This window comes from Neolewinella lacunae, from assembly GCF_014349155.1.
Classification (GTDB): domain Bacteria; phylum Bacteroidota; class Bacteroidia; order Chitinophagales; family Saprospiraceae; genus Neolewinella; species Neolewinella lacunae.
In genome coordinates, this window is record NZ_JACSIT010000143.1 from 659 (window position 1) to 46,125 (window position 45,467).

Sequence of the window (45,467 nt, forward strand, 5' to 3'; positions counted from 1 at the left end):
TCAACGGTGATGTCGGCATTGCCAATCGGGTTACCGCTGCTGATGACGACGCTTACCGCTTCGCCGACGCAGGCGGGATCGGACAGCGTGATGAGCACCGAAGGCCGTGCAAAAACGATTACCTCAAAGGTTCCCGTAAAATCACAGGGCCCCTCCTCGGAGTAAGTGACATTGATGGTATGGGTCGTTCCGGCTTCGGAGCCCCCGGCGGCGGCGGCGTCGAAGGTGGTGCCCGATACGCCCGGCCCGCTGAAGGTGTAAGTAGCCCCGTTGCCGTTGCCGCCCGTTACCAGAACGGTGCTGAGGTCCAGCGTTTCATTGCCGTTGAGGAGGCAAACCTGGTCGGCTACGCCCGTCCGATCGAGGGTAAACGGCGGACAAGCCTCCGCCTGGCAGCTCACTGCAACGGAGGCCGGACTATTGCCGCAAGCCCCACTTCCGAGGGCCGTAACCGTCATCGTTGCGGTCTCCCCGGGCAAAAGCCCACTGCGGGTGTAGCTCGTTTGCCCCGCGGGAAGCATGTCTCCATTGTCAATCAGGTAACCCGTTGCACCGGCCACGGCGGGCCAGGTGATGGTGACGGAGTTGCGATCTGCCGCGCTGCAAGTCGGGTTCGGTGCGGGCAGCGGATCTTCAACCGTAATGTTGAGTTGGGAAAGTGAACTGGTACAGCCATTGCCCTCAACCGTAAGCATAATGGCAAAAGTACCTGCGGAAGCAAAGTTGAGCGTGTAGCTTTCGTAGCCCGCCAGCGCAGTCGCGGTGGCCGAAGCGAAGTCCCAGCTGAAAGTACCACTCGCCGCCTGGGGCAAATCCCCGGCGTAGGCCAGTAGAATGTCTTCGCCGGTGCAGACGGTGATGTCCGTTCCTCCACCGTTCAGCGTGAAATCGCTGGTGGGCGGCGCCAGGACGGTATAGGTAAAGACGGCCGTATCGGCGCAGGTCAGTTCGTTGTAGATCACCTGTATGGGGTGAGAACCCAGGCCCGCCGCAGCGGCATCGAAAGTGAATACGCCCGCATTGTTGGTCACCCCGTTGCCCGTGAAGGCGAAGTTCCCCCCGCCAACGCCCCCGCTCTGGGTGGCACTCAGGGTTACGACGTTACCCGCCGCCCCGAGGCAGAAGTCTGCATCGGCTGGCGGCGTCACCGTGATCGTCGGGCAGCTGGAAGCGGTACAGGATACCGGGGCCGAGGCCGCACTATTGCCGCAAGGCGCAGCCCCGATGGCAATGACGGTAATGGACACCATATCGCCTTCGTTCAAGCCGCTGATGGTCAGGCCCGTAGAGTCCTGTAAGGTTCCCGGCTGGCCGTCAACGCTCACTTCGTAGGTCGCTACGCCCGGCTGGGGGTCCCAGCGAAAGGAGACGCTGCTCAGGCTGTTGGGGCCACAAGTGACCACGGGGGGCAGGAGCGGCGCTACCACGTCAATGCTGTCGATGGCCACTGTGCCGGAGCATCCGTCGTCGTCGGTGATGACCAGACGGACGTATTTCCGGCCCGGACTGCTCCAACTTACGTCGATGGCGGCATCGTCTACGCCATCCGTCACCGTGGCATCGCTGGCGGGTACTTCCCAGGCATAGCTCCAGCCAACTTGCGCGGCACCTGCGTCCGCGCCCACTACCTCATCCGTACAAATCGGTCCGTCGGGCAGGTTGAAAGTAGAAGCGGGCAGGGCATTGATGGTCACGTCAATGGTATCCCGGAAAGTACAGCCGCCCTCACTGAAGGTGGCAAAAACCTGGTGGATACCCGGAGCAATACCGCTGGGGTTAAAGGTACCAAGGGTGCTGCCATCGGTCTGTAGCCAGCTCAGGCTGCCGCTGCCGTCGGAACCCATGACATTGGGTTGGAGGACGACGGTGGTGTCCTGGCCCGCGCAGAAGGGGCCGACGGGTACCAAATCCAACGTAATCGGCGGGCAGCTTTGGGCGGTACAGGTCAGGGTCGTTGGCGCGGAATTTCCGCAGGGGCCTCCGTTGACGGCGATCACCTCGATGGTCACCGCTTCGCCTTCGTTGAGGCCCGTGGCCAGCAGGGAATTGGCCGTTTGGGTGATCGTGGCACCGGCCGGCTGGCTGATGATGTTCACCATGAAGGTGCTGCTGCTCGGGTGGCTCCAGGCGAAGCCCACCCGGTCAAAACTTACATTCTCACAGTCAATTGTGGGCGCGGTCGCAGGTGCAGAGACCGTAATGGGAGCAGTGGACGCTTGAGAAGGGCAAGCAGTACCCACCACTGCAAGACCAACAATCGGCATCCCCGGATCGTCAAAACGGATGACAATGGGCCCGACGCTGTTGGCATCGCCACTGACCAGGGTAGCGCCCTGAGGAATTGCCCAGCCAAAGGCCAATCCAGTTGGGTCACCACCCGTGTACGTGAAGGTCACCTCGTCGCCCGCGCAAACCGCACTGCTGCTGGCGGAAAAACTGGCCGAGGGCGGGGCCAGTACCGTAAACTGGATGGTCGCAGGGTAAGTACAGGTTCCTTCAGTGTACACCAGAGTGACGGTGTGCACGCCCGGTCCTGCCGCGGCGGGGTCAAAGCTGCTGCCCGTAACGCCGGGGCCGCTCCACTGGATGCTGCCGGCCGGGGGGACGTTGGCGCTCAGGGCAACCGGGGTGGCCGAACCGTCGCTGCAAAAGGTTCCGGAAGGGGTGGTGATGACGGGGGTGATGGCTGCACAGGACTGGGCAACGCATTCCACCGGCAGGCTGGTTACGGGCGCGCAGCCCATGGTGTTGGCCGTTACGGAGATCGTCACCGCATCGCCCGCGTTGAGGTTGCGGACGATGAAGCCCAGCGGCGTACGTTCAGTTGTTGCGCCGGCGGGGATGCTGATTTCGTTGACGGTGTAGGCGTCTGCCCCCACGTCGTTCCAGCTGAAGGCGACGGAGTCCAGGCCCTGTTCCGCACAGGTCACGGTCGGCAACGCAGGGGGCTGGACGAGCGTGAATGAAGTGGTGAAACTATCCCCACAACCGGGGTTGCTCGTACTGACGGTGGTCAAAGTGACCTGGTAAGTGCGGAATTGGCTGAAGCGTACCTCAAACAGGCGGTTCTGGGGTTCGTTGCGCAGGATGGTGGTGCCCGCCGGGTTATCGATGCTTAAGGTGTAGGTGGCGTTGGGATCGTAGGCGTTGACCAACGAGAAAATGACGTCGGCAGCGTTGGCACAAACCTGGGCCAAAGGCGTGGTCAGGTCGGCATTGGCCGCACCTACGACGGGGATGTTGAAGACCGTGTCGTAGGGACAGGTACCGTTGGGGTAAAGGAATGAGGCGCTGACCTGATGGACGAAACTGGTCACGCCCGGTGCCAAGGCAGGCAGGGAGAGGGTGGTGGTCCCGAAACTTCCCGCCGGCTGGTTGACCAGGCCCAAAGTGCTGCTGTTGAGGATGATGGAGCCATTCGCGAAGGTGTTGAGGAAAAAATCGTACGGCTGCCCCGCCGTGGTCACGCAGATGGGGTCGATAGCGTCGAAAATCCAGCCGGGATTTTGGCAGGCGGGGGTGGTGCAGGTGATGCTGTTGGTGGGGCCCAGACAACGGCCGCTCGCTGAATTATTGAACGGGACCACGCGAATAGTGGCACTCTGCTCAGGCAGGAGGCCCGTAAGCAGGTAACTCAGGCCAGTGTAGTTGTTGGACACCAGCATTTCCGTTCCACTACCGATGCGGATGTAGACCTCAAAGCCATCCTGGCCCACGTCATTCCAGCTAAACAAGATTTCGTTGACGGTGGAAGAGTTACAGGCACCGAAAGTTACTGGGCTGAGTGAGGGCAGGAACGTGATGTCCGCAAAATTGGAAAAGTTGTTACATCCATTGGCATCAGTTACTTCCAGGTAGAGTTCGGTGGTCTGGGTCGAGCTGGCATTTATGAGCAGCGTACTGGTGGTAAAGGTATTTTCGGGCCCCCAGAGGTACGTGTACGGGGGCTGCCCGCCGGTGACGGTTGACGTGAGGGTGACACTGCCATCGGGGCAAAGCTCCGCGCTGGCGGGAGCAATCATAACCGTAGGACGCTCCCAGACCTCGTAGGAGTGGAAAAACACCTGCGAGCAGCCACTTGGCAGCGTAACTTCCAGGCGCATTTGCAAGATTCCCGCCGGGCCGGTAGTGATGGTGTGCGTGCTACCGTCGGGGGCATTGTTCCAGGTGAACGTAGTGCCGGCGGGGAATGATCCCGCGCCGCTGGTGGCCGTGAAGGTGATGTCATCCATCTGGCACACCGGGCCATTGTCGGTGATGGTCGCAGTAATCTGTGGGCTAACGGTAATGGTGGTCGTCAGGGTTTCAAAACAGCTGTTGCCAGTGCCGTACAGGACTTCTACCGTATAAGTTCCCGCCAAAGCCGGAGTCGCCGTGAAGGTATGGGTAGCCGAAGTGCTTACAATCATCCCTGCAGGGTTCCGCCACCGGTAGCCCGTACCACCGGTAGCTACCAAAGTCACTGTTTCACCGAAGCAGTAGCTATCTCCCGGATCCGGACTAATAGTAGGGTTGATGGTGGTGTAATTGACCGTGATTGCGTCGCTGATGGTGCGGCAACCGGATCCGTTGCTGACGCCAAAGGTATAGGTGCCAGGAACGTTGATTTCTAGGATGGGGTCCGTTCCTACCACCACTCCGCTGGCATTCTCCCAGGTTACGATTACGTTGCAGGCCCCGCTGGAGAAACTGCCTTCGATGCGGAAGTTTTCACCGGGGCAGGGGTCATTCAGCAGTTGGGTAAGGGGGTCCTCAATTTCAGGAAAGCAGACGTTGGCATCGTCCTGGCAAGGGGAATTACAGGGGTTGCCACCGCTGTAGCCGCCCGTTTCCCCGTCGGGGTTGATCTCAAGGATAAAATTGTAAGCCTCGCCGGGGCACTGGCCTGCGGCGTCTACGGTAATCAGGTTGAAGCAAAACACCAGACCGCTGGAGGTGCAATTCACCCCTCCACCCCCGGAGACTCCCCCGTCTCCCCAGTTATTCCCAGGGTTTCCATCCAGCACGGCCGGGCTGTTGCAATTGCTCCCCGGGTCGTTCGTCCCCTGCGGGCTATCGAAAGCGTAGCCCGGCCCGAATGTGGTTTGGCACCCGGGAACACAACGGGTCCAACTAGGGTACCAGCCCCAAACCCCACCATTGGAACAAGACGCTGCCGGAGGTGTGCCGGGAGTCAGGGAAGAAAAATCGAAACCCGACCCTACACTCAAAGGAATCACGGAGTGCAGGAACTCAGATCCCGTGGGCACGTAGTTGTCCGTAATGAAACAAATCTCCACGGCAGTACCTGCGGGGTACACGGAGCCCGGAAAGGTGGAGTAATCCGGAGTATAAGTCACCGTGCCAAAATCGTCGCTGGAACAAGCCTGCCCGCGCAGGGAAGGGGTAAAAGTAAAAAAGACTAAAACCAACAAAAGAAGGGATAGAAATACTTTCATCCAATAGTCCAAACTAGCAGACACAGCACACGCGCAGTCATTTTCATCCAGGTCAAAGCTGGGTGTAAAGGTGTAGATTTGCGGGCTGAAAAATCAGGTGTTGGCTCAAAAGTACTTGGAAACGGTTAGGGACCTGCGTCTGAAGTAGCGTTGTGTAATACGTCTAGTGTTAACAAATTTTATGGGGTCAGGAGTGTCAAACTCCGTCAATACGGCTGCAAAATAAACCAATAGTTGACAGAAAAAAAACCTTTCCTTCATATGCGAGAAATAAACAAGGATTTAACTAAGCCAGGCCGGCTGCTCCTCATCACCCTGGTGGCCTTACTGCTTTTTGCCCTCGTCTCCACCGTTTTGGCCTCCGCAGTGATGGTGGCGGCGGGCATCAACCCGCTGTCCGTCTCTGGCGAAAACCTCACCGTGGGGCAGCGGCAGGCCTTCCGCCTGGCCCTGTTGTGCAGCAATCTTTTCCTGTTTGTGGGCACGGCCCTGGCCGCTTTCGTCTTTGCCTACCGCGGAGGCTGGCGACGGGCGGCGGGGCTGGATCGCGGGCCCCAGTCCAGCAGTTTGGCTTACGCCATCGGCTTTTTCGTCCTCTCCCTGCCGGTGGTGGCCTACCTGGCCTACCTCAATTTGCAGGTAGACCTGCCCGAGTGGGCCGTCCAGACGGAAGACCGGACCAACCAGCTCCTGGCCGGCGTCCTTACCATGAGCTCCATCCCCGAGGTACTCATGGCCCTCGTCACCGTGGCGCTCACGCCCGCACTGGGGGAAGAGCTGTTGCTCCGCGGGCTCGTCCAGCGCCGCATCTTTGGCCAGTGGTTCCGCAGCCACCACCTGGCCATCTGGCTGGCGGCTTTCCTGTTCAGTTTCATGCACTTCGAGTTTGCGGGCTTTCTGCCCCGGCTGGCCCTGGGCGTAACCCTGGGCTACAGCTACCACTGGACGCGCTCGCTCTGGGTACCCATCGGCCTGCACTTCGCCTTCAACGGCCTGCAGGTGATGGTGGCTTACGTGACCGGCGAGTTTACGCCCGATACCCAAATGGCCGATGTACCACCCTGGTGGCTGGCCATCGTGAGCCTGGTCATCGTCGGCTACCTCGGCTGGCGGGCCGAAACGCTGTTTGCTCCGCCCACCGCCACGGAGGATGCATGAGGTTTGCGTAGATTCAGGGCGCGGCCGCAGGTGCCGTGGACGGACAATAGGAGATATTTGGCAGACACAGGTTTTGTAACACCCTCCAGGTTTTGTAGCATCCTCCCCGGCGATAGCCATTTCCCCTTTCCTCCTTTCCTCCCTTTCCCCCTTTATTCCTTTATTCCTTTCCCCCTTTATTCCTTTCCCCCTTTCCCCCTGTATTCCTTTCCCCGGAATTCCGCACTTTCCGCAAAAACGGCGGCAAACAGGGCCCGGTGAACTTCCGTGAAGGCTTTTTCCCGCCGTGCCATCACCCGCTCGGCGGTTTCCATGGCTTTGTCCGGCCGGTACGTCTCGAACCCCTCAGCCCCGCCCCAGCTGAAACTGGGAATGAACGCCGGCGGAAAGCCCGCCCCAAAAACGTTGGCCGAAAAGCCCACTACCGTCCCCGTGTTGAACATGGTGTTGATGCCCGCCTTGGCATGGTCGCCCATCACCAGGCCGTGGAACTGCCGGCCGGTATCGATCATCCCCTTGGCGGTGTAAGACCAGACTTTTACGTTGCCGTAGTCGTTGCGGAGGTTAGATGCGTTGGTATCCGCCCCCAGGTTACACCATTCCCCGATCACGGCGTTGCCCAGAAAACCGTCGTGTCCCTTGTTGCTGTTGCCCTGCATCACTACATTGTTAATCTCGCCCCCGGCCCGGCAGTGGGGACCCAGGGTGGTGCCGCCGTAGATTTTGGCCCCCATCTTCACCAGCGTCTCTTCGCCAATGCCCAGCGGCCCCCGCAACATACTGCCTTCCAGTACGATGGCGCCGCGACTGATGTAAATGGGGCCGTCTTCCACGTTGAGGAAGCAGGCTTCCAGCTTGACGCCTTCTTCCAGAAACAGGTTTTCCGCCGGACCGATCAATACGTTGCTAGGCGAAAGCGGCGCAGAGCTTTGGCCCGCAGTGAGCAGGACGTAGTCCTCCCGGATGGCCAGTGCGTTCTGGGCAAAAATATCCGCTGGCTCGCGGATGGTCAGCAGGGGTTGGTTCCCCAGATCAAAGGCCTGGACTTCCCCGAAGTCCTGGTCTTGCGCCAAGGCTTCCACCGCCGCCCGGTCCAGGCAGGCGGCCACCAACTCCCCGTTTTTGAGGTAGGCTTCGCCGGGCAGGAGGTCGAGCACCAAGGCGACGATGCCCGCCGTGGGCAAAATGTTGCCATTGATGAGCAAATTGTGATCATCGTATTCCAAGGGAAACAGCGCCTCCAGATAATCCTGGGTGAGAAAGGAACCGGATAAACCCAGGTGGCGCTCCCACTTCTCGCGGATCGTCAGCAGGCCAATGCGGAGGTCGCCTACGGGGCGGCTGTAGGTGAGGGGCAGCAGGTGTTGGCGAACGTCGGCGTCAAAAAGGATCAGGCGGGCCATAGGAATTACTGAAAAGTGTGCAGGGGTGGGGGAGAGGCTGTGCGGTGGCGGGGGAGCGTATTTCTAGTAAGACAAAAGTAGTGCTTTTGTTTGGAGGGGGCCAGGTTTGCTGGCGGGGTCGGGCTGACGCCCGGGAGAGGGGGAGCCGGGCTGAAGCCGCGACAATACCTTGGGCTGAAGCCGCGACAATACCACCAGGTCTAGGCAGCATCTACCCCGCAGGGAGGCCGCATCCGTCCGCTCGCGTCGTACCTTTGTCGAAAAAGAGGACATGACCGTAGATGAGCAGTTAATATTGCGACTGGCTAAACTTTCCCGCCTGGCCCCCACGCCCGAACAAACCGATCGCCTGCGGGCCGATCTGGTCAATATTCTGGGCATGGTGGAGAAGCTGGACGAACTTGACCTGGCCGCCGTAGCCCCCTTGCGCTACGTCACCGGTGTGGAGAACGTCTTGCGGCCCGACGCCTCCGGCGACCACCTCGACCGGGCCGAAGCACTGGCGAATGCGCCGGATGCGGATCAGGAAGGCGGCTACTTTCGCGTCCCGCGGGTCATCTGAGGAACGCCACTTTTTTACCTCCCACCAAAATATCTTGTCTTGCACCCAGTCATCTTAATCAACGATCTTACCAAGACCTACGTAATGGGCCAGACCCAGGTCAAAGCCCTGCGCGGCATCGAACTCCGCATCGATACCAACGAATACGTGGCTTTAATGGGCCCCTCTGGATCGGGCAAATCCACCCTGATGAACCTCCTGGGCTGCCTCGATACCCCCACCCGGGGAAGGTACGAGCTGGATGGCAAGGACGTGAGTAAAATGGACGACACCGAACTGGCCAGAATCCGCAACGAAAAGATCGGCTTCGTCTTTCAGACATTCAACCTCCTGCCCCGGCAAACGACCCTGGAAAACGTCGCTCTCCCGTTGGTTTACGCCGGCATCAGCAAAAAAGAACGGCAGGCACGCGCCCAGGCCGTGCTCGACTCGGTAGGCCTCGGTGATCGCGTCCATCACCGCCCCAACGAACTTTCGGGCGGTCAGCGGCAGCGCGTAGCCATCGCCCGCGCCCTGGTCAATGACCCGGCCATCATCCTGGCCGACGAACCCACCGGAAACCTCGATACCAAAACGAGCATCGAGATCATGGAGATTTTTGAAAAAATTCACCAGGCTGGCAACACCGTCATTCTGGTTACCCACGAGCCCGACATCTCCGAGCACGCCCACCGCATCGTCCGCCTCCGCGATGGCATCATCGAAAGCGATCTCCGCAATACCAGCGTCCGCCGGGCCAGCGACCCCGAACACCGCTACAATCAGGCATAGGGAATCATCCCATACTACGGAAGGTGGTCCTCGCCAGAGAAGGATCTGTGTGTGGGGCTGACTTAAACGCCGTCGGGGCGCGAGTAATCCACCCGGAATTTTTCGATCATTTCCGGCGTCAGCGAGTCGGCGTATACTCCATAGGCATCAACGAGCATCCCCCGGGTGCCGTCGTTGCCCTCAATGGCGTAGAGGACGGAGTTGTCATCCGGGTTACTCATCCCTTCAAAGCGAAAAGTGCGGCGGATGGTAAAGGCCTCGGGGGGGAAGTTCCGGTCCAGGGCTTCGCACCGCAGGCAGTCGCTCTGCTGTTCAAAATCGTAGGTATATCCTTCGTTGCGCAGCAGTTCGATGGCGGCGGAAAGCGTATTGGGGGCATCAACTGATGGTTTGGACATGGCGAGGTTTTTCTTTAGTTCAAGCGCTGGAAGCCGCCAAATGTTCGGCTTTGGCACAGTGGAAAGGAGCCTGCTGGCCGCTTGGGCGCTGCCGCAGGTGCAGGGGAAAGGACACGGAGCAATGATCTGAGCAACGAGGCTTGGCGAATTCAAAACAAAAGCGTACCTTTGCGCTCCGAAAAATATCAAGCAATGAAAAAAGATCTGCACCCCGCAACGTACCGGACCGTAATCTTCCGCGATATCAACGCCAACATTTCATGGTTGGGCCGTTCCTGCGCCAAGACGCGGGACACCGACAAGTTCGAGGACGGCAACGAATACCCCCTGATCAAGCTGGAGATTTCCAACGAGTCTCACCCCTTCTTCACGGGCAAGATGCAGTACGTCGATACCGCCGGTCGGATCGATAAGTTCAACAAGAAATTCGGCAAGAGCCGCTTCGCCAAGGCCAGCGAGGAGTAATTCCTTCGCCCCGAAGCAGACCTGCTTTTTTCCTTGCCGGCCGCCGGCCATGCGAAAGCCCGGAGTGAACGATCGTTCACTCCGGGCTTTTGTCGTTGTGCTGCTCCGGCCTCAGCCCCGGGTATTGTCGCGGCGTCAGCCCCGACCCCGCTCAAGGTATTGTCGCGGCTTTAGCCCGACCACTTCACCTTGCGGGCGTCAGCCCCGACCCCCGCTCAAGGTATTGTCGCGGCTTTAGCCCGACCACTTCACCTTGCGGGCGTCAGCCCCACCCCCGCTCAAGGTATTGTCGCGGCTTTAGCCCGACCACTTCACCTTGCGGGCGTCAGCCCCGACCCCGCTCAAGGTATTGTCGCGGCTTTAGCCCGACCACTTCACCTTGCGGGCGTCAGCCCCGACCCCGCTCAAGGTATTGTCGCGGCTTTAGCCCGACCACTTCACCTTGCGGGCGTCAGCCCCACCCCCGCTCAAGGTATTGTCGCGGCTTTAGCCCGACCACTTCACCTTGCGGGCGTTAGCCCCGACCCCCGCTCAAGGTATTGTCGCGGCTTTAGCCCGACCCTGGCCTGCAACGCAAAGCTTCCGAACCTATCTCCCACACCGCAGAGCATCGATCCCCAGCCGAATCCCCCCAACCCAGCTCCTCCAACTTTACCAGGCACCTGCGACCGCGCCCTTACCTTTACACCCTCCAAATTTTGCTGCCTTATGTACCGTTGGTTACTATTTGATGCGGACAACACGCTCTGGGACTTCGACGCCGCCGAAGCTTCCGCCCTGGAACGGACGCTGCGCGAGCGGGACATCGACTGGTCGGACGAAGTACTGGGTGAATACCGCGAGATCAACCACCGCGCCTGGGCCGACTACGAACGCGGCCTGCTGCCCAAGGAACAGCTCCGCACCATCCGCTTCGAGCGCCTGCTGGAGCGCTACCAGCTGGACCACCCCGCGGAGGAGCTCTCCTTCAACTACCGCACCTACCTGAGCCAAAGTACCCACCTGCTGGAGGGCGCTTACGAGTTGCTGACGACCCTGCGGCCCCACTACCGCCTGGGGATGGTCACCAACGGCCTGCGCGAAGTGCAACGATCCCGGCTGCTCAACACGGGACTGGACCATTTCTTCGAATTTGTGGCCATCTCCGACGAAATTGGCGTCGGCAAGCCCCAGGCTGCTTTTTTCGACTACGCCTACGCGCAGATGGATGGGGTAGACAAGTCTGCCGTACTGGTGATCGGCGATAATCCGGTGGCCGACGTGCGCGGGGCCCTGGACTACGGCTTCCACGCCTGTTGGCTGCGGCACCCGGGCGTAGCCGACCAAAAGCACCTGGGCGAAACCTACCGCATCCGCGACATCCGGGATTTGACGCAGTTGCTCGTTTTTTGATGGACGCCCTCCCAACTTAAGCGGCAGTGCGGCGTTGGCCCATCAACCATTTTTTCGATCATTCTTTTCCCCGTGACCAAGCAAGAAAAAGCCCACGCCATCCACCGCATCCTGGAGGACCTGTACCCCACCGTGCCCATTCCGCTGGACCACACCGACCCCTACACCTTGCTCGTTGCCGTCCTGCTTTCTGCGCAGTGTACCGACGTGCGCGTCAACCAGGTCACGCCCCAGCTCTGGGCGCTCGCCCAGCGCCCGGAAGAAATGATGGCGCAATCGGAAGAAGACATCCGGGCGATTATTCGTCCCTGTGGCCTCTCTCCGCGCAAAAGCAAAGCCATCAAGGAACTCAGCCGCATCCTCACGGAAGACTACGGCGGGGAGGTCCCCCAGGACTGGGCGGCGCTGGAGGCCCTGCCCGGCGTTGGCCACAAAACGGCCGCGGTGGTGATGAGCCAGGCCTTTGGCGTGCCCGCCTTTCCGGTGGATACCCACATTCACCGCCTGGCCTACCGCTGGGGACTGAGCAGCGGCAAAAACGTGGCAAGCACCGAACGCGACCTGAAACGCCTGTTTCCGGAAGAAAGCTGGAACAAACTCCACCTCCAGATCATCTTCTTTGGCCGGGAATACTGCCCCGCCCGCGGGCACCGGATGCGGGATTGCCCCATCTGCGGCACCTACGGACGCAAGGCGCTGCTGAAGGCGGAACGGGAGTGAGCAAACGGTTCCGGGACCTCCGGTTGGGGAAGGACAGTGGTACCAGAGCGCTGGATCGGAGCGCTCCCCTCGCTTCAGCAACCTTTTGGCCCGGTGGCTGTCTATTTTTGCGTAAACTTTTTAAACTGCACTCCGCCGATGCTGCTGCTCCGCCGGTTGGGCGACTTCCTCTCGCTCGTCAAATTTTCCCACACCATTTTTGCCCTGCCTTTCGCGTTGATCGGCTTTTTTCTGGCGGTGCTGGATGCGGGGGAACTGCGCTGGCAACAACTGTTGCTGGTGGTGCTCTGTATGGTCTTTGCCCGCTCCGCAGCGATGGCTTTTAACCGTTGGCAGGACCGCGACATTGACGTAAAAAACCCCCGGACGGCGGTGCGGGAAATTCCGGCCGGCACCATCTCCAGCCGGGCGGCGCTGAATTTTGTGGTGCTCAACTGCGCCCTGTTCATCGTTGCGGCGGGCTTACTCAATTGGCAGTGCCTTCTCCTCTCGCCGGTAGCCTTGCTGGTCATCCTGGGGTACAGCTATACCAAGCGTTTTACCTACCTCTGCCACTTCGTTCTGGGGCTCGGCCTAGCGTTGGCTCCCGTGGGGGCTTACCTGGCGGTGACGGCCCAGTGGGCTTTGCTGCCGGTGCTCTACGGCGGCGTGGTGCTGCTGTGGGTGGCGGGCTTCGACATCATTTACGCCCTGCAGGACGAAAACTTTGACCGCGAGGAGTCGCTGTATTCCATTCCGGTGCGGTTGGGGACGGTCCGGGCGCTGCGCCTGGGCCGGATTTTGCACTTGCTTTGTGCGACTTTGGTCGTAGTGGCGGTACTGCGGCAGGCGGCTTTGTACCCGGAGTTCGGTACCCTGAGCTACGCGGCGGGAGCTTTCTTCCTGGCCGCGCTTACTTATCAGCACACCCTGGTGAAGGCGGGAGATTTGCGGCGGATCAACCTCGCCTTTTTTACCACTAATGGCATTGCCAGCCTGGTCTTTGGGGCGCTTACGGTGCTGGATGTGTATTTGTAGGCGGGGCGTCAGTGGCAAAGCTTTTGGTGGTGCTCAACGGTGTTGGGTCTACTTCGCACACCTGGCTTTTTAGCCCATGGAGTTGCTTGGAGTAGGGCATGGAGTTGCTTGGAGTTTGGTGGGGTAAAGCCGTTATACGGCGACTGCCTGATCTTAGCCCCTCTTCGTGTTCTTAGTGGTTCAAAAAAGAGCGAAGCGCTCACCTCCCCGCTCGCGCCTTGAGCGCTTCGGCCAGCTCGTGCCCCAAATACCGGTCGATCCAGCCATGCAGAAGGTAAATGACCGGCGTCAGCACCACGGCCATCAGGAACTTGAACGTATACTGGACGGTGGCTACTGCCAGAATCCGGGACCAGGGCCAGGGATCCGCTACGCCGCCGAAGAGTTCCGGGCCCAGCTTGAAGGCGACGATGAGCACCACCAGGCTGTCTACCAGCTGGCTGACTACCGTCGAGCCCGTTGCCCGCAGCCACAGCCGTCCTTCGCCCGTACGGCCGCGGATGCGTTGGAAGACGAAGACGTCCGTCAGCTGCGCCAATAAAAAGGCCGCCAAAGACCCCACAATGATGAACAACCCCTGCCCAAAGGTAATGGCAAAGGCCGCCTGGCTATCCGGCACATTACGCGCCGCCGATTGCACCACCCACCAGTCGGCCGGTGCCAACTGGATGGCCGCAAAAATCATCAGAAAGGCGTAGGAAATCAGCGCAACGGTCAGGAAACTCAGCATCCGGACGCCCCGCCGGCCGTAGTACTCGTTGAGCAGGTCCGTCATCACGAAAACGATGGGCCACAGCACCACACCCGCCGAGAATTGCAGCGCACCAATTTCGCCGAAAAGGTTAAAATTCCAGGCGGCAATGCCCAGCGTGTCTTCGAGGGCAAAGATTTTTACCCCGATCAGTTCGGCTACCAGGGCATTGGCCACGAAGAAGCCGGCCAGAATGATGAACAGGCGGCTGGGGCGGTAAGTGATTACGTCTGCCGGAGCAGTGAGCGTGGGCGTAGGGCCAGAATGTGGCATTGAGCTGGGTGATTGTCTGACAAGAGCTAACCCTACAATGCAGGCGCGTAAAGGTTTGTTGCGACAGCCCAAACCAACGATTTTTACCTACTTTGCGTCTTGGTAGACACATGACCTCTTTTTGCTAGTTCACCTTTATCACGCATGCGAACTTCCCTGTTAATTCTGGCGCTGTTGGTGGCCACCGCGCTCGCCGGGCAATCCTACCGCTCCCGCATCCACTACAAAGTCAAGTTGGGCGACGAAAAGCAGCTGCACCAACTCATTTTGCTGGACTACACCAAGCTCCTCGGTACTGCCCTCGATATTCAGGCCGACTCGATCTACTTCCGCCTGCGCAGTGCCGATGAAGTGTCGGTCATTCCGCTCGCAGAGATGCGTTTTTTGGGAGAATTCGTCGTTGGGCAATCGGCCTTGTCCGTACCGCGTGTCCCTCCGCCGCTCACTGACCTCACCTACGAGCGTACGGCCCTGCCCTTCAACGGCCGGGGGCAGCTACGCATCATCAACCTCGTTTACGGGGTAGCGGAGTTGAACCTCAACCAAAACCTGCAGGTCGGGCTTGGCGTGGCGGGGCCACTGGGGCTGCTCTCTACCCAGCGCCTGCGCTTCAGCCTCAACCCTCAGCTCCACCTTGGGATCAGCAACCAGGTTCTTTTCCCGCCTTTCAACCAGGGCAACGGCCAAGGCATTTTTGCCATTGGCGACCTCACCACGATACTTACCATCGGCTCGGAGCGGCGCTTTTTGAACCTCGGCACGGGCATTTTCTACAACCGCGATAATGGCGATGGGCCCGTACCCCTGCATCGCATCGGCATCGGCGGCAGGGTAGGGGAGCGGTGGCACCTTTACAGCGAAGTACTCATGTCGCTCGATCGGAGTTTCAACTTCCCGCAACTTCAGATTTTTCCTTCGTTTACGGCCAGCGTCGGGGCCCGCCGTCACCGCTGGCAACTTGGTGTTTTTACGGTGGTGCTCGACGAAGATTCCTTTTTTCCGCCGCCGCTGCCGTACGTAGGTTACGCTTATTATTGGTAAGTGTTTTTCTTCGCAGTATTCCACGCTGGGCGCGGCCGCAGGTGCAGTGGGGATGATGGACAGGCCCCGGCACTGACGTGGCCCCCGGCTCAGCCAGCCTGGCCAAGGGAAAGTACTTACAGCAAACGGGTAGAGCGGGGGTTGGCGGATTGGATGGTTCAACCATATAACCCGATCATAATTGGTTCGCCAGGGATCACCTCCATCTTCTTATCTTTACCTCGCAACAACCCACCCGCAATGCGTTTTTTTTCCGTCCTCCTTTTGTTTTTGGCCCTTTTGCAAGGCTGCGGCAATTCTGCTGCCGAGCCCACCGCCGGGACGCCTTCCGCAAGTGCGGAGTCCGGCACTACGGACGAATCACAGGACGTCCTGACCGTCCGCTACCGCTCCGATGGCTTCTACCCCGGTATTGCGAGCGAATGGCTGGAGGTAACCTACGATAGCGAAACTCCCACCATTCTTTCCGTTGTCTATTGGAGTTCGGACGATGAAACCAGGCAGGAGATGGAGATTCTGGAGCAGAGTTTCTCCGCAGGGGAAATCAGTGGCTACTCCGGGCAGCTCGCCTTCCCCGGCCAAGACCCCATTGGCTTTGGCAGCATCGAAGACCGTTTTAACTTCGTTCACGACGGTGATCGTTTTCAGGAGTTTGAACTGGAAGAAGAATAGCGCTTAACTCACCGCTGCACCCTGCGCCAGGGAATGTCATTCCCCCCACGGCAGGGGCAGCTAAATCAATACCAAAATGCTGTTGGAAATCTTCATGAGCGTAATGATCTTTTACGGCATTTTAATCGCCGTAAACCTTCCGGCACCCTGGCTGGGCCTGGAATTTGAGAGCGGTGAAACGCCCAAATTATGGTATGCGCCTCCCGGCTACCTTATCCCCATCGTCTGGTTCGTACTTTTTACTTTGTTGGGAATCGGTAGGTATCTGCTCCTGCGAGCGGGTGGGGGAGATTACCTCTGGTGCTTATACGGATTGGCCCTGCTCTGTGCGGCTTACGCTTACTACACCCTAGGTTTTGCCAGACTCACCAATATCTCAGCCTTGTGGTTTGGCCTGGCCGGGAATACCGTAGTTATTCTGTTTGCTGCTTTTGCCGTTTATACATTATTGCCCGTGGAAAAAACAGCGGCCCTGCTTACCCTGCCGGTGATTGTGTGGACCGCCTTTGCCAGCCTGATCGTGATCGGCGAATTAAGGCTGGCGAAACTCCTGTAATTCCTGCCCCGCTCTTCCCAAAAAATAACCCACCCATCTGCCATGGAAGTAAAATCCATCTACGTTAACCTTCCCGTTCGCGACCTGGCCAGGACCCGGAGCTTTTGGACCACCCTGGGCTTCACCTTCAACGAAGATTTTTCTGACGATAAGGCCTTGTGCCTGGTGTTGAACGAGGGGCTAATGTATTCCATGCTCATCAGCCATGAATACTTCACCACTTTCACCAACCGACCCGTTTCCGATGGAACCACTACCCAGGTCCTGGTGGCCATCCAGGTGGACCGCCGGGAGCAGGTGGATGAGATCGTAGGTCTGGCCTTGAAGAACGGTGGCACCCGCTACAAGGAAAGTACCGATCACGGCTGGATGTACTACGACTGCTTTGCCGACCCCGACGGCCACCAGTGGGAAGTGATGTTTATGGACGTCAGCACTATCTCCGCATAATGGCCGCAAAAGCAATTTACACCTGCCTTTGGTTCGACGGAAAAGCCCAGCAGGCCGCTGAATTCTACTGCTCCGTTTTTCCCTCCTCCCGCATCCTCTTTGCCAACCAAACGGTGGTAAACTGGGAGTTGAATGGCCAGAAATTCATGGGCTTGAACGGTGGACCCCGGTTCACCTTCAGTGAAGCCATCTCCCTGGTAGTCGACTGCGACACCCAGGAAGAAATCGACCACTACTGGAACCACCTAACCGCCGATGGGGGGCAGGAAGGACGCTGCGGCTGGCTAAAAGATAAGTTTGGCGTTTCCTGGCAAATCATCCCCACCATACTGCCCGCCCTGCTGAGCGACCCCGGGAAAGCGCCCAGGGTGATGGCTGCGTTTATGCAAATGAATAAGTTCGACCTGCAAACCCTGCTGGAGGCGTGAGCGGTGACCCTGCTGCAAAATTTTAATTTCTCTTTGGGGAGACCAGAACCGGGCGCAAGCCGACGCAGCTCAGGTTGCGAGAATCCGCCTTATCATTACCCATCTTTTCCGTCTTGCCCCTTCCCTAACCACCACCGTCAATTTCCCCCTAACCATGCCAGCCATCAGTGTCTTCGATATTTTCAAGATCGGCGTAGGTCCGTCCAGCTCCCATACCATTGGCCCATGGAAGGCGGCACTGGAATTTGTTGCCACCTTGCCTCCTCTTTCCTTTGATCGCCTGGAGGTCCGCCTCTACGGCTCGCTGTCCAAAACGGGCCGCGGCCACGCCACCGATGCGGCCGTGCAACTTGGCCTGCTGGGCCACGTTGCCGAAAACATCGCCTCCGAACGCATCCCCGAGTACCTGGCGGAACTCAAAGAAAGCGGTATCCTGGCCATCAACGGCCAATTTCTGCCCTTCTCGCCCCAGCGCGACATCGTCTTTACCAATCTCAACCACAAGAGCCACCCCAATACGCTGGAATTCCTGGCCTACGCCGGGGAAACGGTGGTCCACCAGGCCACCTACGCTTCCCTGGGCGGGGGCTTCATCCGCCGCGTGGGGGTGGTGCCCAAGGGCAAGCGCGTGAAATTGCCCTTTCCCATCGATAAGGGGACCGATCTGCTGGCCCACGTTGATGCCGCCGACTGCTCCATTGCCGCACTCGTTCGCCGCAACGAAGAATCGCTGCGCCCCCGCGCCGAAGTAGATGCCCGCCTCCAAACGCTGTTCCAAACGATGAAAGAAGCCGTATACCGGGGCTGCACGACGGGTGGAACCCTGCCGGGGGGCCTCAACGTCCAGCGCCGCGCCAAGGCCATTTGCACCGAGCTGCTCGATGCCCGCCCCTTTGCCGATCTGCCCAGTTGGGAAACGCGCATCCGCGGCGCGTACCAGGATTTCAACACGGTCAATAAGTGGGTCAGTTGCTTCGCCCTGGCCGTCAACGAGGAAAACGCCGCCATGGGCCGCATCGTCACTGGCCCCACCAACGGTGCCGCTGGCGTGGTTCCGGCCGTTCTCCTCTATTACTACTTTTTCTGCACCGATTACGACGCGCCCAACGTGGAGGACTTCCTGCTCACGGCCGGGGAAATCGGTTCTCTTTTCAAAAAGGGTGCCACCATCTCTGCGGCCGTCGGGGGCTGCCAGGCGGAGATCGGGGTGTCTTCGGCCATGGCGGCGGGCGGACTAACCGAAGTGCTCGGCGGCAGCCCCCGGCAGGTGCTCATGGCCGCCGAAATTGCCATGGAGCACCACCTGGGCCTGACCTGCGACCCCGTCGGCGGCCTCGTCCAGATCCCCTGCATCGAACGCAATGCCATGGGGGCCATCAAGGCCATCACCGCCGCCAACCTTGCCCTGGCCGGCAACCCTGCCGACAGCAAAGTCGACATCGACACCGTCATCAAAACCATGTGGCACACCGCCAAGGCGATGAATCACAAATACAAAGAAACATCCCTCGGCGGCCTGGCCTTTAACCTGCCCGTCGTCATACCCGAGTGTTGAGTACGCTGGCCCGGCTTCCACCGCTCCTGTTGTCTCTACCCTGCACCTGCGTTTAGCGCCCCCATGCTACATTTGCGCTATGGAAATTGATATTCTCGCCGTTGGCGTACACCCCGATGATGTGGAGCTGAGTGCTTCCGGAACCCTGCTGCGCCACATCGAGCTGGGCTATTCGGTGGGCTTACTGGACCTGACGCGCGGCGAGCTCGGCAGCCGGGGGACGGGCGAAATTCGCACCCGCGAGGCTTTGGATGCGGCTGAAAAACTCGGAGCGAAATTCCGGGTAAATCTCGATCTCCCCGATGGGTTTGCCCAGTACAGCGAGGATACCATCAAAAAAATAATTCCCATCTTGCGCCAGTACCGACCCAAAATCGTGCTGGCCAATGCCCTGGACGACCGCCACCCAGACCACGGCCGCGCCGCTAAAATCGTCGCCGACGCCTGCTTTTATTCCGGACTGCTCAAAATCGAAACCTTCGGTGCCGACGGCCAAGCGCAGGAACGCTGGCGACCCGACGCCGTTTACCACTATATCCAGGACCGCAACCGAAAACCAGATTTTGTGGTGGACATCAGCGATTACCTGAATAAAAAAATGGCCATTATTCGCTGCTTTAAATCCCAGTTCGATGATCACCTGCCCGGAGAATACAGCGCCGAGGTAAGTACCCCCATCAGCGGAGCGGATTTTATGGCCTTTATCCGCGCCAAAGCCCGCAGTTTTGGCCGCGAGGCGGGCTTTGAATTTGCGGAGGGTTTTGAGGCTTCGCGCTATCCGGGGGTGCTGAATTTATTTGACCTTAAATAAGGGTGTCGGGTAGCTTCGCTCCTTTTTTGGACCACTAAGAACAAGAAAAGGGGCTAAGGTTTTTGGGGAGCTTCGCTCTTGATTTTGAACCACTAAGTTCACTTAGAAAAGTAAGGGTCACAAAGTTTTTTTTAATCAAAAATATTAGTGTTCATCTTATTGTTTTTAGGGCTTCAAAAAATAATTTAAGATAAATCATTTATTATACCCACGTACATCTCGCTCCACCCCGCCCAGCCGTAACTTTCTGCGAAACTGCTGTTGTGCCAAAGCAGCGCAAAATCCCCGCCGTGGGGCCGTACTTTCTGGGCAAGAGAAAGCACTTTTTCGCGGGCGTCGGTAGCGTTTAATCCGAGGTAATTTTTCAGGGTAACGTCCATGGCCGCGAAGGGATGAACACTGAGGCCGGTGGCTTCTTCCCGTTCCAGATCATACCAAAAAAAGGGCAGGTTGGTGCCGGCGCGCCAGCCCACGGCATCAGCGTAGCCCATGCTGTACTCGTGGGTGATGCCCGCCAGGCGCAGTTGCCGGTAAGTATCGGGCAGGCGAAAGCGCAAAAAATGTTGGCGGGCGTGCTGCACCCGGTGGCCGAGTATCCGGGCGAGCCGTTCGGTTTCTTCCCGCAGCAGGGCAGGGTCGGTACTGCTGCGGTAGCTGGGGTGGATGCCATGCGTCACTGCGGCCGGGACGTTTTGAAGCAGGTGCACTTGGGCGGCGGGAATGGGGTAGGGGTTGGGGTCATGACGGCTCCCGTTATCGGCCAGCAGCCAAAAAAGCTGGATTTTGTCCGTAGGGCGCTGCCGCAGGTGCAGGGAAAAGATGAAGGGCAATGTGGCGAAGGGGTCATCATCCGCTGCCGTGGTGAAGCGTTGCCAGGCACGGCGCCAGTGCCCCGTCAGTACATCCCGCAGGCCCGCCGCAACTCCCCGCCATCCCCGGTGCTGCCAGGCCCAGGGGATGTCGATGTCGTACGTCGGCCGCAATATCATGGGCTCCACCCGCTCCGGCAAGCCCGGGAAGACCTGGCGCAGTTCCGTCCTCAGGGCACAGGCCCACTCCCGTACCACCGGACGTTCCAGAAAGCCCGCACGGTAGGCCAGGCTGGCCGTGGCGGGGAAGCGCCCGTGGGCATCCGAAACAAAATCCTGGTACTCCTCGTAGCGGGAGAGCTGGTAGAAAATGCAGGCCAGCAGGTCGTAGCCTTCCATTCCAAGAGGGCCAACGACGGGGAAAAACACGGGCAAGTCACCGTCTTGGACGGGAACCAAGTCTTTCGCGCCCGGTGCTGCACCACTCATGAAGGGGTGCGCCGGCCAGGCCACGTAGGGCGGGGCCTCCGGACTGAGCTTCGGTTGGCCGTAGACCACCCTGGCTTCGCTTTCCGCCGCCAGCCATTGTTCTTCGCGGGTGAAAAGCCGGAAACGGTAGCCCAGGTCGGCCCCGATTTCGTGCAAAACGTAGCGCAGACGCGGATGGCGGTGCGGACTCAAAACGGCAATGGCGGGCGCTGGCTTCGGCATTTCCCGGGCAAGGTACGGAGTCGATCCGGTACCATCTATCCTGTGGTTTTTAAGACTTCCATTGCACCTGCGCCCGCGCCGTACAGCCAATTGTGTACCAATTTCCCCTGGCGCTCCCTTTTAGCGCCCAACCGTGAAGAACCCAAACGGTGGATGGCACCGTACCTTGTCATCTTACTACCAAATCACCATTTTTCCCCCGTTCGCGGGCTGCGGTGACAACATTTGGACAAAAATTACTGTCTAATCACTAATTCCCTTATCTTGTCAGTATGTTACGAACCCTCCTCCTCTTCGGCTTGACCTGCGTTTTCTCCGTTCTTGCTTACGGGCAGCAGCGCATTCCCGCTAATCAGAACATCTACGGGGTAGGAAACCGTGGAATCATCTACGATAATGAACTGAATTTTAGCCTGGCCCTGGCGACCCCGCGGGACATCTTCCTGGGCGTACGCGCCGGGAAGTTGGTCAGCTACGATAAGATGAAGTACTGGTCGGCCTCCATCGGCAGCATCCGCCACAGCCGGGAACGCCGCGAAAACCCGGAGCGCATCAACTTCCTGACCAACCGCGTAAGCCGGTCTTACACCTTCGGTAAAGAAAACCAGCTTTACGCCCTGCGTGTCGGCTTCGGTACCCGCAAGTACCTGAGTGAAAAAGCCCGCGTAAAAGGCGTTGCGGTGGGCTATTCCTACGAGATAGGACCCAGCCTCGGCATCCTCAAGCCTTACTACCTGGAGGTGTACGCCGATGAACCGGGCAACCAGGGCATCATCGTCGACGTACGCCACGACGGCACCAATACGGCAGAATTTCTTAACCAGGACCGCATCTTCGGCGCTTCGGCCTGGACGGTGGGCCTCGGTGAAGTCTCCCTGCGCCCCGGTATTCACGGCAAGTTTGCCACTCACTTCGGCTTCGGTGCTTACGACGAGGTCGCCAAATCCCTGGAAGCGGGTATACTGGCCGACTTCTTCCTCGGCGAAACCGACTTGATGATCGAGAGTGAGCTCACCCCCGGAGTAACCAATACGCCGTTCTATCTGAGTTTGTACCTCAAGGTGCAGTTGGGTAAGCGCTGGTAAGGCCCGCAATGGCGTGGAGTGCACGGGAATTGATTATTCTTTCTTTGTCTTGGGGCTGACCTTTCCTTTGAAGAGGTTTACCTTTGAGTGGGTAACCAACTTCGAACACGAACCAGGGCCGCTGCCGTAGCAGGTGGCCAGTGGTAAGGTAGCTTCCTGATGTATGCAGTACCGCGTTTTTTTCCTTCTTCCTTTCCTCTGGTTTTGGGCGTGCAATGGGAGTGAGCAGGCTTCCGATGCAAACGATGCCCCTTCCGCAGGTAACGGCCCCACCTTTACGCTGCAGCCCCCCTCCACCACCGGCCTTGATGTGATGAACAGCGTAGACCTGGACTTTGAGTTCAACTACGACTCCTTTGCTTACCTATTGAATGGGGCCGGAATTGGGGTATTGGACTATGACCTCGATGGCTTGCAAGACCTGTTTTTCGTTAGCAATCAGCACGCCCACCGGCTCTTTCACAACGAAGGCGACTGGAAGTTTACCGACGTAAGCACGGCCGCAGGGATTGGGGCTACGGGAGGTTTTTGTACGGGTGTCTCAGTAGCAGACGTCAACGCCGACGGCTACCCTGATCTGTACATTTCCCGGACCGGAACGGATGCTAAGGCGGCAGATGGCAGCCGCCGCAATCTCCTCTTCCTCAACCAAAAGGATGGGACCTTTATCGAGGCAGCCCGGCAGTTTGGCCTGGATAGTGACCACCCTTCCACCCAGGCCACTTTCTTTGACTACGACGGCGACGGCGACCTGGATTGCTATCTGCTCAATACGCCAACGGATTTTAAATTGGTCAACCGCGTAAGGGTATCCCAGGCGGCCAATGGCGCCATCAGCAGGGTTTTGGGCCCAATCAAGCCTTACGAATCCGACCAACTGTTCAGAAACGATGGGGGGAAGTTTACCGATGTCAGCGCGGCCGCGGGTATCGTCAACCGGGGATTCGGGCTCAGTGTAGCCATCTATGATTTCAATGATGATCAGCTCCCCGATATCTACGTCGCCAACGACTACGTTGACCCCGATCACCTGTTCATCAACCAGGGCAACGGGACTTTTGTCGACGAGAATTTCCGTTACTTCCGCCACACCACGCTCAGCTCAATGGGCTCGGACATTGCCGACCTCAACAATGACGGGCTTGCCGACCTGGTTACTTTGGATATGCTGGCGGAAGACCTCGTTCGGCAAAAACGCCTCGAAAATGGGATGCGGCCAGACCGCTACAACTCCCTGGTCCGTTTTGGCTACGGCCACCAGTTTATGCGCAACCAAATGCAGATCAATACGGGAACCGGCTTTGTCGATTACGCTGAATTGGCGGGTATTGCGGCAACGGACTGGAGTTGGGCGCCCCTGCTCGCCGATTTCGATAACGATCGCCACGTAGACCTCTTCGTCAGCAATGGCTACCACTACGACGTTGGCGACCTGGATTTTATTGAGTTTACCTCCGACTCGATCCGGGCCAAGGGAGGAGCAACGCGGCAACAGTTCAGCACTTACGCCGATTACCTCAAACTCATTCCCAGTAATAAAGTCAGTAACTACCTCTACCGCAACAACGGCGACCTCCGCTTCACCAACGTAACTGCCGCCAGCAACCTGGCCCAGCCCTCTTTTTCCACGAGTTCCGTGTACGCCGACCTGGACAATGATGGGGACCTAGACTTGATCGTTGGTAACCACGGAGAGCCGCCTTTCGTATACCGCAACGAAACGGTGGAGTCCGGGCAGTCCGGTAGCTGGTTGCAGGTTACCGCCGCCGGTGGGCAAGCCAACCCGTTGGGCTATGGCCTGGCCGTCAGTGCCTTTGTGGGGGAGGAAGAAATCTTCCGCCAGCTGTATCCCGTTCGGGGATTTCTCGGCACCACCCAGGGGCCATTGCACTTCGGCTTGGGCAATGCCAAGCGCATTGACCGCCTGGAGGTGCGTTGGCCAGACGGCAAAACCCAGGTTTTGGAAAATGTAGCCGTCAACCAGATCCTTCGCCTCAGCCACCAGGAAGCCAGCCGGAAAAGCATTCCTTCCGCTCCGGCGCCGGCTCCGTTGTTCACCTACCCCGCCGATCAGCGCGGGCTGAATTTTGTGCACGTAGAAAATCCCTTTGACGACTTTGACCGCCAGAGTCTGCAACCCCGGATGCTTTCCCGCGAAGGACCCGCCTTGGCCGTGGGCGACGCCAACGGTGACGGTTTACAAGATGTTTTGATCGGCGGGGCCAGCGGCCAAAGTGCCAGCCTGTACTTACAAACCAGCGCTGGCGCATTTTCCGCCGCCACTTATCCCTTTCCCCCGGATCACCAGCGCTTCGAGGACGTCGCCGCCCTGTTTTTTGACGCCGATGGAGACGGTGACCAGGACCTCTACGTCGCCTCCGGCGGCAACGAAGCAGCACCCGATGACCCCGTCTACCAAGACCGGTTCTACCGCAACGAAGGTGGAAAATTTGCGTATGCCCCCGCCGCCCTCCCGACCCTGCGGAGCAGCACGGCCCAGGTAGTGCCCATCGACTTTGACCAGGATGGAGACCTGGACTTGCTGGTGGGCGGTCGGACCCTCCCCGGTAACTACCCCTTAGCTCCCCGTTCTTACCTGCTCCGGAACGACGGAGGGAGTTTTACCGACCAAACACAGGCCATTTTCCCCGCTCTGGAATCCATCGGAATGGTTACCGCCATCGCCCAGGGGCAAATTCTCGGAGATGAACAAGCGGAAGTCGTCATCGCCGGAGAATGGATGCCCATTCAGGTCTTCTCTTTCCGCGACGGCGTTTTTACCCTCAGCAGTTCCATCCCTAACAGCACGGGCTTTTGGCATGCCTTACTGCTTGCGGACCTGAACGGCGACGGGAGCAACGAAATAGTAGCGGGCAATGAAGGGCTAAATACCCGCTTTAAGCCTTCTCCCACCCGGCCCGTCATGTTGTATGCCGCCGATTTTGATGGCAACGGAACGATCGATCCCATCCTGACCGTTCCAGGCCCGGCCGGAAATCAGCTACCCGTAACCACCAAAGCCCAGATGCTCAAGCAGATGCCGGGCCTGAAAAAACGATTTTTGCGGACGAGTACCTACGCCAGTGCCGACATCAACGATTTGTTTGGGGCCGAAGAAATTGCCCAGGCCAAACAGTTGAGCGTCGATCACCTGAGCTCTACCATCTATAAATTTGCAGACGGACAATGGCAAGCCACGCCGCTGCCCAATTCCGCCCAGACCTCCCCGGTCCGGGCCATCCGGCAGGGCGACTTCAACCAGGATGGTCTCCCCGATTTACTCATGGTAGGCAACGACTACGGCGTACACGTAGAAACTGGCCGGGCCGACGCTGGAAACGGCGTATTGCTCCTCAACGCCGGAGACGGGAAATGGACGACGCTCCCGAACCGGGAACACGGTTTCTGGGCCAGCCTGGACGCACGCAACCTGCAATCCATCCCCCTTTCCGATGGACGAACCGGTTGGGTGGTAGTGAATAATGCTGGTCCGGCGGCCCTTTTCCTTTGGTCGCCACCAAATTAGCAAAGCACTGATTTTCCCGGGCCGATGCCTTTTAGTGTCAAGGGCCGCAGCCTGCCGGAGGAAAGGACTTTGGGCGCGACGAAGGGCGGGACTAAAGAAGCCCAGGCCCGTCTGTTACCGCAAAAACTCCAGCTCTTCACCTTCTCCGAGCCGGACCCGGACTGTGGTATGGGTACCCAGTTCCTCCTGTTGACGACGCTGCACCGTGTAATCCGCCGCCCGCAAAACATCGGAACGGACGCGTCCGAAGCGCGTCGGCAATTCCGTGTCATCGGGTCCGATGGCCAGGCAGGCGACCAGCGGCGCTTCCAGGTCTTCGCACAGCCGATAGCAAAAGCTATCAAAGGCAATGCGTACGGCTACTTCACCGCGCTGATCGTGCAGGCGCAGGGGGATGTTGCGCCCGGCGGGCACGTGGAGAGTAAGTGGCCGGCGGTGGTAGGCCAGCAAGGTCTCCAGCTTGGGGTGCAACTGCGGGCACCACTGCCGCAGCGTTTCCAGGTCAGAAAAAATGAGCTCCGGGCGGTTCACCCGCGAAGGAGGGCAGGCAGCCAAAAGTTTGGTGATTGCCTGGGGCTGCTGGACGTGGGCCACCACCTGCCAGAGGTTGGCGGTGGGCAGCAGCACGATGCCACCGCCGTGCAGGGTGGAAAGTGCCCGGGAGCCTAAGGGCGGTAACGGGGGGTGCATTTCTGGAATCGGGTTAGTCCTTGTGTTCATGCTGTATGGGAAAGATTGGCCGCAAGCCCGCAGGCCGCCAAATGGTTGCAATTCCTAAGAGCTTCTCTAAAATTTTTAAGAACTGATAATCAATGACTTATGGTTCTGGCCAGAGAAAAAATTGCGCGCATAGTGGACTACGTAAGCCATTTTTTGTGACGCCAGGTTCATAAGTGATTGCTTATCAGGAAGTAAAAATTTAGACAAGCTCTGAGCCCCGGGGTAGAATATGACTCGGGTAGTGCGCCAAAGTACTTGTCCGCTTACCTGACCCTGACCCTGCCGTAACACAAAACACAGTTGTTATGCGGCCTTGCCGAAGGTGATAAGCACTTAAGTCAGCTTTTCATATACCAAAATCAAACGTCCCAACGGGCGCTGCGTGAGCGCTACGACCAACCCTTACCGCGAATCGCACAGTAGAAGCTCCGGCCGTAGAAAAAATTTAATTTTCAGGACTACCAAATCCAGCCCAGCAGGCTTGGCGGGAGACGGCGAACCGACATATTAACTTTCCCGACGATCCAAAGACCGTATTCAGACTAGGAAACTGTATTTTGCCGTTCAGATTGTACGTGGTCTAAAATTTTAATAGTGCGCATCCCTCAACTCCTTTTTGGCCGCATTCCCTTGCTGCTGGCCTTTGCCCTGTTTTCCGCTTCTGAACTCTACGCCGGCCACATCGTGGGCGGTGAGTTCACCTACACCTGCCGTGGCTTCCGCAACAACGACCCCAACACCAACATCCGGGTGTACGACGTGCGGATCAATATGTACCGCGACTGTATTGGCCAGGGAGCGTACTTCGACGGGGCCCGCGAAGGACAAGGTCCCAATGGGGAATTCAGCGGCCCCGGCCACATTTCCATTTACAATGGGCTGACCCTCTTCGATCCCACTTTTAACATCGTCCTGGGCCAGGTTTCCAGCGTGCCCATCAACCTCGGTAACCCTTGCCTGGTCATCACCGAAGACATTTGTCAGGAAATCGGCGTTTACGAATTTACCGTGGAACTGCCTGTCTCCAATCAACCCTATACCCTCACCTACCAGCGCTGTTGCCGCAACCCAGAAATTACCAACCTCGTCCGGCCGGGTGATATCGGCACCACCTACTTTATAACGATCACCCCCGAAGCCCAACGGCGCTGCAACGCCAGTCCGGACTTTAACATCGACCCGCCCATCGCCATTTGTGTCAACGAAGTTTTTCAGATTGACCTGGGGGCCACCGACCGCGAAGGCGATAGCCTGGCCTACAAATTCTGCGACCCAGTGCTCGGCGGCGGACTCGATGGCCTCAACGGCCCTACCAGCACCAGTACCACTTTTGACGATATCATCCCACTGATCGAATCCCCGCCACCCTATGCACCAGTAGATTTTCGTTTTCCCCAGTTTGACCTCAATAATCAATTGGGGCAGGGCAGCGTACTGGAGATTGACCCCCTCACCGGCCTACTCAGCGGGCGCCCTATTTTTCGGGGTATCTTCGTGCTCGGCGTCTGCGTCGAGGAATGGTCGCGCGATTCCGTCCCCATCCTCCTCAGCGAAACCAAACGCGAATTCCAGCTGGCCGTAAACCTCTGCGGCAACCAGGTTTTTGCCGACCTGCTGGAAACGGAACTGGACGACCAGGGGCGCTTCTTCATCCGCCAGTGCGGCCCCGGCACCAATACCATCATCAACCAGAGTACCAACGTAGACTTCATATCCACTTACGACTGGATCCTCGACGGTCCCGAAGGCATCCTCACCGGCAACAGCCGTGATTTTGTCACCAACATCACTACGACCGGCGTATACGAAGGCACCATGATCCTGAACCGCAATTCCTTCGCCCAAAACTGCATCGATACCGCCGTTTTCCTCCTCGGGGTTTTTCCCGATGCGACCGCCGATTTTGAATTCGCCGAGCCGGGATGCAACGACGAGCCGATTGACTTTTTGGACCGCTCCACCCCCGATGGCGACAACACCATTGTGGAGTGGGAGTGGGATTACGCCGACGGCTCCGCCCTTGACCCCCGGCAGAACCCCCGCCACCGCTACAACCAGCCAGGCGTCTTTCCCGTCCGCCTGAGCATTACCGACAACAACCGCTGCACCGCCGAAGTCACCAAGCCGGTAACCTACTTCCCCACGCCGCGGACCATCCTCATCGAGCCCGACCCCGGCTTCGGCTGCGTCCCCTACACCAAGCAATTCATCAACCTGAGCCGGCCGATCAACGACCAGTATATTTTTGAATGGGAGTTTGGCGACGGCGCAACCGGCGACGTGGCCAGCCCTACCCACGTCTACGAACGAACCGGCATTTTTGATGTCTACCTGGCCATCACCAGCCCGACCGGCTGCTTCGTGGATACCCTGTTCAACAGTTTGGTGGACGTGCGCAGTGCCCCCATCGCCGATTTTTTCTGGACGCCCGAAGAGCCGACCAACATCTTCCCCGACATTCGGGTCTTTGACCGCAGTATCGACGCCAACCGCAGCCGCTACGTCATTCGTAACCGCGCCGGAGAGCAGATTTTTACCACGCCGGCCCTCGACTTTGATTATACGCTGCGCGACTCCGCCACCCTCTTCATCACCCAGTTGGTGACCCACCCCAGCGGGTGCGTCGATACACTGACGAAAGACCTCAAGCTGCGGCTCGTCAATACCTACTTCATGCCCAATGCCTTCACGCCCAACGGCGATGGGCTCAACGACGTCTTTTTGCCCGAAGGCATCCTGATCGGGGCCACCGAATACCTGCTGCGGATCTGGAACCGCTGGGGCGAACTCATCTTCACTTCCACCGAGCCGCGCGTGGGGTGGGACGGCAACTTCCGGGGAACGCCCAGCCCCGGAGGTGGCTACCTCTGGGATGCGCAGTTCATCGACGTCGGCGGAGAGTTTCAGGAGTTCAAGGGTGGGGTAGTGCTCATCCGCTAAGGCCCTTCCGGATGGGGCGCGGCCGCAGGTGCCAGGCCCGCTCCTAACGGAAAAAGCCAGGGAAGTCCTCCGACCTCCCTGGCTCTTTTATCCAGTTCTACGCACCTGCGGCCGCGCCCAAATGGAGCACTAGCGGCCCTCGCGTACGAACAGGTACTGGGTGCTGCCACCCGTGGTGCTGGCGTTGCCTTCGCTGGGCAAGACCATGGCCTCGACGTATTTCCAGCCGTTGGCGATGAGGAAGTTGACGCCGTGCATGACGGAGTTGAAGCGCATCCGTTGATCGGTACGCGGGTTAACGACTTCCATGCGGTTGCGGTTGCCGCCCTGGATGCTCTGGCCGTAATCGATGAAAATCGTCACCGTGTTCGACAAAAAGCGCTCCTGGGCAATCATGCGGATCATCGAGACTTCCTCGAGGTTGTTGATGTTGACGCCATCGACGACCACCTGGCTGAAGGCGGCAGAGCTGGCGGCGAAAAGGAAGGCGATGGCGACAAAAAGCTTTTTCATTGTGATTGGTTTTACTTGTCCTTGGAAATGCTTTACCCGGCTGGTTTAGCCTTATCGGGGGTCAAGTATAGCGTTTCCTTAACAAAATAGGGACGTTGGGCCGACGTTTATACCCCACAGCCTTTCCCGGCTACAAATTTTGCCCCAAAACGAGCCTATGTTATCCATTGCCACCCTACTGCTCAGTTTTCTTCTCCCCGCCCCCCCGCCGGATGCTCCCGTGGAATGGATCAGTCCGTTGACCGTTGACGTTGGCGACATTTTGCGGGGCGAAGACCATACCCATACCTATTACTACGTCAACCTGACGGACGCTCCTTTGACGGTGGATAACGTCCGCCCCAGTTGCGGGTGTACGGCCACCGACTGGCTGGGCACGCCGGTGATGCCCAAAGACACGGGATCGATCAGCGTCACCTACGACGCGATGAACGTCGGGTATTTCCGGAAGAACGTCAAGGTTTTCTTCCGGGGTTACCCCGGCGCGCACAAACTTTGGCTCGAAGGATTCGTCGAGCCATAGGCCTTCTTGGTCTTAAGGGGCAGTGTATGGAGCTGCAAAGTATTACCTTCGCGCCGCTGGGTTTCTGCTGGCAGCCGCTACCCTTTGTTTCTCCCGCTGAATTTGCTGGCAGGGGAAATGGAGTGGGTTGGCGACTGAAGGTGTGGGCCAGACTTTTTGACCATCTGATTTTTCTTCTATGACCTGGTTAACTTGGGTGCTCCTACTCGGTTACATTGCCCTCAGTTTTGCGCTATACCGCCTGTTTCCGAAGGCGGGCAAAGCAGCTTCGGCGGCCCTCATCCCCGGCTACAACATGTGGATTGTGGCGGAGCTGGTGGGGCGCAAGCCCTGGCATGCCCTGTGGCTGTTAATTCCGTACCTCAACGTCTTCATCTTCGCGGGCTTGATGGTGGACTTGGCGCGCTCCTTTGGGCGTTTCAGCTTTGGAGAGCACGTCCTGGCAGTCATTACCTCCTGGGGTTACTTCGGCTGGCTGGGGGCAAAACCTGAGGTGCGCTACAACGGACCCATCCTGGAGGTTGAACGCGCCTACCGGCAGGAGCTGGCCGCCGCCGAAAAAACCAAGGAGAAGCGGGAGATCAACAAGGTGCACGCTGCCTATCCCCAGTTTCAAAAGCCTTTTTACCAGGACTGGGCCGAGGCTGCCATTTTTGCGATCTTCGCGGCGGCCTTTATCCGCCTGCTGCTGATCGAGTCCTACATCATCCCTACGCCCTCGATGGAGGGCAACCTGAACGTGGGGGATTTTCTCTTCGTTTCCAAGATCCACTACGGCCTGCGCCTGCCGGAGACCCTGCTGATGATTCCACTGGCCCACAACCGGGCTCCCCTCGTTGGCGGCGAAAGCTACATCGAAGGCGCTGAACTTCCCTACCGTCGCCTGCCTGCCCTGGAGGCGATCGACCGTTACGACCCCGTAGTGTTCAACGTGCCCGCCGGCGATAGCGTCTACGTCACGCCGGCGCGTACTTACTACCCACACGACGTCCGCACCGGCTTTTTACCCGCCAACGTGGCCCGTGCCGTGGAGTCGGGCCAACTGGAGCTCATCACGCGTCCCCGCGATAAGCGCGACCACTACGTCAAGCGCGCCATCGGCCTGCCCGGCGAAGTGCTGGAAATCAAGGACCGGCAGGTATTCATTGACGGCCAGCCCATTGCTGACCCTGAGAACGTCCAGTATTTCTACAAAGTCACCTTCAGCACGCCGCCCAACCGCAGCAAGTGGTCGGATATGGGCATCAGTTCTCCGCCCGGGGGCGACGATGTTTACCAGGAAAACGGCAACCTCTTCATCATCCGCCTCAACCAGGCCCAGATCGATTGGCTCAAGGGGAATGACCCCCAGGCCACCTTCGAGCCCGTTGACCAGTCGGGCGACAAAGGCATCCGCTTCTACCCCCACAACGAGCGCTACTTTGGCGAAATGCAGGTCGATAACTACGGCCCCGTCAAAATCCCTGCCCGGGGCATGACCATCAAGCTGGACGAGCGTACGCACGCCCTTTACTGGCGCGCCATCAAAGTTTACGAGGAAAATCCGAGCTATACCATGCTGAACGGACAGTTTTTCCTAGACAATCAGCCGATAACGGAGTACACCTTCCAGCAGGATTACTACTGGATGATGGGCGACAACCGCCACAACTCGGAAGACAGCCGCATTTGGGGCTTCGTTCCCGAAGACCACATCTTAGGTAAGCCCCTGTTCGTCTGGTTCTCCATCAAGGAAGGCAACCTCTTCAACGGCATCAACTGGCACCGCATCGGCCGCAACGCTTCTAAGCAGGGCGGACGCTAAAGGGTTGGCTGGCGGCTGCTGGGCTGAAGGCCCTCTCTTGCTCCATGTTACCTCGCCCGGCACCTGCGGCCGCGCCCATTGGATCAACCCGGCTGGAGCGCCAGCCAGGCCAGTGCTGCCAGGCACCCCCCTACGAGTGGCCCCACCACGGGTACCCAGGCGTAGCCCCAGTTGCTGCCGCCCTTGCCGGGGATGGGCAGCAGGGCGTGGGCAATGCGCGGCCCCAGATCCCGCGCCGGATTGATGGCATAACCGGTGGTTCCCCCCAGCGAAAGGCCGAGCGCCAACACGACCAGCGCGACGGGCAGCGCATCGAGTGCGCCGAGCTTGCCCGGGGAGTCCCCAAAAACCGGCCCGGTGATGTAAAGCACGGCCAGCACGAGCGCAAAGGTGCCGATCACCTCGGAAATGAAATTGGAGGGCATGGCGGGAATGGCCGGCCCGGTAGCGAAAGTACCCAGGATGGTTCCCTGGTTTTCTTCCGCAGCGTAGTGTGGCCGGTAGTGCAACCAGGTCAGGCCGGCACCGCAGATGGCCCCGAGCAATTGGGCCAGGAGGTAGCTGGGCACCAGAGCCCAGGAAAACTTGCCCGCAGCGGCCAGGCTTACCGTCACGGCGGGGTTGATGTGCGCGCCGGATGCTTCGGCGGAGATGAAAACGGCTACGAAAACAGCCATTGCCCAACCGAAGGTCGTCACAATCCAGCCACTTTGCAGCCCGTAGGTGTGCTTCAGGCTGGTGTTGGCGTTTACGCCACAGCCGAGGAGGATCAGCACCGCCGTGCCGAGGAATTCGCCTAAAAATGGTGTCATGATCGAAGATTGTCTTTAGTGTGCCGCCAACGTGGCCGGTTACCGAACCGGTCTGGGCTTCTGCGACCAAGGTAATCGATAATCCCCGAAAATAAAACGGGCCAGCTCCCCCGGGTGGGGAAGGTGGCCCGTTGGGTGAAAACGGTAAAAGGGCTTAGCCCAGTACGTCGACGCAGTTGAGGTCTTCGAAGGCTTGCTTGAGGCGCAGGCTGAAGGCTTCTTCGCCCTTGCGGACCCAGACCCGGGGATCGTAGAATTTCTTGTTGGGCTGCTCTTCGCCTTTGGGGTTGCCGATCTGGCCCTGAAGGTAGTCGCGGTTGGCCGCTTCGTAGGCGCGCACGCCGTCCCAGTAGGCCCACTGCAGGTCGGTATCAATGTTCATCTTGATGGCGCCGTAGCTGATGGCCTCGCGGATTTCCTCCTGGCTGGAGCCCGAGCCGCCGTGGAAGACGAAGTTGATGGGGTTATTGGCCGTCAGGGAAAGCTGTTCCTTGAGGTAGTCCTGGCTGTTTTTCAGGATGATGGGGCGCAGGGAGACGTTGCCGGGCTTGTAGACGCCGTGGACGTTGCCGAAGGCGGCGGCGATGGTAAAGCGGTCGCTGATTTTGCTCAGGGCCTGGTGGCTGGCGAAGACCTCTTCGGGTTGGGTGTAGAGGCGGCTGCTGTCTACGTCGCTGTTGTCTACGCCGTCTTCCTCACCGCCCGTGACGCCGAGTTCGATTTCAATGGTCATGCCAATTTTGGCCATCCGCTTGAAGTACTTTGCGCTGATTTCCAGGTTTTCTTCCAGGGGCTCTTCGCTCAGGTCGAGCATGTGGCTGCTGTAAAGGGGAAAGCCACGCTTGGCGTAGAATTGCTCCCCCGCCTCCAGCAGGCCGTCGATCCAGGGCAGCAGGTTTTTGGCGCAGTGGTCAGTGTGCAAAATGACGGGCACACCGTAGGCTTCGGCCATCGTGTGGACGTGCATGGCACCGGAAAGGCCGCCGACGATGGAGGCGCGCTGGTTGGCATTGCTCAAGCCTTTGCCCGCGAAAAACTGGGCACCGCCGTTGGAAAACTGGACGATGACGGGGCTGTTGAGGGCCTTGGCCGTTTCCAGTACGGCGTTGACGGTGCTGCTGCTGGTAACGTTGACGGCCGGAATGGCAAATTGCTGCTCGTTGGCGTAACGGAACAGGGCGCTTACTTCATCTCCGTGGAGGACACCGGCGCGAAAGGATTGCTTAGCCATGGGTGGTTCTTGTTTTTTGGGACCGCGAAGGTAAGGCAGATTCCGCCTCGCTTGTGAACAAAATCCCGCTTTAGTCCGCTGCCCAAATCCGCATTCGACCTGTTTTTCGGGCGCGGACGCAGGTGCAAAGGTTGTCAAAACCCAGTGTTGAGCTGCTTCCCCCCGGCCTCGGACCGTAGCTTAGCGTCGTGCCATCTCCCGGTGGCGGAGCAGCGAGGAGAGGCGAAACGGCAGGATGGCCGAAGAAGAAAAAGGGCGGGCGCATCGGAACATCCGCCCCGCGCCTTACCTTGTAGAAAAACCCGCCGCAGGGCCTTGAATGACCGGCCCAATTTCGCCCACTTCAGCCCAAGCACTATCTCGCCTCTTTTACGCCCAAACCATGCAATTGAAAGAAAACCGCCTGCTTAAAAACCTGGCCTACCTCAACGGGGAATGGACTGCCGCCCGCGAGGGAAGCACCTTCCGGGTCTGTAATCCCTACGACGGCAGCTTGCTGGCCGAGGTGGCCGACCTCGGAGAAGAAGAAACCTGCCGCACCATCGAGCTGGCCCGCCAGGCCCAGGTGCAGTGGGCCGGTAAAAGCGCTGGGCACCGCTCCCGCATCCTTCGCCGCTGGCACGATCTGATCCTGGAACATACGGATGACCTGGCCCTCATCCTTACATCCGAGCAGGGTAAGCCCCTGGCCGAAGCCGTGGGGGAAATCCGCTACGGTGCCTCCTTCGTGGAGTGGTACGCCGAAGAAGCCAAGCGGGCCTACGGAGACGTCATCCCCGCCCACGGATCCGACAAACGCATCACCATCCTCAAGCAGCCGGTGGGCGTCGTGGCGGCCATTACCCCCTGGAATTTTCCCGTCGCGATGGTTACCCGCAAGGTAGCCCCCGCCTTGGCCGTAGGTTGCAGCGTCATCCTAAAGCCAGCCGATGCCACGCCGCTCTCCGCCCTGGCCCTCGCCGTGCTGGCCCACGAGGCCGGCTTCCCCCCCGGGGTTTTTAACGTCATCACCACCACCTGGGCCAAGGAAGTTGGGAAGTTGTTTTGCACCAGCCCGCTCGTCCGCAAACTCAGCTTCACCGGTTCTACTGCCGTGGGCAAAGAACTCATGCGGCAGTGCGCTACGACCGTGAAAAAGCTTTCCCTTGAACTGGGCGGCAATGCCCCCTTCATTGTTTTTGACGACGCCGATTTGCCCGCTGCGGTGCAAGGGGCCATCGAAAGCAAATACCGCAACGGCGGGCAGACCTGTGTCTGTGCCAACCGCATCTACGTGCAGGCGGGCATCTACGAGCGCTTCGTGGCGGAGTTTGCCGCCGCCACGCAGGAGCTTAAGCTGGGCGACGGACGCCTGGCAGAAACCGACCTCGGGCCACTCATCAACAAAGCTGCGCTCGAAAAAGTGGAGCAGTTGGTAGACGATGCCTGCGCTAAAGGCGCGCGTGCCCTGACCGGCGGCCACAGTTCTACCCTGGGCGGGTACTTTTACGCGCCGACGGTGCTTACCGACGTCAACCATACCATGGACATCCACCAGGCGGAAATCTTTGGGCCGGTAGCACCCATTTTCCGCTTCGAGACGGAAGCCGATGCCATCCGTGCGGCCAACGATACGCGGGCGGGGCTGGCCGCTTATTTCTACGGCCGGGACTACGCCCGGATCTGGCGCGTTGCCGAGGCGCTGGAATTTGGCATGGTGGGGATCAATACCGGGATGATTTCCACGGCGGTTGCCCCCTTCGGCGGCATCAAAGAATCGGGATTCGGGCGCGAAGGCTCTTTTTATGGCCTGGATGATTACCTGGAGGTGAAGTACCTATGCTGGGGCGGCATCGAACCCACTCCTGCCGGTTAAAACTCCTACTCGTTGTGGTAGTTTTCGCCGCGCAGGATGGTCATCGCCCGGTAGAGCTGCTCGGAAAAGAACAGGCGGATCATCTGATGGCTGAAGGTCATCTTCCCCAGGCTCAGGCTGCCGTTGGCGCGGGCGTAGATCGCGGGCGAGAAGCCGTAAGCGCCGCCCACCAGAAAAACCAGGCGGTGGTAGGGGAGTTGCAGCTGACGATCCAGCCACTGGGCGAAGGCGACGCTGCCGAAGTGCTGCCCTTTTTCATCGAGCAAGATCAGCCCATCTTCGGGTTTCAGGCGGGCCATGATTAACTCTCCTTCTTTTTCCTTGCGTAACTCCGGGCTGAGCTTGCCGCCGCCTTTTACGTCGGGGATCACCTCAAAACTGATGGGCAGATAGTGCCCCAGGCGCTTGGTGTAAATCGCTTCTCCTTCGCGCAGATAGGCTTCGGTGGTTTTTCCGATGTAGTAGACTTGTACTTTCATGGGCATCTTCTGAAGGGATGGTAGCTGTTCTGACTCGGCAAGGGGAGGAAGGTAGAAAAACCAGGAACAGGGAAAGGAAGGTTCGCAGGGCAATTGTCAGTTTTATGGCGCGGCCGCAGGTGCCCGGGAAAGGGGTAGGGAGCGGTGTTGGTCCTGGGGGAGGACCCCGGATTACGGATGCTGTAGCACCGATTGTGTGGGAGTACCCCGGATTACGGATGCTGTAGCACCGTTTGTGCGGGAGGACCCCGGATTGCGGATGCTGTAGCACCGTTTGTGTGGGAGGACCCCGGATTGCGGATGCTGTAGCACCGATTGTGCGGGAGTACCCCGGATTACGGATGCTGCGCATCCTCCATCCGGGGTTATTCAGGTTTGACCCCTCCGGGGTCGGTGGGCCAGGCTACCAAGGCGTTTGGATATCATGCTTTGGCGGTCAGTCTGCTAAATCGTATTCTTTGATTTTCCGGTAGAGGGTGCGTTCGGAGATGCCTAGTTCGGCGGCGGCTTCTTTGCGGCGGCCACCGTGTTTGCGGAGGGCTTTGCGGATGAGGTCTTTTTCGGCGTCGGCCAGGCTGAGGTTTTCCTCGACCACTTCGCTTTCGGCGTAGGCGCGGTGCATGTCGTGGCTGACGATGACGGGGGCGTCAACGGTGCTGGCCTGGAGACCACCGCTCGTTGTCCCCCGCCGTGCACCTGCGTCCGCGCCCCCGGTGCGCTCACGGCTGGGAAAATCGCGGAGGAAGTCCTCGGTGCTGTTCCGGGGCTGCAAGCCACGCTCGGCGACCATGCGGTCCAGCACCTCTCCGGCATCGGTGAGGTGGGCGGGCATCTGGAGGGAGCGGACCTTGGTCATGTCGGGGATGCTCAGGTCGTTGCTGCTGATCAACTCGGAGACGAGGCGCTTGAGTTGGATCATGTCTTCGCGCATTTCGAAGAGGACCTTGTAGAGGATTTCCCGCTCGTGCATGGAGATGCCCGGGCCCTGGTCTTTGCGGTCTTCCGCGCGGATGGCCGGGAGGTTGCGCTGAAGGAGTTGGGGCATCATATCGGCGAGATCGATGGCCGTCATTTCCCGCTTTTCGGAGAGGATACTGAGGCGTTCAGCGACGTTTTTCAGTTCCCGGATGTTTCCCGGCCAGCGGTAGTTCTCCAGCAGCCAGCGGGCTTCTTCGTCGAGCCGGACGGCCTCAATGCTCTGCTTTTCCGCAAAATTGTTGGCGAAAAAGCGGAAGAGGAGGTAAATGTCTTCCTGCCGCTCGCGCAGGGCTGGCATGTCGATGGGTACGGTCGCCAGGCGATAGTAGAGGTCTTCGCGGAACTTGCCATCGCTGACGCGCTCGATCAGGCGGCGGTTGGTGGCGGCAACTACGCGGACATCCGTGCGTTGCACCTTATTGGAACCCATCCGGATGAACTCGCCATTTTCGAGTACCCGCAGGAGATAGGATTGGGTTTCGAGGGGCATTTCCCCGATTTCATCGAGGAAGATCGTACCTCCGTTGAGGGTTTCGAAGTAGCCTTTGCGGTCGGCGCGGGCGTCAGTATAGGCCCCTTTTTCGTGGCCAAACAATTCCGAGTTGATGGTCCCCGGGGGGAGTGCACCGCAGTTGATGGCGATGAAGCCCTCGTGTTTGCGCACGCTGTTGTCGTGAATGATGCGGGAAATTACCTCTTTGCCCACGCCGCTTTCGCCGGTGATGAGCACGGATAGATCGGTGGAAGCAACGCGCAGCGCCGTCTGGAGGGCGTTCTCCAGCGCGGGGGAACGGCCGACGATGCCGTAGCGGCGTTTGATCGTGTCGAGGTTAGCCATAGGTTGGGTGTTCCAGCGCAGGGGGCTGGAGTTTAGCGCGCGCCGAACAAGGTGGCACTGGTGGAATCAATGATGCGGACCGTTACGTAATCGCCGGGTTTTTCCCCTTCCAGCTTAGGGAATACCACCATGCGGTTTTGGGTGGTGCGCCCTTTCCAGTCGGCGGCAGATTTTTTGGAATCACCCTCAATGAGGACCTCGAAGCTTTTGCCGACTTCGGCTGCGTTGAGCTCACGGCTGATGTCGGTCTGTAAGTCAATGATCTCCTGCAAACGCCGCTTTTTCACGGGTTCGGGGACGTCGTCAACGAATTTTTTGGCCGCCGGCGTGCCCGGGCGCTCGCTGTAGAAGAACATGTAGCTCATCGAGTAGCGGGCGTAGGCAATCATCGAAAGGGTATCCTGGTGCTCTTCCTCGGTCTCGGTGCAAAAGCCGGTGATGATGTCGGAACTGATGGCGCAGTCGGGCATGATCTCGTAGATGCGGTCTACCTTGGCCTGGTACCAGGCGCGGTCGTAGGTCCGGTTCATCAATTCGAGGATGCGCGAATTGCCCGACTGGACGGGCAGGTGGATGTACTTACAGACGTTGTGGTGGTCGCGCATGGCGTAGAGCACCTCATCGGTAATGTCTTTGGGGTGGCTGGTGCTGAAGCGGATGCGCAGGGCGGGGTCTACTGCAGCAGTCATGGCCAGCAGTTGCGCAAAGTTGACACTTTCGCCCGTTTCGGGGTTTTCCCACTTGTAGCTGTCGACGTTCTGCCCCAGCAGGGTCACTTCGCGGTAGCCACGGTCGAAGAGGTCGGTGGCCTCCGCAACGATGCTGAAGGCGGAGCGGCTGCGTTCGCGGCCCCGGGTGAAGGGCACCACGCAAAAGGAACACATGTTATCGCAGCCCCGCATAATGGAGATGAAAGCCGTGATGCCGTTGGACTGGAGGCGAACGGGGCTGATATCGGCGTAGGTCTCCTCGCGGCTCAGGAATACGTTGACGCCTTTTTCACCCTCTTCGGCACCCGCCACGAGGCCGGGCAGGTCGCGGTAGGCATCGGGGCCGACTACCAGGTCGACGAGTTTCTCTTCTTCCAGGAACTTGGCCTTGAGGCGCTCCGCCATGCAGCCGAGGACCCCCACCATGGTGCCGGGGTGGCGTTGCTTGACCTTATCGAAGACCCGCAGGCGTTTGCGTACCGTGTCTTCGGCCTTCTCGCGGATGGAGCAGGTATTGATCAGGATCAGGTCGGCACTTTCCAGGTCGCGCGTAGGGCCGTAGCCCGCCTCGCCGAGGATGGATGCGACAATCTCGGAGTCAGAAAAATTCATCTGACAGCCGTAGCTCTCGATGTAAAAACGCTTCTCGCCGGGGCGCTTGGGTGCGAAATCCGCCCCAAATACCTCGCCTTGTTTCGTCTCATCTACCGTCTTGGTTTCCAGATCGTGGAGCGTGGGATTGTCGTTATACATAGGTGATGCACCTTTTTGAGCCCGCAAAGATACGGTGCCCGGCTGACAGAATGACAGTTTCGCCCCGCTTTTTCGTCGAATCGAAACTTTCTTTCCACGTGCAAAGACAAAACCCCGCCTCCGGGTGGCTGGAGACGGGGTTTTGTAGGGGTAAAGAACGGCGAAGCTTAACGCCGGATCACGATCCGCTCGGTGCTTACTTCTTCATCCGTCAGGATGCTGATCAGGTAAACGCCGGTGGGCAGGGTGCTGACGTCCAGGGTGACCCGTTCGATGTTGTCGTAAGTATGGTGGAGCAGGCGCTTGCCATCGATGGTGAAGACGGTGATTTCCTGGATGGGATCACCGGCGTACACCCGGACGTGGTCGGTAGCGGGGTTGGGGCTCAGCATGAGTTCATCGTCGAGGCTGGCGGGTTCCCCGCTACGGCGGTGGGTGGCTACTTCGGAGATGGAAGTAATGGCTCCTGCTCCCGTAGTGGCCTGTGCTACCGTAAATCCGGTCACGGTTACCTGGTCGATGTAGATTTCGTCGCTGTTGTCGCTGGCGTCACACTGGAAGCGGAACTGGGAGCTGCTGCCGAGGTTGAAGCTGGAGGCGGGCAGGGTAACGGTGGCTGTGTAGAAGCCGTTGTTTGAGAAGCTGCTGCCAGCGGCGTAGGTGGCCACTGTTTGCCAGCCGGAGCCGCCGTTGAAGCGGACCCAGAAGTCCTCGCCGTTTTCCATACTGCGGGCGTAGAAGTAGAAGGTCAGTTCTACGGAGGCCAGGCCACTCAGGTTGAGTACGGGTGAGGTCATGGCTGAAGCGGTGCCTGAGTTGTCGCGGATGCGGACGGAGAAGTTGCCCTCGTAGCTGTAGGCACTAGTGGAAACCCTGGCTACGTCGCCACCACCATCGATCCAGCCCTGGAGGCCGGTTTCGAAGAAGTAAGCACCCAGCTCGCCGCCGCCACCGGTGCAGCCGGTAGTGGTAACCGCAGCCGCATTGCTGGTAGCCGATGCATTGCCCGCTGCGTCGTTGGCCGAGACAGTAAAGGAGTAGTTGGTGCAGGCAGTAAGCCCGTTTACCGTAGCGGCGGTGCCGGTAACCGTGCCCAGTAAGGTACCGCTCGAAAAGACATTGTAGCTCACCACGCCTACGTTATCGCTCGAAGCATTCCAGCTAAGGGAAACGGAAACGTCGGTAATGTTGCTGGCCGTCAGGCCGGTTGGGGTCGTCGGAGGGGTAGTGTCGGGGCCGGGACCGCCGATGCAGAAGTCCGTAGCCTGGCTGGAGCCGAAGGAACCGCCACTGGCCAGCACCGTAGTTCCCCGCCGCAGGGTGTACGAACCATTACCGTAGCTGCAACAGATGCCGTCGCCGTAGCTGTCGAGGATGGTGAAAGTGTAGCAATCATCAGCCAGGCAAATGGTCTCGTTGATCGTGCTGCCATCGGGAGACGAACCGTAGGTGCCGCCGCTGGCCACAATCTGCCCAGCGTCGTTGGCAATCCGCCAGCTGGTTTCCTCGGGGTAATTGTCCAGGGTAATGGTCAGGGTCACCTCCGTGCCATTGCAGCCTACGGGCGGACAGGCCGGGCAGCTGGGGCCACCGCAGTCAATGCCCGTTTCCTGACCGTTCTGGACGCCGTCTGTACATGTGGGGCCGCCGCCGCCACCACCCGCGTTCTGGATGGCTCCCAGGGCATTTACCCGGCCGTTGGCATACTCCAGGTCGTCACCCGCCGGGCCCATGTCGATGGCCGTGCTGTACAGCAGGTCCTTAACCTGGGTAGAAGTAAGGTTGGGGTTGAAACCCAGAACCAGAGCGGCTACGCCCGCCACCACTGGGCAAGCGGAAGAGGTTCCCCCAAAGTTGTTGGTGTAGTTGCCGCTGCCGTAGCCGGGGCTGCCCATCCGGTCCGTAGTCCGCACGCCCGCACCGGGGCCGCCTACGTTATTGGATGGGGCCATGATGTCGAGGTCCGTACCATAGTTGCTGTAAGCCGAACGGATGCCCTGGTTGGAGAAGGCCCCAACGGCAATCACATTGACGTTTTTGGCCGGGTAATCCACACAATTCTTGTAGCCGTTGCCGGAGGCGAAAACTACTACCGCACCCAGGCCACCGCGGCCATTGCTGTTGGCATCAGCCAGGGCATTGTTGATGTTGGTAAAGTTGGCCGTACAGGAGGTGTAGCCCCAGGAGTTGCTCAGTACGTCCGCTCCCTGGTTTTTAGCCCAGGTAATGCCGTCGGCAATGTCTTGGGTGGATTCTCCCCCGACGAAGATGTTGACCGAGATCAGATTGACCAATGGGGCTACTCCCATGACGCCAATATTGTTGTGGCTGGCCGCAATGGAACCCGCGCAGGATACCCCGTGGGCACTGCCGCTTACGGCGTTTCCGTTGCCGTTGTTGGCCGGACTGAATCCTGCCGTATACCGACTTGCCCCCGTGCTGGTAACGAAGTCTTCGTGGGCCTCCAGACCATCGTCAATCACCGCTACGGTGATGGAACTGGAGCCCAACGTAAGGCCCCAGGCTTCCAGGGCGTTGCAGTCCGCATCCGCCGTTCCCGTCACTCCGTCCAGGGTCTGGCCGGTGTTGTTCATCTGGAACTGCTGGCTGAATAAGGGGTCTTGGTAACGCTCGATGGGCGCGTAAAAGTCGGGTTGGGCAAATTCAGCCAGTCCGCTTTCGTACACCGCGTTGGAGGCCGCGAAGGCCTGCGTGACGTCCAGCAACTCAATGCGGAAGATGCCGTCTTTGCGCACCACGTTCTTAATGCCATACTGCCCCATCAGGTCGAGCAACTGCGCCGCGTCTTTTTTGTCCTTTAGCTTGGCGACAATCGTACGGGTGGGGAAAATGGTGTAGCCATCGGAGTAGCTGAAACCGGGGCTTACCTGGACTGCTCCGGGGGTAAGTCCGAGGCTGGCGGCTACGGCGTCGGGGCGCATCGGACTGGCCATTTCCACCACTGCGTACGGCTTGTGCGGCCAGCTCGAATAGCGTTTAACGTCGGCCGTACGGACGCGGGCCAGCTCGCTCCCGGCGTCCGCCGTGATGATGAACTGGGTAGTGGAGGCGCGGAGCGCCACTTTGCCTTCTTCCGTCCAGTAATGGGCAGACTGGGCGATGGCAGTTGTAGCCCAGCAGAGGCAGAGCGCCCCCAGGAGTAAATGTTTTAACATGTCTTAAAGGTTGGTTACGTAAGTAGAGAGAGACAAAAATGAAGTAGTGATAGTACTATTGACAGCCAGCCCAGCGGGCCACTTGCGGTAAATGTAATCATTATCCTTGTGTTGACAAGTTAAAATCTGATTTTTTGGGTTAAACAGCTATTTTGTACTGCCTGGCAAGGTTTTTGCGGTAGAAATGAAAGTGGTTTTTGGCGCGGCCGCAGGTGCAGGGTAGGGGACACGAAGGAGCTTCGTCCAACCGCTGCAAGACAGGTGTTGGTAAAGCATAAGGTGCTGATTATAAGTGTTTTAAAACATTTCCGAACCACGTACTCATCCACCAGGTAAGGGATGCACTGCACTGTCATGGCCTTCCCGGCCTCCTCTTTTGCACTCTTCGCCTGTTTTTTTGTGAGACAACGGTCGCCACCCCGCTGGAGCTAGCCCCGCCTGGGAAGCCCGGAAGTGATGCAACCAATTGCTGCCCACCTGCCTGGTCTGAAGGACAGGGTAATGCTCTCGCAGTTGCGGGGCCGGCAACGCTGATCATTCAGGATCGGCCAGATGCTACGGCTAAGACTTCGCCAGGCCGCGTCAGGTTTGTTGCGGGAATTAACGGGCCATCGCGTCAGGGTGGACTTACGGCGACCAACCATAACAGCTCGGGCCAAAACCGCAACCCCGCGCCTTTGGAGTAAGGAGCCTCCTTTAGTGGCGAAAGGAGCCATAGCGTGAGGGGCTTACCTTATAATATAAAATATGGTCTTTTCTTAAGTATTAAAAGAAGTGGCTATCATGCTTTTTTTTGGGTATGATATTTTTTTCACACTAAAAAATTGATTCGGTGGTTCGAGGTTTGGGAAAAGCAGTTTGTGCCAAAGTTGGAAGTTAAATATTTGGCTATCAGTTATTTGTGATTTTCGTGGCCCCTTTTGTCAGGGGGCGGGCAGCTTCTGGTATGTGTTAAAACCCGGATTTATTTCAATTTTTTTTTGGGCGCTAACCAATATCTCTGTATATTAGCTAATGAAAAACCTGTCTGTGGTGCCTATAGGCCCGATTCATGGCAGGTAGCTGTCCTTTTTTCTACTTCAATAAATAACTCTCAATGAAAAAGTGTCCTCTCAAATTTGCTCTTAGCTGACCCCTGTTGTGCCGTGGGCTGAAAAGTCCTTATGCATAGCTGAGCAGTATCAAGCTCCTGCTTCCTGATTTCCGTGTAGCGTGCTGCATGGACAAGGATCGGTATGCATTTAATCTGGCGAAAACGTGCGCGTGTATTTCACACGATTAGCCACTATTTTGTCCAGTCGAATGTATAAGTCATTAATTTTCAGGACTTAGTGTGCTTTATTCATCTTTCCTTGTCTTGCGCTGTGCGGATCGGGCCGAGCATTTTTTTGTTTTTTGTACTTATCAATTACTTCCCCATCGGGCATTATCCTGCCCGTGAAATAGTCGTCCCTTGGGGCGATAGTAAAGGATTTTTTGCCCTGAAATAATGGTAGAAAACTCCCGAAAATTTAAACGACCCCAGGGTCGTAAGCCCTGTGTCGTGCTATTTGACTGCGTTTAATCTCAAAAGAAGACCTTATGAAATGTTCCCTACGAACACTGGCCGCGCCATGTCTGAAAATATGTGCTGCAACACTGATTTTTATTTTCTGTAATACACAATTACCTGCGGAAAAATCAGTATCACTACCTCCGCCGGAGGACTGCAATAATCCTTTAGCGGGCAAGAATGCAATAGTTGATGAAATTTCTCCGGGTTTAGTGGGTCTGCTTTTGGCGGGAAGCAACTTAGGTAACGTAGTAAATGAGGATTTAGAGGATTTTGTGGACATTAATATTACTGCGGCTGTTTTAGGGACGGCTATTGTATCGGTAAAAGACATTAGTGAAACCTATCCCGCCGGACGCAGAGCGGGTTTCGTCCTCCAAAGCAATGGGGGTTTATTATCCGCCAGTGCGCTCAGTGGTTTGTCGATTCGTACTTACCTCAATGACGTGCCCCAGGAAACAGCGACCTTCGGTGGTGGTCTTCTGGACCTTGCAGTTTTGGGCAACGCTGGCGGCAAGCAGCGCCTTGGTTTTACCACCACTTTGCCCTTTGACGAAATTGAACTGTACCTCAGTTCCACCCTCACCCTGC

General features: G+C 58.5%; 33 protein-coding genes and 1 pseudogene. 21 read left to right on the forward strand and 13 right to left on the reverse strand.

Annotation, left to right across the window (positions count from 1 at the left end; translation table 11 throughout):
* On the reverse strand, window positions 1-5,438 hold a 5,438-nt coding region (locus H9S92_RS17570), incomplete at its 3' end, for a hypothetical protein (protein WP_187468010.1).
* A 261-nt stretch (window positions 5,439-5,699) separates the two neighbouring features.
* On the opposite strand from H9S92_RS17570, the gene H9S92_RS17575 reads away from it, so the two are divergent.
* The gene (locus H9S92_RS17575; protein ID WP_187468011.1) at window positions 5,700-6,596 is read left to right on the forward strand and encodes a CPBP family intramembrane glutamic endopeptidase; all 897 of its coding nucleotides are present in this window, start codon (window positions 5,700-5,702) and stop codon (window positions 6,594-6,596) included.
* 176 nt (window positions 6,597-6,772) lie between these two features.
* On the opposite strand, the gene H9S92_RS17580 is transcribed toward H9S92_RS17575, so the two are convergent.
* Complete coding sequence (locus tag H9S92_RS17580) at window positions 6,773-7,999, reverse strand: GlmU family protein (protein WP_187468012.1); 1,227 nt, start codon at window positions 7,997-7,999, stop codon at window positions 6,773-6,775.
* A gap of 271 nt (window positions 8,000-8,270) precedes the next feature.
* Between H9S92_RS17580 and gatC the strand changes: the two genes are divergently transcribed.
* Together gatC and H9S92_RS17590 are read left to right on the forward strand one after the other, a co-directional pair.
* The gene (gatC, locus tag H9S92_RS17585; protein WP_187468013.1) at window positions 8,271-8,561 is read left to right on the forward strand and encodes an Asp-tRNA(Asn)/Glu-tRNA(Gln) amidotransferase subunit GatC; all 291 of its coding nucleotides are present in this window, start codon (window positions 8,271-8,273) and stop codon (window positions 8,559-8,561) included.
* A gap of 39 nt (window positions 8,562-8,600) precedes the next feature.
* The gene (locus H9S92_RS17590) at window positions 8,601-9,332 is read left to right on the forward strand and encodes an ABC transporter ATP-binding protein (RefSeq protein WP_290282219.1); all 732 of its coding nucleotides are present in this window, start codon (window positions 8,601-8,603) and stop codon (window positions 9,330-9,332) included.
* Between the two features lie 62 nt (window positions 9,333-9,394).
* Here H9S92_RS17590 and H9S92_RS17595 read toward each other — a convergent pair whose 3' ends face one another.
* Window positions 9,395-9,730, reverse strand: coding sequence for a phosphoribosylpyrophosphate synthetase (locus tag H9S92_RS17595; RefSeq protein ID WP_187468014.1), 336 nt, complete (start codon window positions 9,728-9,730; stop codon window positions 9,395-9,397).
* A gap of 192 nt (window positions 9,731-9,922) precedes the next feature.
* Here H9S92_RS17595 and H9S92_RS17600 point away from each other — a divergent pair, with 192 nt between their 5' ends.
* From H9S92_RS17600 to H9S92_RS17615, 4 genes are all read left to right on the forward strand, one after another.
* Window positions 9,923-10,195, forward strand: coding sequence for a type B 50S ribosomal protein L31 (locus H9S92_RS17600; protein ID WP_187468015.1), 273 nt, complete (start codon window positions 9,923-9,925; stop codon window positions 10,193-10,195).
* A 708-nt stretch (window positions 10,196-10,903) separates the two neighbouring features.
* A complete protein-coding gene (locus H9S92_RS17605) occupies window positions 10,904-11,587 on the forward strand; it encodes a YjjG family noncanonical pyrimidine nucleotidase (protein WP_187468016.1) in 684 nt (227 codons plus the stop codon).
* Window positions 11,588-11,659: 72 nt separating this feature from the next.
* Window positions 11,660-12,307 carry an endonuclease III gene (gene nth / locus H9S92_RS17610; RefSeq protein WP_187468017.1) on the forward strand — a complete coding sequence of 216 codons (648 nt, stop codon included), beginning with the start codon at window positions 11,660-11,662 and terminating at the stop codon, window positions 12,305-12,307.
* Window positions 12,308-12,445: 138 nt separating this feature from the next.
* Window positions 12,446-13,324 (forward strand): UbiA-like polyprenyltransferase, encoded by an 879-nt coding sequence (locus tag H9S92_RS17615; RefSeq protein ID WP_187468018.1) that lies wholly within the window; start codon window positions 12,446-12,448, stop codon window positions 13,322-13,324.
* A 199-nt stretch (window positions 13,325-13,523) separates the two neighbouring features.
* Here the strand turns inward: H9S92_RS17615 and H9S92_RS17620 are convergent, their stop codons facing one another.
* Window positions 13,524-14,348, reverse strand: coding sequence for a queuosine precursor transporter (locus H9S92_RS17620; RefSeq protein WP_187468019.1), 825 nt, complete (start codon window positions 14,346-14,348; stop codon window positions 13,524-13,526).
* A 144-nt stretch (window positions 14,349-14,492) separates the two neighbouring features.
* Here H9S92_RS17620 and H9S92_RS17625 point away from each other — a divergent pair, with 144 nt between their 5' ends.
* The 7 genes from H9S92_RS17625 to bshB1 all read left to right on the forward strand — a co-directional run bounded on the left by H9S92_RS17625 (window position 14,493) and on the right by bshB1 (window position 19,861).
* Window positions 14,493-15,389, forward strand: coding sequence for a hypothetical protein (locus H9S92_RS17625; protein ID WP_187468020.1), 897 nt, complete (start codon window positions 14,493-14,495; stop codon window positions 15,387-15,389).
* Between the two features lie 240 nt (window positions 15,390-15,629).
* On the forward strand, window positions 15,630-16,061 hold the full coding sequence (locus tag H9S92_RS17630; RefSeq protein WP_187468021.1) for a hypothetical protein: 432 nt from the start codon (window positions 15,630-15,632) through the stop codon (window positions 16,059-16,061).
* 76 nt (window positions 16,062-16,137) lie between these two features.
* Window positions 16,138-16,617 (forward strand): TspO/MBR family protein, encoded by a 480-nt coding sequence (locus tag H9S92_RS17635; RefSeq protein WP_187468022.1) that lies wholly within the window; start codon window positions 16,138-16,140, stop codon window positions 16,615-16,617.
* Window positions 16,618-16,659: 42 nt separating this feature from the next.
* Window positions 16,660-17,067 (forward strand): VOC family protein, encoded by a 408-nt coding sequence (locus H9S92_RS17640; protein ID WP_187468023.1) that lies wholly within the window; start codon window positions 16,660-16,662, stop codon window positions 17,065-17,067.
* Window positions 17,067-17,495 carry a VOC family protein gene (locus tag H9S92_RS17645; protein ID WP_187468024.1) on the forward strand — a complete coding sequence of 143 codons (429 nt, stop codon included), beginning with the start codon at window positions 17,067-17,069 and terminating at the stop codon, window positions 17,493-17,495. Before H9S92_RS17640 ends, H9S92_RS17645 begins: the two co-directional genes overlap by 1 nt.
* A gap of 154 nt (window positions 17,496-17,649) precedes the next feature.
* On the forward strand, window positions 17,650-19,050 hold the full coding sequence (locus H9S92_RS17650) for an L-serine ammonia-lyase (RefSeq protein WP_187468025.1): 1,401 nt from the start codon (window positions 17,650-17,652) through the stop codon (window positions 19,048-19,050).
* A gap of 79 nt (window positions 19,051-19,129) precedes the next feature.
* Window positions 19,130-19,861, forward strand: coding sequence for a bacillithiol biosynthesis deacetylase BshB1 (gene bshB1, locus H9S92_RS17655; protein WP_187468026.1), 732 nt, complete (start codon window positions 19,130-19,132; stop codon window positions 19,859-19,861).
* Window positions 19,862-20,046: 185 nt separating this feature from the next.
* On the opposite strand, the gene H9S92_RS17660 is transcribed toward bshB1, so the two are convergent.
* On the reverse strand, window positions 20,047-21,381 hold the full coding sequence (locus H9S92_RS17660; RefSeq protein ID WP_187468027.1) for a polysaccharide deacetylase family protein: 1,335 nt from the start codon (window positions 21,379-21,381) through the stop codon (window positions 20,047-20,049).
* Window positions 21,382-21,653: 272 nt separating this feature from the next.
* On the opposite strand from H9S92_RS17660, the gene H9S92_RS17665 reads away from it, so the two are divergent.
* Window positions 21,654-22,466, forward strand: a complete 813-nt coding sequence (locus H9S92_RS17665) for a hypothetical protein (protein WP_187468028.1) — start codon at window positions 21,654-21,656, stop codon at window positions 22,464-22,466.
* 163 nt (window positions 22,467-22,629) lie between these two features.
* Window positions 22,630-25,992 carry a VCBS repeat-containing protein gene (locus tag H9S92_RS17670; protein WP_187468029.1) on the forward strand — a complete coding sequence of 1,121 codons (3,363 nt, stop codon included), beginning with the start codon at window positions 22,630-22,632 and terminating at the stop codon, window positions 25,990-25,992.
* A 114-nt stretch (window positions 25,993-26,106) separates the two neighbouring features.
* Here H9S92_RS17670 and H9S92_RS17675 read toward each other — a convergent pair whose 3' ends face one another.
* On the reverse strand, window positions 26,107-26,682 hold the full coding sequence (locus tag H9S92_RS17675; RefSeq protein ID WP_187468030.1) for an L-threonylcarbamoyladenylate synthase: 576 nt from the start codon (window positions 26,680-26,682) through the stop codon (window positions 26,107-26,109).
* 624 nt (window positions 26,683-27,306) lie between these two features.
* On the opposite strand from H9S92_RS17675, the gene H9S92_RS22710 reads away from it, so the two are divergent.
* Entirely contained in the window at window positions 27,307-29,652 is a 2,346-nt protein-coding gene (locus H9S92_RS22710; RefSeq protein WP_222936156.1) for a PKD domain-containing protein, read from the forward strand.
* 129 nt (window positions 29,653-29,781) lie between these two features.
* On the opposite strand, the gene H9S92_RS17685 is transcribed toward H9S92_RS22710, so the two are convergent.
* A complete protein-coding gene (locus H9S92_RS17685) occupies window positions 29,782-30,165 on the reverse strand; it encodes a hypothetical protein (RefSeq protein WP_187468031.1) in 384 nt (127 codons plus the stop codon).
* 157 nt (window positions 30,166-30,322) lie between these two features.
* On the opposite strand from H9S92_RS17685, the gene H9S92_RS17690 reads away from it, so the two are divergent.
* Both H9S92_RS17690 and lepB read left to right on the forward strand, forming a co-directional pair.
* On the forward strand, window positions 30,323-30,688 hold the full coding sequence (locus H9S92_RS17690; RefSeq protein WP_187468032.1) for a DUF1573 domain-containing protein: 366 nt from the start codon (window positions 30,323-30,325) through the stop codon (window positions 30,686-30,688).
* 178 nt (window positions 30,689-30,866) lie between these two features.
* The gene (gene lepB, locus H9S92_RS17695) at window positions 30,867-32,492 is read left to right on the forward strand and encodes a signal peptidase I (protein ID WP_187468033.1); all 1,626 of its coding nucleotides are present in this window, start codon (window positions 30,867-30,869) and stop codon (window positions 32,490-32,492) included.
* 83 nt (window positions 32,493-32,575) lie between these two features.
* On the opposite strand, the gene H9S92_RS17700 is transcribed toward lepB, so the two are convergent.
* Both H9S92_RS17700 and fbaA read right to left on the reverse strand, forming a co-directional pair.
* A complete protein-coding gene (locus H9S92_RS17700) occupies window positions 32,576-33,304 on the reverse strand; it encodes an MIP/aquaporin family protein (RefSeq protein ID WP_187468034.1) in 729 nt (242 codons plus the stop codon).
* A 154-nt stretch (window positions 33,305-33,458) separates the two neighbouring features.
* Window positions 33,459-34,535, reverse strand: coding sequence for a class II fructose-bisphosphate aldolase (gene fbaA / locus H9S92_RS17705; protein ID WP_187468035.1), 1,077 nt, complete (start codon window positions 34,533-34,535; stop codon window positions 33,459-33,461).
* Window positions 34,536-34,917: 382 nt separating this feature from the next.
* Between fbaA and H9S92_RS17710 the strand changes: the two genes are divergently transcribed.
* A complete protein-coding gene (locus tag H9S92_RS17710) occupies window positions 34,918-36,390 on the forward strand; it encodes an NAD-dependent succinate-semialdehyde dehydrogenase (protein ID WP_187468036.1) in 1,473 nt (490 codons plus the stop codon).
* Between the two features lie 5 nt (window positions 36,391-36,395).
* Here H9S92_RS17710 and rlmH read toward each other — a convergent pair whose 3' ends face one another.
* The 4 genes from rlmH to H9S92_RS17730 all read right to left on the reverse strand — a co-directional run bounded on the left by rlmH (window position 36,396) and on the right by H9S92_RS17730 (window position 43,324).
* On the reverse strand, window positions 36,396-36,869 hold the full coding sequence (rlmH, locus tag H9S92_RS17715; protein WP_187468037.1) for a 23S rRNA (pseudouridine(1915)-N(3))-methyltransferase RlmH: 474 nt from the start codon (window positions 36,867-36,869) through the stop codon (window positions 36,396-36,398).
* A 436-nt stretch (window positions 36,870-37,305) separates the two neighbouring features.
* Entirely contained in the window at window positions 37,306-38,685 is a 1,380-nt protein-coding gene (locus tag H9S92_RS17720) for a sigma-54 interaction domain-containing protein (RefSeq protein WP_187468038.1), read from the reverse strand.
* 32 nt (window positions 38,686-38,717) lie between these two features.
* The gene (miaB, locus tag H9S92_RS17725; RefSeq protein ID WP_187468039.1) at window positions 38,718-40,148 is read right to left on the reverse strand and encodes a tRNA (N6-isopentenyl adenosine(37)-C2)-methylthiotransferase MiaB; all 1,431 of its coding nucleotides are present in this window, start codon (window positions 40,146-40,148) and stop codon (window positions 38,718-38,720) included.
* A gap of 167 nt (window positions 40,149-40,315) precedes the next feature.
* Window positions 40,316-43,324 (reverse strand): S8 family serine peptidase, encoded by a 3,009-nt coding sequence (locus H9S92_RS17730; protein ID WP_187468040.1) that lies wholly within the window; start codon window positions 43,322-43,324, stop codon window positions 40,316-40,318.
* Window positions 43,325-44,905: 1,581 nt separating this feature from the next.
* On the opposite strand from H9S92_RS17730, the pseudogene H9S92_RS17735 reads away from it, so the two are divergent.
* Window positions 44,906-45,467 (forward strand): annotated as a pseudogene (locus H9S92_RS17735) (hypothetical protein); the annotation flags it as partial.

Excerpts from the sequence above, each read along its gene's own strand:
- gatC (WP_187468013.1), top strand. The coding sequence starts at position 8,271 with ATGACCGTAGATGAGCAGTTAATATTGCGACTGGCTAAACTTTCCCGC.
- fbaA (WP_187468035.1), bottom strand. The coding sequence starts at position 34,535 with ATGGCTAAGCAATCCTTTCGCGCCGGTGTCCTCCACGGAGATGAAGTA.
- H9S92_RS17675 (WP_187468030.1), bottom strand. The coding sequence starts at position 26,682 with ATGCACCCCCCGTTACCGCCCTTAGGCTCCCGGGCACTTTCCACCCTG.
- H9S92_RS17720 (WP_187468038.1), bottom strand. The coding sequence starts at position 38,685 with ATGGCTAACCTCGACACGATCAAACGCCGCTACGGCATCGTCGGCCGT.
- H9S92_RS17665 (WP_187468028.1), top strand. The coding sequence starts at position 21,654 with ATGTTACGAACCCTCCTCCTCTTCGGCTTGACCTGCGTTTTCTCCGTT.
- lepB (WP_187468033.1), top strand. The coding sequence starts at position 30,867 with ATGACCTGGTTAACTTGGGTGCTCCTACTCGGTTACATTGCCCTCAGT.
- H9S92_RS17615 (WP_187468018.1), top strand. The coding sequence starts at position 12,446 with ATGCTGCTGCTCCGCCGGTTGGGCGACTTCCTCTCGCTCGTCAAATTT.
- H9S92_RS17730 (WP_187468040.1), bottom strand. The coding sequence starts at position 43,324 with ATGTTAAAACATTTACTCCTGGGGGCGCTCTGCCTCTGCTGGGCTACA.
- H9S92_RS17700 (WP_187468034.1), bottom strand. The coding sequence starts at position 33,304 with ATGACACCATTTTTAGGCGAATTCCTCGGCACGGCGGTGCTGATCCTC.
- H9S92_RS17670 (WP_187468029.1), top strand. The coding sequence starts at position 22,630 with ATGCAGTACCGCGTTTTTTTCCTTCTTCCTTTCCTCTGGTTTTGGGCG.
- rlmH (WP_187468037.1), bottom strand. The coding sequence starts at position 36,869 with ATGAAAGTACAAGTCTACTACATCGGAAAAACCACCGAAGCCTATCTG.
- H9S92_RS17710 (WP_187468036.1), top strand. The coding sequence starts at position 34,918 with ATGCAATTGAAAGAAAACCGCCTGCTTAAAAACCTGGCCTACCTCAAC.
- H9S92_RS17645 (WP_187468024.1), top strand. The coding sequence starts at position 17,067 with ATGGCCGCAAAAGCAATTTACACCTGCCTTTGGTTCGACGGAAAAGCC.
- H9S92_RS17630 (WP_187468021.1), top strand. The coding sequence starts at position 15,630 with ATGCGTTTTTTTTCCGTCCTCCTTTTGTTTTTGGCCCTTTTGCAAGGC.
- H9S92_RS17690 (WP_187468032.1), top strand. The coding sequence starts at position 30,323 with ATGTTATCCATTGCCACCCTACTGCTCAGTTTTCTTCTCCCCGCCCCC.
- H9S92_RS17575 (WP_187468011.1), top strand. The coding sequence starts at position 5,700 with ATGCGAGAAATAAACAAGGATTTAACTAAGCCAGGCCGGCTGCTCCTC.
- miaB (WP_187468039.1), bottom strand. The coding sequence starts at position 40,148 with ATGTATAACGACAATCCCACGCTCCACGATCTGGAAACCAAGACGGTA.
- H9S92_RS17580 (WP_187468012.1), bottom strand. The coding sequence starts at position 7,999 with ATGGCCCGCCTGATCCTTTTTGACGCCGACGTTCGCCAACACCTGCTG.
- H9S92_RS17650 (WP_187468025.1), top strand. The coding sequence starts at position 17,650 with ATGCCAGCCATCAGTGTCTTCGATATTTTCAAGATCGGCGTAGGTCCG.
- H9S92_RS17635 (WP_187468022.1), top strand. The coding sequence starts at position 16,138 with ATGCTGTTGGAAATCTTCATGAGCGTAATGATCTTTTACGGCATTTTA.
- H9S92_RS17660 (WP_187468027.1), bottom strand. The coding sequence starts at position 21,381 with ATGCCGAAGCCAGCGCCCGCCATTGCCGTTTTGAGTCCGCACCGCCAT.
- H9S92_RS17600 (WP_187468015.1), top strand. The coding sequence starts at position 9,923 with ATGAAAAAAGATCTGCACCCCGCAACGTACCGGACCGTAATCTTCCGC.
- H9S92_RS17640 (WP_187468023.1), top strand. The coding sequence starts at position 16,660 with ATGGAAGTAAAATCCATCTACGTTAACCTTCCCGTTCGCGACCTGGCC.
- H9S92_RS17605 (WP_187468016.1), top strand. The coding sequence starts at position 10,904 with ATGTACCGTTGGTTACTATTTGATGCGGACAACACGCTCTGGGACTTC.
- H9S92_RS17625 (WP_187468020.1), top strand. The coding sequence starts at position 14,493 with ATGCGAACTTCCCTGTTAATTCTGGCGCTGTTGGTGGCCACCGCGCTC.
- H9S92_RS17595 (WP_187468014.1), bottom strand. The coding sequence starts at position 9,730 with ATGTCCAAACCATCAGTTGATGCCCCCAATACGCTTTCCGCCGCCATC.
- bshB1 (WP_187468026.1), top strand. The coding sequence starts at position 19,130 with ATGGAAATTGATATTCTCGCCGTTGGCGTACACCCCGATGATGTGGAG.
- H9S92_RS17620 (WP_187468019.1), bottom strand. The coding sequence starts at position 14,348 with ATGCCACATTCTGGCCCTACGCCCACGCTCACTGCTCCGGCAGACGTA.
- H9S92_RS17685 (WP_187468031.1), bottom strand. The coding sequence starts at position 30,165 with ATGAAAAAGCTTTTTGTCGCCATCGCCTTCCTTTTCGCCGCCAGCTCT.